59 protein-coding genes, 2 tRNA genes and 1 pseudogene (1 of these 62 cut by a window edge) are annotated in these 54,040 nt (G+C 69.5%); 40 read left to right on the forward strand and 22 right to left on the reverse strand.

Features of this window, described 5'->3' with window-relative positions:
- Positions 1-853 precede the first annotated feature (853 nt).
- Both FAF44_RS24415 and FAF44_RS24420 read left to right on the forward strand, forming a co-directional pair.
- Complete coding sequence (locus FAF44_RS24415; protein ID WP_237105570.1) at positions 854-2,611, forward strand: hypothetical protein; 1,758 nt, start codon at positions 854-856, stop codon at positions 2,609-2,611.
- A gap of 2 nt (positions 2,612-2,613) precedes the next feature.
- Entirely contained in the window at positions 2,614-2,907 is a 294-nt protein-coding gene (locus FAF44_RS24420; RefSeq protein WP_237105571.1) for a hypothetical protein, read from the forward strand.
- Between the two features lie 8 nt (positions 2,908-2,915).
- Here FAF44_RS24420 and FAF44_RS24425 read toward each other — a convergent pair whose 3' ends face one another.
- The 3 genes from FAF44_RS24425 to FAF44_RS24435 form a co-directional block, all read right to left on the reverse strand.
- Positions 2,916-3,320 carry a hypothetical protein gene (locus FAF44_RS24425; protein WP_237105572.1) on the reverse strand — a complete coding sequence of 135 codons (405 nt, stop codon included), beginning with the start codon at positions 3,318-3,320 and terminating at the stop codon, positions 2,916-2,918.
- Between the two features lie 194 nt (positions 3,321-3,514).
- A complete protein-coding gene (locus FAF44_RS24430) occupies positions 3,515-4,246 on the reverse strand; it encodes an HAD family hydrolase (RefSeq protein WP_237105573.1) in 732 nt (243 codons plus the stop codon).
- Between the two features lie 140 nt (positions 4,247-4,386).
- A tRNA-Arg gene (locus tag FAF44_RS24435) sits at positions 4,387-4,459 on the reverse strand.
- Between the two features lie 189 nt (positions 4,460-4,648).
- On the opposite strand from FAF44_RS24435, the gene FAF44_RS24440 reads away from it, so the two are divergent.
- Together FAF44_RS24440 and FAF44_RS24445 are read left to right on the forward strand one after the other, a co-directional pair.
- Positions 4,649-5,110, forward strand: coding sequence for a hypothetical protein (locus tag FAF44_RS24440; protein WP_237105574.1), 462 nt, complete (start codon positions 4,649-4,651; stop codon positions 5,108-5,110).
- A 257-nt stretch (positions 5,111-5,367) separates the two neighbouring features.
- Complete coding sequence (locus FAF44_RS24445; protein ID WP_237105575.1) at positions 5,368-6,414, forward strand: M15 family metallopeptidase; 1,047 nt, start codon at positions 5,368-5,370, stop codon at positions 6,412-6,414.
- 14 nt (positions 6,415-6,428) lie between these two features.
- Here the strand turns inward: FAF44_RS24445 and mscL are convergent, their stop codons facing one another.
- From mscL to FAF44_RS24460, 3 genes are read right to left on the reverse strand one after another with little or no spacing between them, the layout of a single operon-like run.
- Entirely contained in the window at positions 6,429-6,827 is a 399-nt protein-coding gene (gene mscL, locus FAF44_RS24450; RefSeq protein WP_237105576.1) for a large conductance mechanosensitive channel protein MscL, read from the reverse strand.
- A 23-nt stretch (positions 6,828-6,850) separates the two neighbouring features.
- Complete coding sequence (locus FAF44_RS54930) at positions 6,851-7,450, reverse strand: SAF domain-containing protein (protein ID WP_308193368.1); 600 nt, start codon at positions 7,448-7,450, stop codon at positions 6,851-6,853.
- The gene (locus FAF44_RS24460) at positions 7,447-8,253 is read right to left on the reverse strand and encodes an S-methyl-5'-thioadenosine phosphorylase (RefSeq protein WP_237105577.1); all 807 of its coding nucleotides are present in this window, start codon (positions 8,251-8,253) and stop codon (positions 7,447-7,449) included. The genes FAF44_RS54930 and FAF44_RS24460 overlap by 4 nt, the downstream gene beginning before the upstream one ends.
- Before the next feature lie 137 nt (positions 8,254-8,390).
- On the opposite strand from FAF44_RS24460, the gene FAF44_RS24465 reads away from it, so the two are divergent.
- Positions 8,391-10,358, forward strand: a complete 1,968-nt coding sequence (locus FAF44_RS24465) for an MFS transporter (RefSeq protein WP_237105578.1) — start codon at positions 8,391-8,393, stop codon at positions 10,356-10,358.
- A gap of 932 nt (positions 10,359-11,290) precedes the next feature.
- Here FAF44_RS24465 and FAF44_RS24470 read toward each other — a convergent pair.
- From FAF44_RS24470 to FAF44_RS24480, 3 genes are all read right to left on the reverse strand, one after another.
- Positions 11,291-11,605 carry an FmdB family zinc ribbon protein gene (locus FAF44_RS24470; RefSeq protein ID WP_237105579.1) on the reverse strand — a complete coding sequence of 105 codons (315 nt, stop codon included), beginning with the start codon at positions 11,603-11,605 and terminating at the stop codon, positions 11,291-11,293.
- Between the two features lie 71 nt (positions 11,606-11,676).
- Positions 11,677-13,182: a potassium/proton antiporter gene (locus tag FAF44_RS24475; protein WP_237105580.1), complete on the reverse strand. Its 1,506-nt coding sequence runs from the start codon at positions 13,180-13,182 to the stop codon at positions 11,677-11,679.
- Positions 13,183-13,206: 24 nt separating this feature from the next.
- Positions 13,207-13,776, reverse strand: a complete 570-nt coding sequence (locus FAF44_RS24480; RefSeq protein ID WP_237105581.1) for a 5-formyltetrahydrofolate cyclo-ligase — start codon at positions 13,774-13,776, stop codon at positions 13,207-13,209.
- 24 nt (positions 13,777-13,800) lie between these two features.
- Here FAF44_RS24480 and galU point away from each other — a divergent pair, with 24 nt between their 5' ends.
- From galU to FAF44_RS24525, 9 genes are all read left to right on the forward strand, one after another.
- A complete protein-coding gene (gene galU / locus FAF44_RS24485) occupies positions 13,801-14,703 on the forward strand; it encodes a UTP--glucose-1-phosphate uridylyltransferase GalU (protein ID WP_237105582.1) in 903 nt (300 codons plus the stop codon).
- Positions 14,690-15,877: a gephyrin-like molybdotransferase Glp gene (gene glp / locus FAF44_RS24490; protein ID WP_237105583.1), complete on the forward strand. Its 1,188-nt coding sequence runs from the start codon at positions 14,690-14,692 to the stop codon at positions 15,875-15,877. The genes galU and glp overlap by 14 nt, the downstream gene beginning before the upstream one ends.
- A gap of 22 nt (positions 15,878-15,899) precedes the next feature.
- Positions 15,900-16,376: a cyclic pyranopterin monophosphate synthase MoaC gene (gene moaC, locus FAF44_RS24495; protein ID WP_308193369.1), complete on the forward strand. Its 477-nt coding sequence runs from the start codon at positions 15,900-15,902 to the stop codon at positions 16,374-16,376.
- A gap of 291 nt (positions 16,377-16,667) precedes the next feature.
- Positions 16,668-17,144 carry a molybdenum cofactor biosynthesis protein B gene (locus FAF44_RS24500; protein WP_237105631.1) on the forward strand — a complete coding sequence of 159 codons (477 nt, stop codon included), beginning with the start codon at positions 16,668-16,670 and terminating at the stop codon, positions 17,142-17,144.
- A gap of 58 nt (positions 17,145-17,202) precedes the next feature.
- A complete protein-coding gene (locus FAF44_RS24505; RefSeq protein WP_237105632.1) occupies positions 17,203-17,856 on the forward strand; it encodes a GNAT family N-acetyltransferase in 654 nt (217 codons plus the stop codon).
- A gap of 124 nt (positions 17,857-17,980) precedes the next feature.
- Positions 17,981-18,565, forward strand: coding sequence for a hypothetical protein (locus tag FAF44_RS24510; protein ID WP_237105584.1), 585 nt, complete (start codon positions 17,981-17,983; stop codon positions 18,563-18,565).
- Positions 18,566-18,614: 49 nt separating this feature from the next.
- Positions 18,615-18,688, forward strand: a tRNA-Ala gene (locus FAF44_RS24515).
- Between the two features lie 660 nt (positions 18,689-19,348).
- Positions 19,349-19,846, forward strand: a complete 498-nt coding sequence (locus tag FAF44_RS24520) for a hypothetical protein (RefSeq protein ID WP_237105585.1) — start codon at positions 19,349-19,351, stop codon at positions 19,844-19,846.
- A 296-nt stretch (positions 19,847-20,142) separates the two neighbouring features.
- Positions 20,143-20,634: a hypothetical protein gene (locus FAF44_RS24525; RefSeq protein WP_237105586.1), complete on the forward strand. Its 492-nt coding sequence runs from the start codon at positions 20,143-20,145 to the stop codon at positions 20,632-20,634.
- 302 nt (positions 20,635-20,936) lie between these two features.
- Here FAF44_RS24525 and FAF44_RS24530 read toward each other — a convergent pair whose 3' ends face one another.
- The gene (locus FAF44_RS24530) at positions 20,937-21,149 is read right to left on the reverse strand and encodes a hypothetical protein (protein ID WP_237105587.1); all 213 of its coding nucleotides are present in this window, start codon (positions 21,147-21,149) and stop codon (positions 20,937-20,939) included.
- Between the two features lie 195 nt (positions 21,150-21,344).
- Here FAF44_RS24530 and FAF44_RS24535 point away from each other — a divergent pair, with 195 nt between their 5' ends.
- From FAF44_RS24535 to FAF44_RS24545, 4 genes are all read left to right on the forward strand, one after another.
- Entirely contained in the window at positions 21,345-21,845 is a 501-nt protein-coding gene (locus FAF44_RS24535; RefSeq protein WP_237105588.1) for a SigE family RNA polymerase sigma factor, read from the forward strand.
- Positions 21,842-22,639, forward strand: a complete 798-nt coding sequence (locus FAF44_RS24540; RefSeq protein ID WP_237105589.1) for a hypothetical protein — start codon at positions 21,842-21,844, stop codon at positions 22,637-22,639. Before FAF44_RS24535 ends, FAF44_RS24540 begins: the two co-directional genes overlap by 4 nt.
- Positions 22,588-22,923 (forward strand): alpha/beta fold hydrolase, encoded by a 336-nt coding sequence (locus FAF44_RS56415; protein ID WP_368857769.1) that lies wholly within the window; start codon positions 22,588-22,590, stop codon positions 22,921-22,923. The genes FAF44_RS24540 and FAF44_RS56415 overlap by 52 nt, the downstream gene beginning before the upstream one ends.
- 698 nt (positions 22,924-23,621) lie before the next feature.
- Positions 23,622-24,833 (forward strand): ROK family transcriptional regulator, encoded by a 1,212-nt coding sequence (locus tag FAF44_RS24545; protein WP_237105590.1) that lies wholly within the window; start codon positions 23,622-23,624, stop codon positions 24,831-24,833.
- 45 nt (positions 24,834-24,878) lie between these two features.
- On the opposite strand, the pseudogene FAF44_RS24550 reads toward FAF44_RS24545, so the two are convergent.
- Together FAF44_RS24550 and FAF44_RS24555 are read right to left on the reverse strand one after the other, a co-directional pair.
- Positions 24,879-25,467: pseudogene (locus tag FAF44_RS24550) on the reverse strand (response regulator); the annotation flags it as partial.
- A 115-nt stretch (positions 25,468-25,582) separates the two neighbouring features.
- Complete coding sequence (locus FAF44_RS24555) at positions 25,583-26,077, reverse strand: sensor histidine kinase (RefSeq protein ID WP_237105591.1); 495 nt, start codon at positions 26,075-26,077, stop codon at positions 25,583-25,585.
- Positions 26,078-26,385: 308 nt separating this feature from the next.
- On the opposite strand from FAF44_RS24555, the gene FAF44_RS24560 reads away from it, so the two are divergent.
- The 5 genes from FAF44_RS24560 (at position 26,386) to FAF44_RS24580 (ending at position 30,745) form a co-directional block, all read left to right on the forward strand.
- Positions 26,386-27,657 carry an MFS transporter gene (locus tag FAF44_RS24560; protein WP_237105592.1) on the forward strand — a complete coding sequence of 424 codons (1,272 nt, stop codon included), beginning with the start codon at positions 26,386-26,388 and terminating at the stop codon, positions 27,655-27,657.
- Between the two features lie 466 nt (positions 27,658-28,123).
- Positions 28,124-28,420, forward strand: a complete 297-nt coding sequence (locus tag FAF44_RS24565; protein WP_237105593.1) for a hypothetical protein — start codon at positions 28,124-28,126, stop codon at positions 28,418-28,420.
- A 26-nt stretch (positions 28,421-28,446) separates the two neighbouring features.
- Complete coding sequence (locus FAF44_RS24570) at positions 28,447-29,325, forward strand: sigma-70 family RNA polymerase sigma factor (RefSeq protein ID WP_237105594.1); 879 nt, start codon at positions 28,447-28,449, stop codon at positions 29,323-29,325.
- A 174-nt stretch (positions 29,326-29,499) separates the two neighbouring features.
- Positions 29,500-29,847 carry a DoxX family protein gene (locus tag FAF44_RS24575; RefSeq protein WP_237105595.1) on the forward strand — a complete coding sequence of 116 codons (348 nt, stop codon included), beginning with the start codon at positions 29,500-29,502 and terminating at the stop codon, positions 29,845-29,847.
- 43 nt (positions 29,848-29,890) lie between these two features.
- Complete coding sequence (locus FAF44_RS24580) at positions 29,891-30,745, forward strand: DUF1963 domain-containing protein (protein ID WP_237105596.1); 855 nt, start codon at positions 29,891-29,893, stop codon at positions 30,743-30,745.
- An 88-nt stretch (positions 30,746-30,833) separates the two neighbouring features.
- Here the strand turns inward: FAF44_RS24580 and FAF44_RS24585 are convergent, their stop codons facing one another.
- On the reverse strand, positions 30,834-32,474 hold the full coding sequence (locus FAF44_RS24585; protein ID WP_237105597.1) for a bifunctional UDP-sugar hydrolase/5'-nucleotidase: 1,641 nt from the start codon (positions 32,472-32,474) through the stop codon (positions 30,834-30,836).
- 112 nt (positions 32,475-32,586) lie between these two features.
- Between FAF44_RS24585 and FAF44_RS24590 the strand changes: the two genes are divergently transcribed.
- From FAF44_RS24590 to FAF44_RS24620, 7 genes are read left to right on the forward strand one after another with little or no spacing between them, the layout of a single operon-like run.
- Positions 32,587-33,450 carry a MurR/RpiR family transcriptional regulator gene (locus FAF44_RS24590; protein WP_237105598.1) on the forward strand — a complete coding sequence of 288 codons (864 nt, stop codon included), beginning with the start codon at positions 32,587-32,589 and terminating at the stop codon, positions 33,448-33,450.
- Positions 33,451-33,460: 10 nt separating this feature from the next.
- Positions 33,461-34,693, forward strand: coding sequence for an ABC transporter substrate-binding protein (locus FAF44_RS24595; RefSeq protein WP_237105599.1), 1,233 nt, complete (start codon positions 33,461-33,463; stop codon positions 34,691-34,693).
- Positions 34,684-35,568 carry a carbohydrate ABC transporter permease gene (locus FAF44_RS24600; RefSeq protein WP_237105600.1) on the forward strand — a complete coding sequence of 295 codons (885 nt, stop codon included), beginning with the start codon at positions 34,684-34,686 and terminating at the stop codon, positions 35,566-35,568. The genes FAF44_RS24595 and FAF44_RS24600 overlap by 10 nt, the downstream gene beginning before the upstream one ends.
- Complete coding sequence (locus FAF44_RS24605; RefSeq protein WP_237105601.1) at positions 35,565-36,368, forward strand: carbohydrate ABC transporter permease; 804 nt, start codon at positions 35,565-35,567, stop codon at positions 36,366-36,368. Before FAF44_RS24600 ends, FAF44_RS24605 begins: the two co-directional genes overlap by 4 nt.
- An 11-nt stretch (positions 36,369-36,379) precedes the next feature.
- Positions 36,380-37,126 (forward strand): sugar isomerase domain-containing protein, encoded by a 747-nt coding sequence (locus FAF44_RS24610; RefSeq protein ID WP_237105602.1) that lies wholly within the window; start codon positions 36,380-36,382, stop codon positions 37,124-37,126.
- Positions 37,123-38,148: a hypothetical protein gene (locus FAF44_RS24615; protein WP_237105603.1), complete on the forward strand. Its 1,026-nt coding sequence runs from the start codon at positions 37,123-37,125 to the stop codon at positions 38,146-38,148. Before FAF44_RS24610 ends, FAF44_RS24615 begins: the two co-directional genes overlap by 4 nt.
- Entirely contained in the window at positions 38,145-39,065 is a 921-nt protein-coding gene (locus FAF44_RS24620; protein WP_237105604.1) for a BadF/BadG/BcrA/BcrD ATPase family protein, read from the forward strand. Before FAF44_RS24615 ends, FAF44_RS24620 begins: the two co-directional genes overlap by 4 nt.
- Positions 39,066-39,099: 34 nt before the next feature.
- On the opposite strand, the gene FAF44_RS24625 is transcribed toward FAF44_RS24620, so the two are convergent.
- Positions 39,100-39,723: a TetR/AcrR family transcriptional regulator gene (locus FAF44_RS24625; protein WP_237105605.1), complete on the reverse strand. Its 624-nt coding sequence runs from the start codon at positions 39,721-39,723 to the stop codon at positions 39,100-39,102.
- A 57-nt stretch (positions 39,724-39,780) separates the two neighbouring features.
- Here FAF44_RS24625 and FAF44_RS24630 point away from each other — a divergent pair, with 57 nt between their 5' ends.
- Entirely contained in the window at positions 39,781-40,173 is a 393-nt protein-coding gene (locus FAF44_RS24630; RefSeq protein ID WP_237105606.1) for a VOC family protein, read from the forward strand.
- Positions 40,170-40,619 carry a cupin domain-containing protein gene (locus tag FAF44_RS24635; protein WP_237105607.1) on the forward strand — a complete coding sequence of 150 codons (450 nt, stop codon included), beginning with the start codon at positions 40,170-40,172 and terminating at the stop codon, positions 40,617-40,619. The genes FAF44_RS24630 and FAF44_RS24635 overlap by 4 nt, the downstream gene beginning before the upstream one ends.
- A gap of 179 nt (positions 40,620-40,798) precedes the next feature.
- Here FAF44_RS24635 and FAF44_RS24640 read toward each other — a convergent pair whose 3' ends face one another.
- A complete protein-coding gene (locus tag FAF44_RS24640) occupies positions 40,799-41,464 on the reverse strand; it encodes a TetR/AcrR family transcriptional regulator (RefSeq protein ID WP_237105608.1) in 666 nt (221 codons plus the stop codon).
- A gap of 94 nt (positions 41,465-41,558) precedes the next feature.
- Here FAF44_RS24640 and FAF44_RS24645 point away from each other — a divergent pair, with 94 nt between their 5' ends.
- Genes FAF44_RS24645 through FAF44_RS24655 form a run of 3 tightly spaced genes read left to right on the forward strand, consistent with a single transcriptional unit; the run spans position 41,559 to position 42,848 of the window.
- Positions 41,559-41,936 (forward strand): DUF1772 domain-containing protein, encoded by a 378-nt coding sequence (locus FAF44_RS24645; protein WP_237105609.1) that lies wholly within the window; start codon positions 41,559-41,561, stop codon positions 41,934-41,936.
- Entirely contained in the window at positions 41,866-42,381 is a 516-nt protein-coding gene (locus tag FAF44_RS24650; protein WP_237105610.1) for a hypothetical protein, read from the forward strand. The genes FAF44_RS24645 and FAF44_RS24650 overlap by 71 nt, the downstream gene beginning before the upstream one ends.
- A 53-nt stretch (positions 42,382-42,434) precedes the next feature.
- Positions 42,435-42,848 carry a DUF6294 family protein gene (locus FAF44_RS24655; RefSeq protein ID WP_237105611.1) on the forward strand — a complete coding sequence of 138 codons (414 nt, stop codon included), beginning with the start codon at positions 42,435-42,437 and terminating at the stop codon, positions 42,846-42,848.
- Positions 42,849-43,237: 389 nt separating this feature from the next.
- Here the strand turns inward: FAF44_RS24655 and FAF44_RS24660 are convergent, their stop codons facing one another.
- Positions 43,238-44,626 carry a hypothetical protein gene (locus tag FAF44_RS24660; protein WP_237105612.1) on the reverse strand — a complete coding sequence of 463 codons (1,389 nt, stop codon included), beginning with the start codon at positions 44,624-44,626 and terminating at the stop codon, positions 43,238-43,240.
- A gap of 150 nt (positions 44,627-44,776) precedes the next feature.
- On the opposite strand from FAF44_RS24660, the gene FAF44_RS24665 reads away from it, so the two are divergent.
- Together FAF44_RS24665 and FAF44_RS24670 are read left to right on the forward strand one after the other, a co-directional pair.
- A complete protein-coding gene (locus FAF44_RS24665) occupies positions 44,777-45,433 on the forward strand; it encodes a response regulator transcription factor (protein WP_237105633.1) in 657 nt (218 codons plus the stop codon).
- Positions 45,430-46,599, forward strand: coding sequence for a cell wall metabolism sensor histidine kinase WalK (locus FAF44_RS24670; RefSeq protein ID WP_237105613.1), 1,170 nt, complete (start codon positions 45,430-45,432; stop codon positions 46,597-46,599). Before FAF44_RS24665 ends, FAF44_RS24670 begins: the two co-directional genes overlap by 4 nt.
- Before the next feature lie 8 nt (positions 46,600-46,607).
- Here FAF44_RS24670 and FAF44_RS24675 read toward each other — a convergent pair whose 3' ends face one another.
- Positions 46,608-47,405 (reverse strand): integrase, encoded by a 798-nt coding sequence (locus FAF44_RS24675; RefSeq protein WP_237105614.1) that lies wholly within the window; start codon positions 47,403-47,405, stop codon positions 46,608-46,610.
- A 195-nt stretch (positions 47,406-47,600) separates the two neighbouring features.
- Here FAF44_RS24675 and FAF44_RS24680 point away from each other — a divergent pair, with 195 nt between their 5' ends.
- The gene (locus tag FAF44_RS24680) at positions 47,601-49,022 is read left to right on the forward strand and encodes an FAD-dependent oxidoreductase (RefSeq protein WP_237105615.1); all 1,422 of its coding nucleotides are present in this window, start codon (positions 47,601-47,603) and stop codon (positions 49,020-49,022) included.
- On the forward strand, positions 49,019-50,335 hold the full coding sequence (locus tag FAF44_RS24685; protein WP_237105616.1) for an MFS transporter: 1,317 nt from the start codon (positions 49,019-49,021) through the stop codon (positions 50,333-50,335). Before FAF44_RS24680 ends, FAF44_RS24685 begins: the two co-directional genes overlap by 4 nt.
- On the opposite strand, the gene FAF44_RS24690 is transcribed toward FAF44_RS24685, so the two are convergent.
- From FAF44_RS24690 to FAF44_RS24705, 4 genes are read right to left on the reverse strand one after another with little or no spacing between them, the layout of a single operon-like run.
- The gene (locus tag FAF44_RS24690; RefSeq protein ID WP_237105617.1) at positions 50,301-51,284 is read right to left on the reverse strand and encodes a sugar-binding transcriptional regulator; all 984 of its coding nucleotides are present in this window, start codon (positions 51,282-51,284) and stop codon (positions 50,301-50,303) included. The two genes, FAF44_RS24685 and FAF44_RS24690, sit on opposite strands and share 35 nt — an antisense overlap.
- Before the next feature lie 59 nt (positions 51,285-51,343).
- The gene (locus tag FAF44_RS24695) at positions 51,344-52,132 is read right to left on the reverse strand and encodes an inositol monophosphatase family protein (RefSeq protein ID WP_237105634.1); all 789 of its coding nucleotides are present in this window, start codon (positions 52,130-52,132) and stop codon (positions 51,344-51,346) included.
- A gap of 41 nt (positions 52,133-52,173) precedes the next feature.
- Positions 52,174-52,377, reverse strand: coding sequence for a hypothetical protein (locus tag FAF44_RS24700; protein ID WP_237105618.1), 204 nt, complete (start codon positions 52,375-52,377; stop codon positions 52,174-52,176).
- Positions 52,374-52,694, reverse strand: coding sequence for a TetR/AcrR family transcriptional regulator C-terminal domain-containing protein (locus FAF44_RS24705; RefSeq protein ID WP_237105619.1), 321 nt, complete (start codon positions 52,692-52,694; stop codon positions 52,374-52,376). The genes FAF44_RS24700 and FAF44_RS24705 overlap by 4 nt, the downstream gene beginning before the upstream one ends.
- A gap of 178 nt (positions 52,695-52,872) precedes the next feature.
- On the opposite strand from FAF44_RS24705, the gene FAF44_RS24710 reads away from it, so the two are divergent.
- Positions 52,873-53,790, forward strand: a complete 918-nt coding sequence (locus tag FAF44_RS24710; protein WP_237105620.1) for a TIGR03619 family F420-dependent LLM class oxidoreductase — start codon at positions 52,873-52,875, stop codon at positions 53,788-53,790.
- Between the two features lie 9 nt (positions 53,791-53,799).
- On the opposite strand, the gene FAF44_RS24715 is transcribed toward FAF44_RS24710, so the two are convergent.
- Positions 53,800-54,040 carry the 3' portion of a helix-turn-helix domain-containing protein gene (locus FAF44_RS24715; RefSeq protein ID WP_237105621.1) on the reverse strand. 131 nt of this gene lie beyond the right edge of the window, so the window shows 241 of its 372 coding nt (coding positions 132-372); its start codon lies beyond the right edge, outside the window; it ends in the stop codon at positions 53,800-53,802.

Here is a 54,040-nt window from a genome sequence, read left to right on the forward strand (position 1 = left end):
CAGCCCTCCGCCGCCGACATCAGGCCACAGCGCGCAGGCACCACTTCCGGCAGCGCCTGCGCCTCCAACACATGCAGATCTAGCTATGTAGTACTAGGGCCGATCCCGACTCCTTCGGCTGGCGGAGGTACTCGACCCCCACCCCACCAAGGCGATCACCCCTGCGAGACCGGCGTCGCTTGGCTCGGTCGGTGCTTGTCGCCGGTTTCCTGAGCTGCCTGGCGTTCAGTACCTGGTCGAGTTCCTGGGGATCGGACAGGGCCGCGTCACGATCCGGCGCGGCTTCGATGCCGACACCCGCCCCGAGCGTCGTCAGGAGCTCGGTCGCACCCAGTCCGTCGCCTTCGCCCCGAGCGTTGCCCTCGACCACGTCCAGGGCAACCCCCAACGGATCGAAACGCAACGCTCCGAAGAGCAAGGCGAAATCGCCGAGGCATCATCGTCGAGCGGCGCTCCCGGCCGTGCCGCGCCGGCGTCATCGGAACGAGCTGCCTGCTCCGCCCGCGAAGACCGTGGTTCCTGCTGATCGTGGGAGAAGGACCGGGAACAGTGTTCCACGAGTCAGAGACAGGAGGCCGGCGGCGCCGTGGATCGCGGCGGCGTGCGACGAACGGTTCCCGCCCTCCCGGCCAGAGTTTCGAATCCGTAACCGGGCCTGTCGCTCCATCCTCAGATAGCTCTCGACTGCGAGGGGGAGAGTTACGGGCATTGCTGCGATGTCCGTACTGAATCCGGCAATTTCTACCACAGTGCGTGTAATTCCGGTTGCTTATAGAGATGTGTGAGGCATTTACCCGGGATTAGCTGTTGTGCTTGACTCCTCCCTTGTAGCCACACCCTCGGGGAGGGGGCCATGGGGGAGTTCGTCGGGATCGACCCCAGCCGGGCAGAGCAACTCATGCGCGAGATGGAGGGCGGCAAGGACGTCCTGGGCCGCACGCGGCACGGCTTGGAGGCGGCCATCGCCGAGGCAGGCCCGGCGTGGACCGGCCCTGCGGGGGTGGCGGCCATGCACCGGTCCTGGGCGTTCTTCGACGAGACGCAGCGTGATCTCAAATGGCGGATGGACACGCTCAAGCAGATGGTTCCGAGTTCCGGAAACGGTCTGCTGAGCGTGGTCCTGCCCTTCGATAGCGAAGCCGAGGCTGCTCGTCAGGGGAAAGCCGACGCGAAACCCATCGCAGACGCACTCAAGCAGCATGAGATCGAGAACTCGGTCGAGACCTGGCGGAAGGCCACCGAGGCCACGGCGGCGACGAAGGACAAGTTGAACGATCCCGCATACGCCGCCGCGCTGCTGACCGCCCTTGGGCCGGACAAGTTCCGTGCGCTGTTCATGCACTGGATGAAGGACAAGGGCCCGGCCATGGACCGAGGGCTTCCGCCGGCTGTGCTCCAGCAAGGCCGGGAGAGCTTGGGACCGCTGGCCGAGGCGTACGCGAATGCCGAACGTGCCGGGCGGTTGGGGGAGGAATGGCGCGGGAAGTTCCTGGATTCTACTGAGCCGGGCGTGCTCACCGCGATGATCGCGATGTCCAAGCCGTCGAGCGGACTCCTCAATCAGGTGGCGACGCGCGTGCTGGGCCGTCCCCTGGCGGCTGACCTTCCGACGAGCCCCAACTGGAATCTGAACGCGCTGGTGAAGGCGTACGACGCCGATCCGCAGGCGTTGCAAACGCTGCTGGCTGACAACAAGGACGCCGCAGGCTGGCTCCTGCATCCCCAGCGAGCCCGGATGAGCGGCGTCGCCGACCTCGAAGCGAAGCTCGCGGGCGTGCTGGATAAGGCGTTGAACCCGGACGCCGGAACAGCCGCTGTCCGAGATCGAGCATGGTTCAACATCATTCGAGGGATGGGCGCCGAGAACAGCCCGTGGATCGGCGGCTCGTGGGGAACACTCAAGGATTCACCGATCAGTGAGACCTTGGCCAAGAACGTGGCCCCCTATCTCGACCAGCTCGCTCGCGGACAATCCAAGCGTGACTCCCCAGAGCTGACGGCGACCTTCCCCACCTCGCCATGGGACACCCTCGCGCCCGATGACGCTTCCCGGTTCATGGGCGGCTTGATGCAGGACAAGGAAGCGGCGAACACCTTGATGAAAGCATCGCAGGACTACACGCTGGGCCTGGACATCGGTCGGTTCCGCCCCTTCGGGGACGAGGCTACCCAGGACCAGTACACCTCTCGGGCGGCTCTCGCCGGAGGGGCGGCGAATCTGATGCTGAGCGGTTCGACGCACGCCGAGTGGACCGACGACGAATACGTCGACTGGCTCGCCACGGTCGCTCTGCTGCCCGTCTCCTGGCTGTCCAACAAGTACTGGCCCATCCAGAACGCCAACGTGGCCACCGCCCGAGACGCCGGGATGGACGAGGCCAAGGACGGCCTCAAGGGCGTGATCACGGACTACTTCGACAAGAAGACCCCGGCCACGGCCGAGGATATTGCGGAGACCATCGTGCAACGACAGACACAGTGGGTGAATGAATCGCTGAACGAGCATGGTCAGAAGCCGCTGACCAACGCCCAGCGAAATGAAGTGCGGATGGCGTTCCGAGGACGCGTCTATGACGCACTCGTCAAGGCACTAGAGCAACGAGGAGGGTAGCTGTGACCATCCCCAGTCAGGGCCAACTGCTTCGGCAAGCCGCCGATAAGGAGATGCTTGCCGCCACTCTCATGCGCTACGCCGAGGAACTGGACAAGGTCTTCTCCACCACGCTAGCGCAGCCCCAGAGCGTTGAGGCGTTCTGGAAGGGGCCAGCTGCGGGTCGTTTCATCACGGAGACCATGCGACTTTCCCGCGAGATCCGCTCACTTCGAGAAAGCTGTGCTTCGACAGCCGATCGCCTGCGAAAGCAAGCCGAGCTCACTCGGACCGAGGCGGCCCAGATGCCGACCTGAGTTCGAGGTCACCCCTCACGCTTGTAGCAACTGGTCTTCCCGACGATCAGGATATTCGGTTTTTGTCCGTTACGAACGGTGATGAAGAACGTGATGCCTGTGGTCGGGTGCTGCAGTACGGCCGCACCTAGATTCTCGTCATGAAGATCCAGATCATCTATGGTTGTGGTGAAACCGCGTAGCCGTAGCCAACTCCCCATCAACCCTGCCACGTTGCCTGGTGATTGCTTATATGGCGGGCCTGTGAGGTTGCCCTGAGCGCGGAAGAAACGCTGGACTTGACCCTTCAGGCATCCTGCTTCGCTGTCTTGATCTGCTCGTTCGGTCGCGATGGCGGAGCCGATGGTGGCCAGGTCCTGAGAAGCCAATAGTTTGTCGCCGTCCGCGATGAGCTGCTTCGATGCCTCGTCCAAGGTGGGCCTGTCAGTGCCTCCTGAACAGCCTGCAAGGGCGGCGAGAGAGACGAGTACCGAGGCAACCGCAGACAGCCGGCGAGTAACTGGGCGCACGCCCCGGACACTACCTAACGTCTACTCTCACGTACACCAGGTATGCCTCCTACGTACAGAACGCTTATTCGGCCGCGTTCCTGGTAACGCAGACTATGTCAGTGCCTGTCCCGCATGATGGCGATTGCTTCTGCGATACCGGCAACCACATGGTCGGCTTGGTGCTTTTGCCCTGGCCACGTTCCCCGATCGATCCATATCGTACGTAGTCCGGCCGTCTGCGCTCCTTGAATGTCGGCGATGAAGTTGTCGCCGACCATCCATCCGCCCTCAGCGAGGTTGGTGCCGCACCGCTGGGCGGCGACCTCGAACAGCCCGGTCTCGGGTTTCCGGATGCCCTCGACGCCTGAGACGGCGTAGCCGTCGACCGCATCGGCCAGACCGGTGCGGCGGAGCTTGCCGAGTTGGTTGTCGGCCATGCCGTTGGTGACGATCCCTACTCGCCATCCGGTGGCCCGCAGTTCGGCCAAGCCGGCCAAGACGCCCGGGTAGCACTGCACGAGGTGGGGCATGCGTCGGCGGTAGCCGGCCCAGAGTTCCTCAACCGGCTCCGCCAGCGCGAAGCGTTCGCGCACCCTAGTGAAGAACGCCTCTCGATGCGGGTGCGCGTCCCGATCTTGGGAGACCAGCCAGGCGAGATCCTCGGGGCCCAGGTGGCGTTGCTCTGTGAACTCGTTGGCCCACCGGCGGAACGCGGTATCGAGGTCGATGAGCGTTCGATCAAGGTCAAAGAGGGCAAGGCGCTGCACGCCGCCGATCTTAGAGATGAGCGGCTGGATAGCGACAGTCTGGCCCAGAATCCCAGCGCTGACCTCGGAGAATGTCTTCAAGATCATCCCCCATATGTCCCCAGAACGCTGTCCTACGGCTGCATTCGGGTGCCCTCGGCGGCCTATCGAGGTTCTGGAAAGCTAAAGACCCGCGGCAGAGAAACCGCAGGTCAGAGGCCGGAATGCCTGGTGGAGAAGTGTGCCCCCGGCAGGATTCGAACCTGCGGCACCCGCTTTAGGAGAGCGGTGCTCTATCCCCTGAGCTACGGAGGCGGACTCCTGTAAGCCTAGCGAAAGTCTGGCACTGTGTGGGACGTGGGGGCCCGGTCAGTTTGGCGAGGTTGGTTATGGGTGCTCTGAGCTGCGGTAAAGGCATGACAAGTGATCAGATTCTTGCTCATCGCGCGCGGCTAGCGTCTGCCTGTGACCAGGAGGCGATGCACGCGGACCCGTAGGCGGCCCGTGGTGTTGTTCGGGGCGTTGCTGGCGCCGGCGATTCTTGCGGGCGGGTTGCTGGTGGGGGAGGTGCGTGGGTTCGAGCAGGGGGTGGACGGCGGCGCCGTCGCGGGGGCCGGGGTGATGGGGCTGGTGCTCGAGCCCGTGCTGGTGCCGGCGCCGGATCGGCCGGATCGGCGTTACCGGGCTGTGGTGCCCTCGCCGGTACGGGTGGCCGCGGCGCCTGAGCGGGCGCCGAAGCGTGAGGTCGAGGAGGCTGCTCCGAAGGTCGTCAAGGAGGAGCCGGTTACGCCGACCCCAGTGCAGACCCAGGCGGGATGTCCTGGTGAGTGGGCTGATACGTGGCTTTGGGAGCTGTGCCAGGACCGGGAGCAGGAGGCGGCGGCCGAGGGTTACCTGGGCGCCGGGGATGGGGGCTGGTGCTGTGGAGATGAACCGTCGGCCAGGGTGGGGCGTAGTGGTCTGTGAAGGGTGCTCGCGAACTGCCGGTGCCGAGGTTCGACGGTGAGCTGATTTGGAGGGGCTAGGGGGCGAGGGTGTCGGTGCGTGTACGCGGGGTGGCCAGCCGTACAAAGTGGGCTATTTGTCTCATGACAGCTCTTCGGAGTTCGGTCCGGGCACGTGGGGGGCTGTAGTAACGTGCGTGCCTGACCAGGGTAACGGGATTGCAAACGGAGGAGTCGAACGTGCCAGCCCCTCGATCAGCGGGTCTGATCGCGGTTGTCATGGCGGTGGCTTCTCTGCTCGTGTCCTTGGGGGGCGTACCGGCGCAGGCTCAGGTGCGGGTTCAGGGGCAGGTGCGGCAGGATCCGACCAATCTCACTGAGTTGCGGAAAGAAGCGGAGAAGTCGGCCAAAGAGCTTGAGGACGCCACCAAGGCTCTGGAGAAGCGGCGGGCCGACATCTCGGTCGCCGAGAAGGCGCTCAAGGACAAGCTGACCGCGCTGCAGGATCTCGAACGCCGGCTTGCCGTGTTGCGGCAGCCCGTGTCGCAGTTGGCTGAGCTGCTGTATCGGCAACCTCTCATGGCCGGGGGCGTCGTGCCGTTCCTGTCGGGGAGCGCCGATGAGAAGACGCTCCGGGCTCTGTCGGACGCCAATCAGATGGTGGCCGTACGGCAGCAGGTCGTCGAGCAGACGAATTCCCTGTACAAGGAGACCGAGCGGCTGGCCGGTGAGGCGCAGGAGTTGCGGGCCGGGAATCTGCTGGCCGAGGCGCAACTGGCGGTCGAGGTCGACACGTTGCGGCGGCGGTCGGACAAGATCGTGAAGTCGCTGACGGCGGCGCTGGTGAAGCTGGGCATCAAGATCGACAAGGTGGGACGGGCGGCGCTCGGGTGCAACCCGCTTCGGGCTGCCACGGCCGATCAGTATCCCAACGGGCTGATTCCCAAGGGCATGCTCTGTCCGTTGCAGCAGCGGGGGTTCAGCCTCCGGGCGGACGCCACCATCGCGTTCGTCAGCCTGAACGAGGCTTTCCGGCAGCGGTTCGGCAAGGCCATGTGCGTGACCGACGCGTACCGGAGCCTGGCCGAGCAGCAGTCGGTCTACTACCGGCGGCCCGGGTTCGCGGCGGTGCCGGGGCGGAGCAACCACGGGCTCGGGCTGGCTGTGGACCTGTGTGGCGGGGTGGAGAGGTCCGGGTCCGCGGAGTTCGTGTGGATGGAGAAGAACTCCAAGCGGTACGGGTGGTTCCACCCCTCCTGGGCCTACAGCAGCCCGTTCGAGCCGTGGCACTGGGAGTACGACCCCAAGATCGACAAGTTGCTCTGAGGCCTCCCGGCAGGTCAGGCCGGAGTCACCTGAGCACTGCAGAAGGCGCAGCGGGACGCGGGCTTGGGGATCTCCGACAGGCATTCGGGGCAGTCGCGCGTCGTCGACTCGACCTTGGCGGCGGTGCGCCCCCTGAAGTGCGTGTACGGCTTCACCACCAGGAAGTAGATCACCCCGGCGACCATCAGGAACGAGATGACCGCGTTGATGAAGTTGCCGTACATGAAGTTGGACTGGCCGACCGTCAACTTGAGCGAGGAGAAGTCGGGCAGGCCGCCGAACGCCGAGATCAGCGGCGTGAGCAGGTCGGCCACGAACGACTGCACGATCGCGTTGAAAGCCGCTCCGATGACCACCGCGACGGCCAGGTCGATGACGTTTCCTTGCGTGAGGAATTTCTTGAATCCGTTCATGAGAAGGAATCGTATCGGAACGATTACCCTTGGTTAGGTTTGATGGTGATCGACAGACGGGCGTGGGCTTGGGCGGTTGCCAGGTCCGCGGCCTGGGTGGGCGTCGTGGCGAGGACGATCAGGGTGCCGTTGTCGTCACCTGTCTGCGAAAGGGATGACGTTGTTCGCGGGATCGTCAGGACGGTGCTGTCGGGGGCCAGTTGGCGGGCTGGGGTGTGCTGGTCGTAGGCGGCCAGCAGGGTGATCGTCGAGCCGGGGGAGATCAGGGCCGCCGCGGCGGCATCGGCGATGCGTACGGGGGTGGCGACCAGGCCCGGCGGGAGGCGGTAGCCGGCGAGCAGGCGGATGTCGGTGAGGGGCTCGCCTTTGCGCATGGGGGTGGCCAGGGTCTGGCCCGCCGGGATCGTGCGCACGGCTCCCGAGGGTGGAGGGTCGAGGGCGGCCGGGTGGAAGTCGGCGGCGTGGACGGGACCTGGGGACAGGTCGTGGGCGGCCACCAGCACGGTGGGCGCGGAGCCGGCGGGGCGGGTGGCGACGAAGGCCGAGACGACGGAGACGGCGGCGAGCGCCGCCGCGACGAGGCGGCGGCGACGGCCGTGGCGCGACAGCCAGGACTGGATCACGGCAGCTCGAAGGGTAGCTTGATGCCGTCGAGAGCCGAGCCGCAGGGGCAGGTGCGCTCCTCCGGCAGGGACTGGACGGTCTCCGACACCAGGGTGCGCATGCGCGTGACGTTCTGCGCGAAGAATTCCAGGACCTCGTCGTGGGTGACGCCCTGGCCGGCTTCCACGCCCGCGTCGTGGTCGGTCACGAGCGAGACGGACGTGTAACAGAGCCCCAGTTCGCGGGCCAGGATCGCCTCGGGGAAGCCGGTCATGCCCACGATCGACCAGCCGTTGGACGCGAACCACCGTGACTCAGCCCGTGTCGAGAAACGCGGGCCTTCGATGACCACCAGCGTGCCGTCGTCGGCGACCTGCCACCTGCCCGAGCGGGCCGTCGCCGCGGCTGTGGCGCGCCCCGTGGGGCAGTACGGGTCGGCGAACGAGACGTGGACAGCGCCGTCGATGTCGTAATAGGTCTGAACGCGTCCAGAAGTGCGGTCTACGAGTTGGTCGGGGATGACAATGGTGCCGGGGCCGTACTCGGCTCTCAGCGAACCTACGGCGCTCGGCGCGAGCACCTGGCGGACGCCGAGCGAACGCAGTGCCCAGAGGTTGGCACGATAGGGGATGCGGTGCGGGGGGAAGCGGTGATCTCTCCCGTGTCTGGGAATGAACGCCACGGAACGTGAGCCGATGCGTCCGACCGTGACGATGTCGCTCGGGGGGCCGTAGGGGGTGGCGATCTCGACCTCCTCCGCGTCGTCCAGCAGGGAGTAGAAGCCTGAGCCGCCGATGACGCCGATGTCTGCGCGAGTGACCATGGCGCTGAGAGTAGCCGCAGCGGCGGCGGGTGAGGATGGCCCGAACGGCGTTCTGGGGATAACTCGGTTCGGGCGGGGTTCATCCACAACTTGGTCGCCGTGGGTAGGCACATAAGTACGAAGAGTAGGATCGCCGCATGCGGCATCAGGGCCTCGGACTCATCATCCTCGCGCTCATGCTCGGCATGTTGCTGGCGGCGCTCGATCAGACGATCGTGTCCACTGCTCTGCCGACGATCGTGAGCGACCTCGGCGGGCTGGAGCGGCTGTCGTGGGTCGTGACGGGTTACATGCTGGCCTCGACCGTCTCCACGCCGCTCTGGGGAAAACTGGGTGACCAGTACGGGCGCAAGAAACTGTTCATCGGAGCCATCTGCATCTTTCTGGCCGGATCGGTGCTCTGCGGGCTCAGCCAGAACATGGGGGAGCTCATCGGCTTCCGCGCCCTGCAGGGGCTCGGCGGCGGTGGGCTGATGGTGCTGGCCCAGGCGATCGTGGGGGACGTCGTCTCCGCCCGGGAGAGAGGAAGGTACCAGGGGTTCTTCGGCGCGGTCTTCGCCGTCTCCAGCATCGTCGGGCCGCTGCTCGGCGGGCTGTTCGTCGATCATCTGTCCTGGCATTGGGTCTTCTACGTCAACCTGCCGCTGGGGGCCGTGGCGTTGTTCGTGATCGTCGCGGTGTTGCCGGGCGACGACACGCGTACCAGGCACACGATCGACTACGCGGGCGTGGTGCTGCTCGGCTCGGCGACCTCGTGCCTGGTGCTGATGACGACGTGGGGCGGGACCACGTACGGATGGACCGGCCCGGTCATCCTGGGGCTGGCGGGGGCGGCGGTCGTCCTGCTGGTCGGCTGGGTGCTCGTCGAGCGGCGGGCGGCCGAGCCGGTGCTGCCGCTCGGGCTGTTCCGGGTGCGGGCGTTCGCGATGTCGTCGGTGGTGGGGTTCGTGGTGGGCTTCGGAATGTTCGGGGCGCTCACCTACCTGCCGCTGTTCCTGCAGGTCGTGCATGGGGTCAGCCCGACTTTGTCGGGGGTGTACCTGCTGCCGATGATGGCCGGGATGCTCACCATGTCGATCGTGAGCGGGCAGATCATCTCCAAGACCGGGAAGTATCGGTTCCTGCCCATCACCGGGACCGCTGTCGCGTCTGTCGGGATGTTCCTGCTCTCGACGCTCACCGAGTGGAGCAGCCTGCTCACCATGGGGGCATACCTGCTGGTCCTCGGAGTGGGGCTGGGGATGACCATGCAGGTGCTGGTGATCGTGGTGCAGAACGCGGTCGACTTCGAGGATCTCGGGGTGGCGACCTCGGGGGCCACGTTCTTCCGGTCGATCGGCGGGTCGTTCGGGGTGGCGACCTTGGGCTCGGTGTTCGCGGCCACGCTGAACGATGACCTGCGGGAGGTGCTCCGTGGCGCGCGGCTGCCGCCCGGGTTCGATCCGCGGGAGGTCGAGCAGGATCCGACCGTGATCCAGCGGTTGCCGAGCGATCTGGCGCACGGGTTCCTGCATGTGTACGCCGACGCGATCGCGGCGGTCTTCCGGGTGGCGGCGCCCGTGATGTGCGGGGCCTTTCTGCTCAGCTGGCTCATACCGCAGGCTCGGCTGAGGGAGACGACGAAGGCGGCCGACCTCGGGGAAGGGCTGGGGGCCACGTCCGCGGAGCGGTCGTCGCTGGCTGAGGTCGAGCGGGGGCTCGTCCGGCTGGCCGACGCGGACCTGCGCCGAGGGTATTACGACCGGCTCGGGGCGGCGGCCGGGCTGAACGGGATCGCGCCCCAGGGCGTGTGGATCATGGCCAGGCTGGGCGGGGAGGGGTGGGTGAAGGCCGGAGTGCTGGCCAAGCGGGCCAATGTGAGCACGGAGTACGGGCGGCCGTACGTTGATCAACTGGTGGCGGCGGGGCTGGTGCTGCGATCGGACGACGGGGACGCGTTGCGCCTCACGGAAGCGGGACAGGAGGCGGCCTTGCGGCTGCTGCGGTGCTCGCGGGAGGGGTTGAGGCGGCTGGTGGCTGATTGGGGGCCGGATCCGCAGCTCGAACGGCTCGTTGATCGGATCGCGCCGGAACTGCTCGGCGCGGCGACCGATCGGCCTCCCTAGGCGTTCCGTTCTGTTGCGTGAGGTCGGTACGCGGCTGGTTGGTGGGCCGATGCGATGGTCGCCGTGGTTCGTGCGGTATTGGGCCATTTGTTGAGTGCGGCGATGGTGCGAACGGCTTCGTGGCGTATGGCGAGCTGGTTGGAGCGGGTGGCCCCATGCCTGGATCTGGGCCGTGTTTCTAGCTGGTCGCTGGCTCGAGGTCTCGTGTGGGGTGAGGTCTCGTGTGGGGTGTGAGGTCTCAGCGGGATGAGAGGTCTCGGGCGGGGTGAGAGGTCTCGGGCGGGGTGAGGTCTCGGGCACGATGAGGGCCCGGGTAAGGCTGTGTCGGCTCCGGGGCAAGGGGGCGCCCGCTTGTGCGGGTCTCAACCCGTCCCGTGCGGGGCCGGTGAACGTGGCGCGTGTTCGCGGTTCGTTCGAGAGCGGCGGCACCGCTGCCGGCTCGTCGGAAGGAGGGAGCGGGGGTTGGGTATCGCGCCGTGCCGGTGCGTCTCGCGCGGTCGGCGGGCGGTGTCCGGGTCGGGGCAACGATCTCGTCGTGCGCTGCCGGCTTGCGGGCGGAGGCTCGCGCTCGTCAAGCCCGCGGACGGGTGGGCGCGCGGCACAGCCTCGACATGCCGGGCCGGCCGACCTCGGCCCTGTTCGAAGGCGGGCTCGAAGGCGGGCTCGAAGGCGGGTTCGGAGGCGGTGCTCGCGCTCACGAACGCGCTCGTCAAGGACGAGACTTTCGTGTGGTCCGCGGGTCACGCACCCGGTCAGTTCGGCTCGGGTGGTTCGTGGGTCACGAAGGAGATCCGGCTACCTCGCGGGGTTCACGAGGCCCGGACGGCCGACGGTTCGTCTCCTGCGAGTGCGACCATCGCGTACGAGACGAGATGCCCTGGGGTGGGGAGTGGCGTTGTGCACGGCTCCGCTGGTTGGCGGGAGCCGTGCGCTCACTTGGAGGCGGGGGCCGGGGAGGGCGTGCTGCTGGAGGCAGCCGAACTCGAGTCAGACGAGGACTTGCTCTCCCCGGACTTCGACGAGTTCGCCGAGGTCGAGGAAGGGGTGGCGGACGACGACGTCGAAGAAGACGAACGGTTGTCGGTCTTGTAGAAGCCAGAGCCCTTGAACACGATGCCGACCGCGGAGAACACCTTCCGCAGGTTGCCCTCGCAGCCGGGGCAGACCGTCAACGCGTCGTCGCTGAACTTCTGGACCACCTCGAGCTGCTCACCGCAGTCGTTGCAGGCGTACTGATAGGTCGGCACGCGCTCCTCCTTATACAAGCTCTAGCACTCGAGCCATGCGACTGCTAATGGTAACCGATGGGACCAAACTGCTATTCCAACCCCCGCTCTCCGTACCAGCCGGCCAGCTTGCCGCTGCGGCTCACCGCGCGCAGGCGGCGTTCGGCCTGGTCGCGGCAGGCGGCGGTGGTGACGAGGAGTAGTTGGTCGTCCGCGCGGATGCGGGTGGTGGAGCTGGGCACGAAGGATTTGCCGTCGCGGACGACGAGCGTGACCGCGGCGCCGGCGGGCAGGCGGAGCTCGAAGACCTCCACACCGTGCAGGCGAGAGCCCGGCGGCACCTTGACCTGCAGCAGGTCGGCCTTGAGCTCCTCCAGGGGCGCCGATTCGACCGAGAGGTCGTGAGCTTCGGCGGGAGCGGAGACCCTGAGCAGGCGCGCCGCGAGCGGCAGTGTCGGCCCTTGGAGCAGGGTGAACACGACGACGATCACGAAGACCTCGTTGAAGAGATCCTTCGAGCCCTCGACGCCGGCCGCCCACGGGATCGTCGCCAGGACGATCGGGACGGCGCCGCGCAGCCCGGCCCACGACAGGAACGCCTGTTCACGCCAGCTCACCCAGCCCAGGCGCAGGAACCAGCCCAGAATCGAGCTGACCAGCACCGACAGCGGTCGGGCCAGCAGGACCAGGACCGTGCCGATGATCAGGGCGGGGATGACGGTGGACGGCATCTCGTGGACGTTGGCCAGCATCCCCAGCATGACGAACAGGCCGATCTGCGCCAGCCACGCGGCACCTTCCGCAAAACCCCTGGTCGCGGCCCGGTGTGGCAGGCGTGAGTTACCGAGGATGAGCGCCGTCAGGTAGACGGCCAGGAAGCCGGAGCCGTGTAGCAGCACCGCGCCGCCGTACGAGACGAAGGTGAGCGCCAGGACCGCGATGGGATACAGGCCGGAGGCGGGCAGGGCGACGCGGCGCAGGGCGTACGCGCCGGCGGGGCCGACGGCGAGCCCGACGGCCGCGCCGATGACCAGCTCGACGGACGTCTCCAGCAGGAACGTCCCGAGCGTCGCCTGGGAGTGGGACGAACTGCTGAGCAGCACCACGGCGATGACCGTGGGCGCGTCGTTGAAGCCGGACTCCGCCTCCAGCACCCCGGCCAGGCGCGGCGGCAGCGGCAGCCTGCGCAGCACGGAGAAGACGGCCGCGGCGTCGGTGGAGGCCAGCACCGCGCCCAGGATCAGCGCCGTCGAGCCGTCGATGCCGAGCAGCCCCTGGACGACCAGGGCCACCACGACGATGCTGACCGTCACGCCCGCGGTCGCCAGCACCAGAGCCAACGGGACGGAACGCCGTACTTGGGACCAGTTCGTGGTCAGACCGCCCTCGGCGAGGATCACCGCGAGCGCCGACAGGCCGATCTGCTGGGCGAGCTGCGGGTTCTCGAAGGGGATCCCGACCCCGGAAGGCCCCAGGAGCAGCCCGAAGCCGAGAAAGATCAGCAGGCTGGGCAGGCCGGTGCGGTGTGCGAGGCGTACGGACGCGATGGCCGCGATGACGATCGCGGCGCCGAGGAGGAGCCAGATATCAAGCGTCATCTGGCTCCTCTCTCGTACCTGCGTTCACATAAGCCTAGTGAGTCCCGAAGGCGTCATCGCATAGCGGACCTGACGATCATGCGCTTCAGCAGGGATGCCGTCGATCAGTTCGCCGTCGTGCAGCAGCGCCACCGTGGGGACATTCGGCCCGATTCGGGCGAGGGCCCGGTCGTACGATCCGCCGCCACGTCCTAGACGTATACCGGTCCGCCGGTCCACCGCCAGGGCGGGCACGATGACGAGGGCGGCGGTGCGGACGGCGTCGACGCCGCGGCGTGTGTCCACCGGCTCCATGATCCCGTAGCGGCCCGGAGCGAGGGTGTCCGGCCCGTCGTACACCGCCCAATCCAGGTCATTGTCCTCAAGAAGGACCGGCAGGATAACTGTGGCCCCATGTTTCCAGAGAGCGAACACGAGCCCGTGCGTCTCCGGCTCCGACCCCGCTGACCAGTAGCAGGCCACCAGCCCGGCCATCTGGACCCAGGGTTGTTCGAGCAGCGTTTCGCGAACCTTGATGGAGTTCGCGCGCAGTTGTTCGGCGGATAGGGCGGCCCGCGCCGCGTTGAGGTCACGGCGCAGGTTCAGCTTGTCCACAGGTCCCTCCACTAGGGTCTACTCATGGTTGACTTCGACCCTGTGACGAAAGCCGTCGTGCCCGCCGCGGGTCTGGGCACCCGGTTCCTTCCGGCGACCAAGGCGACACCCAAGGAGATGTTGCCCATCGTCGACAAGCCCGCCATCCAGTATGTCGTCGAGGAGGCCGCCTCCGCTGGGCTCCTCGACGTCCTGATGGTCACCGGCAAGAACAAACGCTCGATCGAGGACCATTTCGACCGGGCGTTCGAGCTGGAGGAGGTCCTTGAGGCCAAGGGCGATGAGCACCGGTTGTCCCAGGTTCGCGAGCCGGCTTCGCTGGCGACCCTGCACTACGTACGCCAGGGCGAGCCGAAGGGGCTCGGCCACGCGGTGCTCTGTGCCAAGCAGCACGTCGGCGGTCACCCGTTCGCCTGCCTGCTCGGTGACGACCTCATCGACCAGCGTGACCACCTGCTGCGCCGCATGGTCGAGGTGCGTGACACGTTCGGGGGGAGCGTGATCGCGCTGATGGAGGTGCCCAAGGAGCAGGTCTCGCTCTACGGCGTGGCGACCATCGAGGCGACCTCCGAGGCGGACGTCGTGCGCGTGACGGACCTGGTGGAGAAGCCTCCGGCCAACGAGGCGCCGTCCAACTGGGCGATCATTGGGCGCTACGTGATCGACCCGGCGATCTTCGAGGTGCTGGAGAACACGCCGCCGGGGCGCGGTGGGGAGATCCAGCTCACCGACGCGCTGCGCACGCTCGCCTCACGCGGCTCCGAGGAGGGCGGGCCCGTGCACGGCGTGCTCTTCAGAGGACGGCGCTACGACACGGGCGACAAGCTGGACTATCTGCGCACTGTGGTGAAGTTCGCGGCGGGCCGGGAGGATCTGGCGCCGGAGTTCGTACCGTGGCTGCGGGAGTTCCTTGATGAAATCAGTTGACGCGCACCTGGCCGAGATCCTGGCCACTGTACGTCCGCTGGCCCCTCTAGAGCTGGACCTGGAGCAGACTCTGGGGGCGACGCTGGCCGAGGACGTGTCGTCGCCGGTGCCGCTGCCGCCGTTCGACAACTCGGCCATGGACGGGTACGCGGTCCGGGCCGAAGACCTGTCGGACATCCCGGTGACGTTGCCGGTGATCGACGACGTGGCGGCCGGGTCGCTGGAGCTGCGGGCCGTGGGGCCGGGGCACACCGTACGCATCATGACCGGCGCTCCCATGCCGGCCGGGGCCGACACCGTGGTGCCGGTGGAGTGGACCGACGGGGGGACGGTCTCCGTACGCATCGATCGCCGGGCCGAGGCCGGGCACGCGGTCCGGCGGGCCGGAGAAGACGTGCAGAGCGGCGATGTCGTGCTCAAGGCGGGCACCGTGATCGGGCCGGCGCAGCTCGGGATCATCGCGGGGGTCGGACGGCGGCGCGTCTGGGCGCGTCCGCGACCCAGGGTCGTCGTGATCTCCACCGGCGCCGAGCTGATTGAGCCGGGCACCGCCCTGCAACCCGGCCAGATCTGGGACTCCAACAGCTACACGCTGACGGCGGCCGTGCGTGAGGCGGGCGGTGAGGGGTTCCGCGTCGGGTCCGTCGGTGACGATCCGGGCATACTGCTCGACCGGCTGGACACCCACCTGGTGCGCGCCGACGCGATCATCACCAGCGGCGGGGTGTCGATGGGCGCGTACGAGCCGGTCAAGGAGGCTTTGGCGCCGCTGGGCACCGTCCGGTTCGAGAAGGTGGCGATGCAGCCGGGCATGCCTCAGGGGTTCGGCGTCCTGGGCGACGACCAGGTGCCGATCTTCGCCCTGCCCGGCAACCCGGTGTCGTCCTTCGTGTCGTTCGTGGTGTTCGTCCGTCCCGCGCTCGACAAGATGCGCGGTCTGCCGGCCGGGATGCCCGAGACGGTCACCGCGCGGACCACGGAGTCGTTGCGTTCGCCGTTCGGGCGACGCTCGTACCTGCGTGGGGTGCTGGCAGACGACGGGACGGTGTCGCCCGCGCACCGGCAGGGCTCCCACCAGCTCGCCGCCCTGGCGGCGGCGAACGCGCTCATCATGGTCCCGGAGGACGTGACCGAGGTGGAGGCGGGAGCCGCTGTCGAGACGGTCCGGCTTTGAGAGGGTCTGGAGTGGTCAGCACGTGAGCGAACTGACGCACATCGACGAGACCGGGGCCGCCCGGATGGTCGACGTGTCGGCCAAGGACGTCTCGGTCCGCAGCGCCACGGCCACCGGGCGGGTGCTGCTGTCGGCCGAGACGGTGGCGCTGCTGCGCTCGGGCGAGGTGCCCAAGGGCGACGCACTGGGGGTGGCGCGGATCGCGGGGATCATGGGGGCGAAACGGACGCCCGATCTGATTCCGCTCTGCCATCCGATCGCGTTGCACGGGGTGAAGGTCACGCTCGACGTCGAGGACTGGGGCGTGGGGATCACGTGCCGGGTGAAGACAGCCGATCGCACCGGGGTGGAGATGGAGGCGTTGACCGCCGTCTCGGTGGCGGCGCTGGCCCTGATCGACATGGTCAAGGCGGTGGATCCGGGTGCGGTGATCACCGATGTGCGGGTGGAGGAGAAGCTGGGCGGGAAGACGGGACGGTGGGTGCGGGAGCAGGAGTGAGACCGGGGTTCGGGCGGTGGTGCTGCGGGCCTGGATGCGTGGTTGAAACGGTGTGATGGCGGGAGCGGTTTCGGGTGCTCGCCGGGGGTCGGCGTGTCGGCCGGGGCCGCTGGGAAGCGGAATCGGTCTGCTTCGGGGCCGATCTGGGTTGACGTGGCGAGTGGCGTGGGCTGGGCCCGGGACGCTCGGTGGCTCGGTGCCGGTGTGGCGTGACGGTGGCGTTCGAACCGGTGGAGTCGTCGGGTTCGCCGGGTTGGCGGATGCAGATGGGTGAGGAGTCGGTCAAGCGTGATGCGTGTGTTGGTGATCACAGTTTCGAACCGCGCGTCGGCGGGGATTTATGAGGATAAATCCGGGCCACTGCTCGCCGAGCTGCTCGGGCAGGAGGCCGGGTGTGAGGTCGAAGGTCCCGTCGTGGTGCCCGACGGCGAGCCTGTCGAGACTGCGCTCCGTGACGGGGTGGCGGGGGGCTACGACGTGATCGTCACCACCGGGGGCACCGGGCTGACGCCGATGGATTTGACGCCGGAGATGACGTCCAGAGTAATTTCCCGCGAAATTCCGGGCATTGCGGAGGCCATCCGATTGGTGAATCGGGAAAAGGTGCCGACCTCCGTACTCTCGCGCGGTCTGGCCGGGCAGGCGGGCAACACCTTGATCATTAATTTGCCCGGATCGTCCGGTGGCGTACGGGATGGCGTCGCCGTACTGGCTCCGATTCTGCGGCACGCCGTTGATCAGATTCGCGGTGGCGATCACCCGCGTTGACCGCGAATCCGATCGTGCCCGGTTGATCCGTGGCGACATCCCGCCCGATAGGGGGATGATGAGAGGCGTGGATCGACTTCGTGGCTGGCCGGTGACCCTGAACGAAGGTCCGGTAGGCCTTCGGCCGCTGCGGCTGGGCGACGTGCGCGTGTGGCGTGAGACGCGGCTGCGCAACGCCGACTGGCTGCGTCCCTGGGAGCCGAGCAATCCGGAGACGCCGCTGTTCAGGACCGGACTCGGGCCTTACGTCTCGATGGTCGGCACCCTGCGCCGCGAGGCCAGGCAGGGGCTGGCGCTGCCGTGGGTGGTGACGTACGGCGGGCGGTTCGCGGGGCAGTTGACCGTGGGCGCCATCGTGTGGGGATCCGCCCGTTCTGCCCAGGTCGGCTACTGGATCGACGGGGCGCTGGCGGGCAGGGGGATCACCCCCACCGCGCTCGCGATGGCCGTTGACCACTGCTTTTTCACCACCGGTTTGCATCGGCTGGAAGCGAACATCCGACCCGAGAACCAAGCCAGCCGTAGAGTGGTTGAGAAGCTTGGATTCAGGGAAGAAGGCATTCGGCGTCGCCAACTTCACATCGATGGAGCCTGGCGCGATCATATTTGCTACGCGCTGACCGTCGAGGATGTTCCTGGCGGCCTGCTCGTGCAGTGGCGTCGCGCGCGTGAGTCAGCCGCTCACGGGGGTTCCTCCGTCGAAGAGGTTTGACGATCTCGCGACACACCGCACCGAATGCTCGTCAATCAGTGACACGCGGTCTTACGGTGCGTGACGTGAGCATATTGAAGGCGCGACGAGCAGACCCGCGTCTTCATGCTGCCTGGAGGTGGTCGTGAGCAGCGTCCTCCTCTACTTCGCCATCGTGGTCATGTGGCTTTGCGTCCTGATCCCGATGTGGCTGCGTAAGGACAAGACGAACCTGGCCGAGCTGGCCGAGCTGGAAGAGTATTACACCGGCGAGCACCAGCTCCCCGATCTCGACAACCTGGCCCCGCCGGACTCCGACGAGGACGACGGGACACCTCTGGCGGAGATCGAGAAGGTCGACGTCCGGCAGTTCCGCTTCCGGCGTCGTGCCATCATCGTGGCCCGCCGCCGGCGCCTGCTCTTCTTCACCGCACTGCTGGTGCTGGCCTCCATCGTGACGGCCGCGGTGGAGTTGATCCCGTGGTGGGGTGTGGCGCCGTCCGTGGTCATCACGCTGGCGTACATGGCCTTTCTGCGGATCGCCGTACAGGTGGACACGGAACGCCGCGACCGAGCCCGCCAGGCGCGCGCTGAGCGCCTGCGAAGGCAGCGTGAGCACCGCCGGGTCGCCGCCGAGGCGGAGGCCGAGATCATCGACCTCGCCACGATGCACGTGGACGTTCTCTTCGATCAGTACGCCGAACCGCCCAGGCGAGCGGTGGGGGACTGAATCGGTGGCGCGAGGACTCTTCGAAGTTTGCTAATCTGGTCGAGTCCTTGGGGATGTAGCGCAGTCCGGTAGCGCACTTCGTTCGCATCGAAGGGGTCAGGGGTTCGAATCCCCTCATCTCCACCCGGGGCCGTTCTTGAAACGGCTGGACTGAAGTTGACGGGATCCCGTCTGATCATCGAGATCAGGCGGGATCTTGTCGTTTCGAGGGTTTCCGAATCGGGTTCGTCCTGGTTTGGGAGCCGTGGAGCAGGTGTCGGGGAAGGCCCGGGTGGTGTCAGGCCGCTGGTGGAGGTCTCGGTTCGCGCCGCTGGGCATGGCGATGCCGGCTCCGGGCTGGGTGCTACGACAAGGTGATCTGAATTGCGTGTTATGGGATGGGTGGTGGCCGGATCCGGCCCGTGAGTGGCGAGCGTGCCTGCGAAACGCAACTGTAGATGGCTTTGCAACTCGCGTGGAGGACACATCTGCGACAGGCTCCCTCACAGTCGAGCACAGCTCCACCTCCACGACTGCAGACCGCCGGAAGGCTCGACGGCGGTGCTGCGCCCGTGGACCCAGTAAGATCGCAAACCGCTTGGCGCGGCATGGGGGTGAGCCGCAGCCAGCGAAGCATACGGTCCGTGCAGATGATCGGGATTCGGGAAGTTCGCGCCCCGCCTCAGCCAAGCTGATCATTCCCCCTGGCCTATTCGGCGGGATACGACGTGGGCATCAAGCTCCATCCCTGCCGCTGGGTGGAACAACGTTGACAGCCGCGACAGTGGCAAACGAGGAGAAATCATGGGCTGGTGGGATGTGAACGACGACGCGGAACGGGAACGGTGGGAGTTTGCACCGCTGGTGGGCGTCGGACCACTGAGATTCGGGACAAGCCACGCCGACGTGGCGGAGGCGCTCGGCAGGTCCCCGGAGGACCTGATGCGACGCAGCAGCGAGCTTGATTTCACGAGCGAGGGGGTGCGGCTGTATTTCGACGTTCACGAACTCCTGGCCGGTGTCGCGATCGACATGCGAACCGGCCCGCAGGTGACTCTAGACGGCACTGAGCTGGTGGCGCGGGTGCCATCGGTCATGGAGGAGTGGTTGGAGAACTACCTCACCGCGAAAGGACTGCCCTTCTACTACGCGGGCAACTACGAGCCAGGATCAGTAGACCTCGGGTTCATCCTGCGCGTGCAACGTGCCGACGACCGACTCCTGACCCGCCCGCTCTTCCTCAACGAGGCGTGGGCCGACGACCACGAGCTGATCCCGAGGAACGAGTGGGCGATCCACTGACCATGGTGGACCTGTGATCTCGCGGTCCGGCACCACCCCATCAACCCCAATCTCCTCACCCAGCTCACGCAGCGCGGGACCAAGCCGCCCACCACGTCCTCCGCGCGACCGTGTTGCAGTTGCAGGGCAAAGTGCCAGCCCCCTTCGGGGCAGAGCTCGCGCGGCATCTGCGAGAAACGATCGTTCTTCCATCGGGAAGCGATCTTCCCCGCCCCTCTTGCACCCCAGACCGGCCCCATTCGTGAACACCCCTTCCAGGGAATTGACAGTACCGTCCCGTGTGTCACCATGCCCGAGTGATCAAAGTGCAGACGGATGCATCCTTATCGAATGAAAAACCCGGTCGGCGAATCGCTTTCGCCGGCGTGATCGGGATCATCCTCCCTATTGCTCTCCTGGCGTGGGTGGCCTTGATGGCGAGGCTCTTTCCCGACTCCCCGCAATGCGGTGAATACATCGGATGTTTTGGCTATCTTGCCCAGGCGTGGGAGGTTGGGCGTTGGGTTGCGGTCGTGCTCGCCTGGCCGCTGCTGCATCTCCTGCGAGTACGGCCCTCCTGGCCCGTGGCAATCCTCGCCGCCCTCTTCTTGACGGCCATCTGGCAGGTCGCCGAAGCGTTGCTGCTCGTTTCGCCTGCCGAGGCCTTCGCCCTCATCATTTTCGGCGGGGTGATCGCGTATCCGGCCGCTGCTTGGTTGGTCATGCCGCGCATCCCTCGGAAACTGCTCATCCTGGCTGTCACTTCATCTCTCGCGCTCTACGCTTGCGCCTTCCTGCTCACCGACTGACTCCAGGGACTCCGCCTCGAACCCGCTACCGGCGCAATGGGTCCGGGAACGATCAAACGCGGACCGGGAAACGATCAAGGCAGTGGCCCTTCCGCCGCAGGCAGGACCTACTCGTGAACACCCCACCCGGGGCCGTTCTTGGAACGGCTGGACCAGAAGTTGACGGGATCCCGTCTGATCATCGCGATCAGGCGGGATCTTGTCGTTTCAGGGGTTTCCGAATTGGATTCGTCCTGGTTCGGGGAGTGCAGCCGGCGCACCGACAGCGCGGGCAGGCCGTTGGCCGGCCGGTGCCGGGCCGTCTAGGAGCTGAACAGGTTCTTGGCGTGCCGGGCAGCACATCGGGGCCGGAAGACGGAGGCGTCGCCGGGCTGGTCGGCGCTCGGCGTCTCGGTACGATGAATCAGACGCGCGAGCCCGATCGCCGACATGTACACCGGCCATGGCTCGACTGTCCGCGCGGACTCCAGCAGTTCGTGAACGGCACGCTGGATCTTCCCTGGCCCACGGCTCATCAGCACAACGTAAGTGTTGAGGCGTTTCGGCGTGCGCCACCTCAACACTTACCGCCCTCGGCCCACTTGCCTGACGTGCCTCAACGTTGACCTGCATGATCGCTTGAGAACCCAAGATAACTACAGATCGCTGTAAACCGCAGGACGGCACCTGGTGGTCATACCCGTCGTGAACGACAACACGGAGATGGGCTGATGGACGACGCGTTCACCGAGTACGCGGCGCAGCACCACCGACGCCTGTGCCAGATGGCCTACCTGCTGTGCAGGGACCGGGGGGCGGCCGAGGACCTGGTGCAGACAGCCCTGGCCAGGGCCTGGCTCGCGTGGCGGCGGATCGAGGGCGACCCCGACCCCTACGTCTATCGGATCATCGTGAACACGCAGGCGTCCTGGTGGCGCAGGCGCTGGCGGGGCGAGATCCCGACCGGGGCGCTGCCCGATCTCGCCGACCAGCGGGATGTGGCGACAGACGTCAGCGACCAGGACGTGATCTGGACCGCGATCGGCACCCTGTCGTCCCGGCAGCGCGCGGTGGTCGTCCTGCACTACTACGAGGGCCTGACGCTCGGCCAGGTGGCCGAGATAGTCGGCTGCTCCCCGGGCGCAGTGAAGAGCCATCTCAGCCGGGCACTCGGCCGGCTGCGCGTCGATCCTGGCATTCGGAGCGAGCAAATGGAGGGGTTTCAGCGATGAAACACACCGAATCGGAGCTGACCCAGGTCCTCGCCGACCGCGCGCCGGGCGATTTCGGCGCCCCCGACTTCGCCGCCATCACGCGAAGGGGCAGACGCTACCGGCGCCGCCGCGGGATGGCCGCCGCTCTCACCGTGGCGGCGGCGGTGACGGCCACCATCGTGACCGTGACCAGCCTGGCCATGCCTGCCCAGAATCCTCCTCCAGCGGCGACGGGTCACGACGGCTCCCCGGCCGTCGCGCCCAGTGTGCGGCTCCCGGAGACGTTCGAGCTGATAGGGGAGAAACTTCCCCCCATGCCGCTGATCCGCTCCGAGCGGTTCGACACCACGGGCCCGATCAGGACGATCTCCTACACCCCCAAGAGTGCCCACACAGGCTACGTAGTGGTCTGCGAGGATCCGCAGGCGTGGGTGATACTTCGGACCAAGGAGCACCACGGCATCTACTCCGGTTCGGCCTTCCGCTGCGGTCGAGGTGATCCCCGGCACGCGCCCGGGGTCGGGCCACACGGCCCCCAGACCATGGAGGTGGCGGTGCTGCCGGCCGACGCCCCGATCAGGGAGCCCGGTGAGATCCGCCAGTCGCCCGACGGCGATGGGACGGGCCGCCCGCGGACCTTCACGCCGGAGTGTCCGCGTAACTCGCTGAAGAAGTGCGGCGGCAAGTATTCCGCCTCGATGCTGCTAAGGAAGGGCGTGCTGGAACGGGTCCGGGACGAGATCGGCGAGCGGCCGGGCAGGTGGGCGATCGGGATCTACGACTCGGCGGCCACGGCACGTTCGGGTTCGTAGCCTCACACCCGATCCGCTCACCCGCCCGGAGCCTGTCCCGCGAGGCCGCCGCCCAGCTATGCCAGGCCCTGGGCATCGACCGCCTGGCCGCGGTCGTGGGCATCTCGGCCGGCGGCCGTACCGCGCTGACGGTGGCCGCCCGCCACCCGCGCCCGGTTGAGCGCGTCATCCTGCAAAGCACGGTTGCCTTCCTGCCCTGGCCTGGCCGACTGACCCACCTCGGCGGCCGGGCCGCCTTCACGCCCGAATCTAAGCCGGCACGCGGGCGCTCCTACGCTCCATGATCCGCCGCGCGCCATCGGCGGGGCTGCGCCTGCTGCTGCGTGATCTGTCCGTGCTGCGCTCTGTTCACCGTGATGCGCTCGGACGGCGGCGGCTTCGTCGCCGACATGCTCTCCGTGCGGGGCTGCGCCGCGCAGGTGCATCGGCCCGCACTGATCATCACCACCACCACGACCGGTCCGTACCCTTCGCCCCCGCCGAACCCCTGGCCGCGGTGGCGATGCCGAACGACAAGATGGTGATCAGCCGCGCCGACAGCCACACGCTCCGCGCACTCCGCCCAGATGCGCTGCTTCCTCACCACGGCCTGCCTGCCATAAACGTTCAGGTTCCGCTGTGCCGAGCACTCCGAAGGTAGGTGAGAAGTCTTCGACATCGGCCGCTACGCCACCGATGACCAAGGGGCCGGTTTGCAGTTGCAGGACAGAATGTCAATCCCCTTCGGGGCAGAGCTCGCGCGACATCTGCGGGAAACGATCATTCTCCCATCGGGAAGCGATCTTCCCTACCCCTCTTGCATCCCAGGCCAGTCCCAATCGTGAACACCCCACCCGGGGCCGTTCTTGGAACGGCTGGACCAGAAGTTGACGGGATCCCGTCTGGTCATCGCGATCAGGCGGGATCTTGTCGTTTCAAGGGTTTCCGAACGTGGTTCGTCCGTTGCTGTGATCATGTGAAGACAGGTCCTAGGCTGGCGGGGATGACGGGATCGGCGGCGGGTGTGCGGACGCAGGAGCAGATGCGGCAGCGGAACCTGAGCGAGGTGCTGCGGCGCGTCCACAAGGACGGGGCGGTGTCGCGGGCCGCGCTCAGCCGTCGGATGGGGCTCAACCGCAGCACCATCATGGACCTGACCGCCGAACTCGCCGCGGCCGGGCTCGTCCGCGAGGGTGTTCCCGCCAGCCGGGGCCGCGCGGGGCGGCCGTCCATCGTCGTCATGCCCGAGCAGGGCACGGTGTACGGGCTCGCCTTCGACGTGGCCGTGGATCGGCTGCTCGCGGCCCGTGTCGGGCTCGGCGGTCAGGTCCTCGATCGCCGCGAGGCGGTGCGCGCCCGCGCCGGGGTCGACCTGGGGGACATCGTCGGCGTCCTGGCCGCCTTCGGTCGCGAACTGGTCGCCGGGGCCGAGCCGGGCGCGGTGTGCGTCGGCGTCGGCGCGTCGTATTGCGGGCTGATCAGGCGGGCCGACGGCACGGTCCGGTACGGGCCGCACCTCGGCTGGGTGGACCAGGCATTCGGCGCGGAACTCGGCGCAGCGCTCGGCCTCGGGCTTTCCGTCGAGGTGGGCAACGAGGCGCATCTGGGTGCGATGGCCGAGCACGTGCGCGGCGCGGGATGCGACGTCGACAATCTCATCTACCTGCACGGAGATGTCGGCGTGGGCGGCGGGATCATCGTCGGCGGCAAGCTCCTGGACGGCGACGCGGGCTACGGCTGCGAACTCGGGCACATGCTGGTCAACCCGTTCGACGGGCGGCCCTGCCTGTGCGGGTCGCGCGGCTGCCTGGAAGCCGAGGTGGGGGAGGAGGCGCTGCTCGACTACGCGGGACGGTCCGACGATCTCATCGGACGCGACGGCATCCGGGCCGTCGTCGCCCTCGCCGGGACCGGTGACGCCCGCGCGCGAGACGCCCTGGACCGTGTCGGCGACTGGCTCGGCGTCGGCGTCGTCAACCTCATCAACCTGTTCAACCCGGCGCTCGTGGTCTTCGGCGGGATGCTCCGCGACGTCTATCCGGGCGCCGCGCAACGTGTCCGCGCCCGGATCGACGCGCATGTCCTGCCGGTGTCGCGTGAGCGGGTCCGCCTGGCCGTGACGGCTCTGGGTGACGACACCACGCTCGCCGGGGCCGCCGAACTCGCCTTCGCCGGCCTCCTGGACGACCCCCTCAACACATTGGCCACCTTGTGACGGGGCTGGGCCCGTGCGAGTCCTCAGACCTTCTGTCAGGGGTCGGTGGGCGAGGATGACCAACTGCACGCGGTCGCGAACTCCCAGCTTGGTGATGGCCCGGGTGATGTGGGTCTTCACCGTCAGCGGGCTGATCACCAGCACGGCGGCGATCTCGTCGTTGGACAGACCCGTCGCCACCAGCCTGACCACCTCGCTCTCGCGCGTGGTCAGCGCGTGCAGCGTCGCGGCAGGCCGGGGCGGTGCGCGAAGCGTTCGACGACGCGGCGCGTGACGCTCGGAGACAGCAGGGCTTCGCCCGCCGCCACGACCTCGACCGCCCGGCGCAGTTCGGCCAGGTCGACCTCCTTGGTGAGGAAGCCGCTCGCCCCTGCCCGCAGGGCGTCGAACACGTTCTCGTCGGTGTCGAACGTCGTCAGGATGATCACTTTGGTCGCCGGCAGCTTCCGCAGGATGTGCCGGGTGGCGTCGATGCCGTTCATCCCCGGCATCCTGATGTCCATCAGCACGACGTCCGGCCGCAGCCCGAGGCGGCCTCGCCGACGACGGCGAGGGTCTTCGCACGGGCCAGCAGGGCGCGAAAGCCCGCCCGCAGCAGCGCCTGGTCATCAACCAGCAGCACGCTGATGGTCATGACGTCAACCCGCTCAGGTGAGTCGTCAGAGGCAGGACGGCCTCGACCGCGAAGCCGTGGCCGGCGTTGATGTGCAATGTCCCCCCGAGGGCGGTGATCCTCTCCCGCATTCCGGTCAGGCCGTGTCCCACGGTGAAGTCCGCCGCCGCGCTCCCGTTGTCGGCCACCTGCACGACCAGTTCCCGGTTCGCGGCCTGGAGCCGGATCGCGAGGCGGCCGGCGTCGGAGTGGCGCAGCGTGTTGATGACGCCTCCTGGACGACCCGGTAGGCGGTGAGCGCCTGGGCCGCCGGGATGGCGTCGAGGTCGCCCTCCGGCTCGTAGTGCACCTCCAGCCCGGCGGCCCGAGCCTGCGCGACCAGGTCGGCGACGGACTCCAACCCCTGCTGCGGAGTGTCGCGGAGCTCGCCCACGAATGCTTTGAGGTCTCGTGTGGCCTGGTTGCGTACGGCGATCGCGGTGCGCAGAGCGGCCCGGGCCTCCTCGGGCGAGTCGTCCAGGGCCACGACGGCGACGTTGAGGTGCACGCCGACGACGGCCAGGGTGTGGGCGACCACGTCATGAACCTCTCGGGAGATGCGCAGGCGCTGCTCGGCCAGTGCCGGCCACATCGTCCTCCACGCGCCACCTGAGCCTGCGCCATCGGAGTATCCGACTACACCAATCGATGTACGGCGCGTTCTTTCGGGAGCTTCGCTTGACCCCAAAGGCTGCATTCGGCTGGACGGGAGCTGATCTTGTTGTTTCAGGGGCTGGTTTGTGGCCCGTGGGGGCGGAGGTCGTGGAAGGCTCGGGTGGTGCCGGGCTGGTGGTGGAGGTTCGCGTCGCCGGGTAGGGCGGCTCCGGGGCGGGTATTGCGACAAGGTGGTCTGGAGCGCGGTTCAGGTCCGTTCGCCGTCATGAACCGTGGTGGTGGCTGGTGAGGCCGATCCGCGAGATGATCGTGCCCCTGGGTGTCCGGGACTTCCGCCGCTACTACTTCGGATACGCCGCCTCGACGTTCGGGGACGCGCTGACCCCCTTGGCGATCGCGTTCGCCGTCCTGCATCTCACCGGATCACCGGCCGACCTCGGCATCGTCATCCTGAGCACCCGGATACCCGTCATCGCGCTGAGCCTCCTCGGCGGCGCCCTCGGCGACCGCTTCTCCCGGCGCGACGTCATGATGGTCGCCGACCTGATGCGCTTCCTCGCCCAGGGGGTCACCGCGGCGCTGCTCCTCAGCGGGACGGTCGGCCTCTGGATGATCGTGGTCCTGCAGCTCGTCGCGGGCATGGGATCCGCCCTCTTCAACCCCGCCTCCGTCGGGCTTGTGGTTTCGCTCGCGGGCAAGGAGCGGGTGCAGGAAGCCAACTCGCTGCTGTCGATGTCGCGCAGCATCACCTCGATCCTGGCGCTCAGCGTCGCCGGAGCGCTGGTGGCGACCGTAGGCTCCGGGTGGGCGATTCTGATCGACGCGGCTACGTTCCTGGTCAGCGCGGCCTTCCTCTCCCGTCTTCCGCGCGCTGTCGCCGGGCAGCGCGTGGCGGCGAGCACAGGGCTGCTGGCCGGCATCAAGGGAGGTCTCGCGGAAGTCACCCGGCGATCATGGCTGCTGATGTCGGTCGTCCACGTGGCGCTGACCAACCTGATCGTGATCGCGCCGTTCCTGGTACTCGGCCCGTATGTGGCGGACGAGCATCTCGGCGGTGCACCGGCCTGGTCCGCGATCGGCATCGCGTACGCCGTCGGGGGGCTCGCCGGTGGGTTCGTCGCCGCTCGCTGGAAGCCGGCCCGTCCCGTGGGGGCGACTTTGGCGGTGTTCCTGCTGATGACGCCGCTGCCGGCGCTCCTGGCAGTGCCCGCCACCCTCTGGCTGCTGATGCCGGCCGCTTTCCTGGCCGGGCTGGAGCTGGTGATCTACAACGTCCTGCAGACCTCCACCCTCCAGCGGCACATTCCCGAGCACCTCATCGCCAGGGCCGGCTCCGTCGTCACGCTGGGCTCGCTCGTGGCGGCACCTCTGGGCATGGGTGTCGCCGGGGCCGTGGCGCAGGTGTTCGGCAGCGGCGCCGTCCTCGCGGTCAGCGCGGTTTTGGCCGTCCTCATCACCGTGACCATCCTGCTCGTTCCATCGGTGTGGCAGCTCAAAGACGGTCTCAGGCTGGACGGACGAACGGAGCTGACCGAACCCGCCCAGGCCGAGACGTAGCTTCTTGAAAACGGCTGGACTGTGGCCGGTGCCCCCGCCGCGCTGCCTCAAGAGGCCCGGACGGGAGACCGCCTTCGTCTGATCCGAACAATGATCAGAGTGGCTACCACGCCGAGTCCGAACCCAGCCGCTATTCCCGTGAGGACGGGCAGCCATGCCATGACCTGCTCGGTGAAGGTGGGCTCCTGCAGCGATTCGGCGTACGGCTTGAGATCAAAGAACTCGTTGGGGACGGGCGCTTTGAACAAGTCGCCGTCCTGTAACGCGCCAGGCGTCGGAGTCACCATGTCCAGGACAGCGATGATCACATCTGAGTACCGGAGAATCTGCCGTAGTCGTTACGGGGTATCTGCTCAACCTCGGTGATGCGGAAGCCGGATGAATGTTCGGCCTCGGCCAAGGGCCGAGCTGACGTGCGCCGGATCTCCACATTGACTACGCATCAGGCGCATATCAGCCTGCTTTGATGGGCGCCGTGATCAGTCGAAGCGGGCGTTCGACGGATGCCAGTGACATTCGCTGGGCCTTCGGTTGTGGGTTTCCGGTGATCGTCGCTCTGGCGTTCGCGACCGTCGGAACGTTCATCGAGCTGCGCCTGGTGGCTCGCGCGCACGTCTACTGTGCCGGTCATCTGAGCATGGGGGAGAACTTCGCCGGGTCCATCTGGGCGATGAGCCGCATCGCTCTCTTCGTCGGCCTGATTTATCCCGAAATTCGGTCAGTGGGTAGTTTGATGCGGTGCGGTATCGACCGGCTGCTTTGACAGCGCCCTACGAAGGAACGTGACGCGTGGACGAACATGATCGGCTCGCCGAGCGATTCACCGAGCATCGGTCGCATCTGCGGGCCGTGGCCTATCGGATGCTCGGCTCGCTGAGCGAGGCCGACGACGCGCTGCAGGAAGCCTGGCTGCGGGCCAGCCGGGCCGAGGTCGGCCAGGTGCGGAACCTGGCCGGCTGGCTGACCACGGTGGTGGCGCGGGTGTGCCTGAACATGTTGCGATCGCGCGAGCAGCGCGGCGAGGAACCCCTGGACGCCCAGGCTGATCCGCTGCTGGGCCCCGCCTCCGGTGGGGATCCCGAGCAGGAGGCGGTGATGGCCGACTCGGTGGGGGTGGCGTTGCTGGTGGTGCTCGACACCCTGACGCCGGCCGAGCGGCTGGCTTTCGTGCTGCACGACCTGTTCGCCATGCCGTTCGAGGAGATCGCCCCGATGCTGGAGCGGTCGCCGGCGGCCACCCGGCAACTGGCCAGCCGCGCCCGCCGCCGGGTCAGGCGGCCCGCGCCCGTGCCCGCCGTCGATCTGGCCCGCCGGCGGGAGGTCGTCGCGGCCTTCCTGGCCGCCACCCGTGGGCAGGACTTCCAGGCGCTGATCACCCTGCTCCATCCCGATGTCGTGCTGCGGGCCGACAAGGCCGTCATTCCCACCCCCGAGGCCGTCGCCATCCACGGCGCCGAATCCGTCGCCAAGAGCGCGATGGCCGCCATGGAGCGGGCCCAGTTCACCGGCCTGGCCCTCATCGACGGCGCCCTCGGCCTGGTGATGGCCCCTCGCGGACGTCTGCGCGTGGTGCTCGTCTTCACCGTCACCGACGGCCTCATCGCCGGCATCGAGGTCGTGGCCGAACCTGACCACCTCCAGCGGTTGGACCTGGCCGTCCTCGACTGACATCTCTCCGTGGCAGGGCCGGGAGGCGGATCGCCTGGATCCGTCTCCCGGCCGGTCGCCCGCTCCGCGCCGGATGTGACGCACGCCACAGCGCGCTCACAGTCACATCGACGCATCGCGCCGTGTCAAGGCAGTGACGGACTCCCCGATCAGCCAGCGCAAGGAGCATCTCTCATGTCTGTTTCTCACGTGGTCGTCACCGTTCTCACCGCCGCCTGGGTCGGCTTCTCCGCCTACTCCCTGGCGCGCAGGGCCGACTTCGTCGCCAAGCCGCTGGTCGAGTACGGGGTGCCGCAGGCGTGGTGGCCCTGGCTGGCCGCCGCCAAGGCCGCCGGAGCGGTCGGCCTGCTGGCCGGCCTGGCGGTGCCCGCGATCGGCGTCGCCGCCGGAGCCGGCCTGATCCTGTACTTCGCGGGGGCGGTCGTCACCGTGTTGCGGGCTCGCTCGTACAAGACGGTCGTCTTCCCGCTGCTGTACCTCGCGCCGGTCGTCGCCGCCCTCGCGCTGGGCGTCAGCGCCTGACCGTCGCGCGGGGCAGCCAGGCGCAGGCCGATAGGGTGAACTTATGGATCTTGACGCCGCGGTGCGCGAGCTCGGCGACCTGTGCGTGTCGCACCTGGGCGAGCACATCGGCCGGCAGCTCGCGGCGCTGGCCAGGCCCACGGCCGCGCTCGTTCCCGTGGCGGATGGGGTGCGGACCGGGCGATCCCGGCTCGGCGGTGCGGCGCTGCTCGATCCCGGTACCGCGTGGCCCGAGTACGAGGGCTATCCGCTCAGCCTGCTGGCCGTGATCGACATGGCGCACCTCGGCTCCTGGGTCGATGCGCGTCTTCCGGATCGTCCCGGCCTGCTCAACTTCTTCTTCCTGGAGATCGACGATCCGGACGACCAGAGCAGGGAGCCGTACCGGGCGGCGCTTCCCGGCTTGCGTAACCCGCTGACCTGCCGGGTCGTTCCCGCGGACGCCGGGCGCGCCGAAGAGGTGCAGGCGCCGCCGCTCGCCGCGAGTTTCTCCTCCAGGCCCCTGAACCTCGTGACGGGCCTCACCCTGCCGGACTTCGCCGACGATCCGGTGCTTCAGGATCTGGACCTGGGCGTCCACGCCGAGGCAGGTGTCTACGGTGCGTGGCCGGGATTGTTCGTCGACGAGAAATTCGGTGCGGCCTGGGACGACTACCTGGCCGGGCAGCCGCTGTTCGACGAACACGCCAACCGCGTCTTCGGCTGGCCCAGGCTGGGGGCGGGCTCATGCCTGCTGACCAGTCTGGAAGCCGGCAAGGAGTACGTCCACCTTCTCGAACTGGCCAGTGACCGGGAATTCCAGTGGGGCGATGGCGGGTCGTTGCACTTCGTGAGTCCGGCGGGCGCGCTGCGGGACGGCGATTTCTCTCGTGTGGTGGCCGACGCCTCCAGTTGGTGAGGCCGCGGGACGAAGGTTCACAGGCGCTTGGTCCGGTAGCCCCTCATGGCCTGCCCCTGGGGTCGGGGGCAGGCCGCTGGGGGACGGGTCAGTTCACGCGGGTGACCCGGCCCAGGTCCGGGGCCTGGAGCGGGCTCTTGGCCCGGATGTAGGTCTCGAAGGCGTCGATGTCGCGTACCTTCTCCACCCGGTCGGTGCCCTCGGTCAGCACGGAGAAGCCGTCGCCTCCGGTGGCGATGAAGGAGTTGGCGGTCAGGCGGTAGGCGGCGGACGGATCGACGACGGTCCCGTTGAGCTTGACGGTGGCCGGGTCGATCTTGTCGCAGGCGGGCCTGGCGTTGTCGTAGGTGTAGGTCAGTCCCTGCGAGACGCCGAGCACGCGGGCGGTGCTCTGGCCGCACCACTGCTGCTCCAGCAGCCGTTCCAGTTGGGCGCCGGTGAGCGTCATGGTGACGAGCATGTTGCTGAAGGGCTGCACGCGCAGTGCCTTGCCGTGCGTCACCAGGTTCGCCATCTCGTTGCCGGTGGGGTTGACGATCAGGTCGCCGCCGATGCCGCCGCCGTAGGGCGGCTGGATGCCGATCTGGGCGCCGCCGGTGTCCGGGGCGGAGGTGGCGAAGAGCCGGGCGTCGGCCAGGGCGTGGCCGATGGTGGACTCGCCGGCGGCGTTGCGCTGCGCGGTGAGGTCGCGGCCGAGTATGCCGACCGGCCGGTCCAGGAGTTTCTGCGCCTGCTCGTCGGTCCTGCGGCGCAGGGCGGCGATCTGGCCGTCGGGCTTGATGTCGTGGGTGACGGTGATGTTCTCGGCCTTGGAGCCGGTCGGGTTGCCGGTCGTCCGGTCGACGGTGAGGGCGATCCTGGTCAGTTCGCGCGTGTGGGCCGAGGTCTGGGTGACGGGGATGCCGTTGATCACGCAGTTGTACGGGTTGTGGGTGTGCCCGGAGATCACGGCGTCGACCTCGGGGTCGAACTTCTGCACGATGTCCTTGATCGGCCCGGCCAGGTTGTCGCACCGGTTGGGCAGGCCGCCGCCGCTCTGGCCGCCGCCCTGGTGGATCAGGACCACGATGGTCCGTACGCCCTTGGCCTTGAGTTCGGCCGTGTAGGTGTTGACGGCCTCGGCCTCGTCGCGTCCCTCCAGCGGCGCGGTCGGTCCGGGCGCCTCCTTCAGCGTGTTCTTGTAGCTGACGCCGATGATGCCGACCTTGACGCCCTTGACCTCCTTGACGATGTAGGGGGTCATCGCGGGCTTGCCGGTGGTGGTGTCGATGATGTTGGCGCCCAGGTACGGGAAGTCGGCGCCCCTGAAGTTCGGCAGCGCGCAGCCGTCGATCGGGTGGCAGCCGCCGTTCTCCATCCGGCGGAACTCGGCCAGGCCCTCGTCGAACTCGTGGTTGCCGACGCTGGAGGCGTCCAGGCGCATGAGGTTGAGCGCCTCGATGGCCGGCTCGTCGTGCAGCGCGGTGGCGTTCATGGTGCTGGAGGAGACGTTGTCGCCGGCGGAGAGGCGCAGCGTGCCACGGGGGTTGTCGCGCTGGAGGCGGTCCAGGTGGGCGGCCAGGTACTCGGCGCCGCCTGCCGGGACCGTCCCGGACGGGGTCGCGGCGAAGCTGGTCGGGAAGCCGGAGTGGAAGTCGTTGAAGGCCAGTAACTGGATGTCCACCGTGTCGGCACGGGCGGGCAGCAGGCTGGTGCTCCCGAGCACCAGCGCCAGGAGGAGGTTGCGCATGGCCTTGAAAGTGACATGTTCCCATCAACTCCCGCAAGGGGGAAATTTTCTAACATTGGATGTCAAATGTGAACTATTGACATAAGGACCGGAAAGCGGGAGGGTTCCTCCCATGTCACCGATCCTTGCTCGAATCCGGGGGGTCGAGCCCACCCTCACCGCGACCCACCGGCGGATCGCCGAGACGATCCTCGCCGAGCCCGCCGCCGTGGCCGCCTCGACCATCGGCGAACTGGCGGAGCGGTGCGGCACCTCGCTCACCACCGTCACCCGCTTCTGCCGCGAACTGGGCCTGGCCGGCTACCCCGAGCTCAGGCTGGCGCTGGCGGCCGAACTCGGCCGCAACGACGCCACCCCGCGCGAGCAGAGCCTGATCGCCTTCTCCCCGGAGGACCCCGCGAGCCTGGTGCTGCGCAGCCTGCTGGCCAGCGACATGCGGGCGATGGAGGAGACGGCGGCCCAGCTCGACATCGAGGCGGTGGACCAGGCGGTCTCCGCCCTGGTGAACGCCCGGTTCATCGACTTCTTCGCGGTCGCCGGCAGCGCCGGCGTGGCCATGGACCTGCACCTGCGCCTGCACGCCGTCGGCCGGCCCTGCGGGCTGTGGACCGACGTGCACAACGCGCTCTGCAGCGCCAACGCCCGCGGCGGCGAGGACGTGGCGGTCGGCATCTCCCACTCGGGCACCACCGCCGAGGTGGTCGAGCCGCTGACCATCGCCAGGGAACGCGGGGCCACCACGATCGCGGTCACCAACTTCCCCCGCAGCCCGCTGGCCGAGGCCGCCGACATCGTCCTGACCACCGCCGCGCAGGACACCCCCTTCCGCGCCGGCGGGGTGGCCGCCCGCCACGCCCAGATGCTCGTCCTGGACTGCCTCTACATCGGCGTCGTCCAGCGCACCCACGAGACCAGCGACAAGCTGCTGACCGCCGCCACCGAAGCGGTCGCCAAGCACCGCCTCCCCGCACGCTAGGAGCCCCCTCATGCGCCTCGCCGCCGTCGTCGCGCTGGCGATAGCCGTCACCGCCTGTGCCCCTTCGGCCACCACCCGTGCCGCCCAGGACAAGGTCACCCTCTCGGTCTGGGGGTGGGGTCCCGAGGCCAACTACGACAAGATGTTCGCCGAGTACGAGAAGCTCAACCCCGGCATCGACGTCGACGCCCGCTCCTTCACCACCTCCACCGAGTACGACACGATCCTGTCCACCGGCCTGGCCGGCGACAGCGGGCCCGACCTGGCCTGGCTGCGCGCCGGACCCCAGCTCCAGCCCCTCGTCGAGGCCGGACGGCTGCTCCCGCTCGACGCCGAGGACGTGCCCGGCCTGGCGGACTTCGACGCCGGCGTCCTGCGCGCCGCCACGGGCGACAAGGACGGCAAGGTGTACGGCGTGCCGTTCGCCGTGCAGACCCTGCAGGTCGTCTACAACAAGAAGATCTTCGCGGCGCACGGCCTCACCCCGCCGAAGACCTACGACGAGATGATCGCCGCCGCCGGGAAGCTCAAGGCCGGGGGCGTCGTCCCGTTCGCCTTCGGCGGCAAGGACGACTGGATGTTGCCGATCGTGGCGAGCATCTTCGGCACCGCCCAGTGGGGCGGCGACGAGTTCATCGCCGCCGTCAAGGCCAAGGAGAAGAAGTTCGCCGACCCGCGCTTCGTCGCGGGCATCGACCAGCTCAACAAGCTCAAGCCGTACTTCCCGGAGAACGTCGCCGGGGTCTCCTACACCGACGCGCAGATCCTGTTCTCCTCCGGCAAGGCGGCCATGTTCCCCGGCGGCCTGTGGGAGCTGAACTTCTTCACCGAGAACGCCAAGGACATCGAGCTGGGTGTCTTCACCCCGCCCGCGCCGGAGGGCCAGGGCCTCATGCCCGGCTTCACCGACGGCTCCTACGGCGTCAACGTCAAGACGCGGCACAAGGCCGAGGCGCTGAAGTTCGCCGCCTGGCTGGCCTCCAAGGACTACGGCCGGCTCTACACCGACACCGTGCGCACCTTCTCCGCCGTGCCCGGCGTCACGCCCAAGGACCCCCTGCTCGGCGAGGTGGCCACCACCTTCGACCAGCACGGCGCCGCGTACTTCATGAACGAGTTCGCCTACGGCAACCCCTCCTCGGCCGCCGTGTTCTCCAAGGCGCTGCAGGAGATGCTGCTCGGCCGCATCACCGCCGGGGAAGCGGCGCAACGGCTCGACCAGAGCGTGTCCACATGGCTCTAGGCGCGCGGCGGGGATCGTCGTACCTGTTCCTGATCCCCGCCCTCCTTCTCTACTCGGCCTTCGTCGTCTACCCGCTGTTCACCGGCCTGACCTACAGCTTCTTCTCCTGGAAGGGCACGCTGCGCGACGGCTTCGCCGGGGTGGACAACTACGCCGGCCTGCTGTCGGGCACGTTCCTCGACCAGTTGCTGCCGGCGCTGGGGCACAACTTCCTGCTCTTCGCGGGCACCATGCTGGTGCAGAACACGCTCGGCCTGGCCTTCGCGGTCGCGCTGTCCCGCGTACGGCGCGGCAAGCGGGCCCTGCAGACCATGTTCGCCCTGCCGTACCTGGTCAACCCCCTGGTCATCGGCTACCTGTGGACGCTGCTGCTCAGCCCCACCTTCGGCCCGGTCAACTCGCTGCTCAAGCCGCTGGGCCTGGCGATGCCGTGGCTGGGCGACCCGCAGACCGCGCTGCCGACCGTCATCGTGATCACCACCTGGCAGTGGGTGGGCTTCCCGATGCTGCTGTTCAGCGCCGCCCTCAGCGGCATCCCCCCGGAGTACGGCGAGGCGGCCAGGACCGACGGCGCCGGCTCCTGGCAGGTGTTCTGGCGCATCACGCTGCCGCTGCTCAAGCCGGCCATGGCGACCGTCACCATCCTCAGCTTCATCGGCAGCATGGGCACCTTCGCCCTGGTCTACGCGCTCGGCGGCTCCAACGGCGCCCCCGCGGGGGCGACGGACGTGCTCGGCCTGCTGTTCTACCGGACCGCCTTCGCCTCGGGCGACGTCAACGCGCTGGGCACCTCCTCGGCGCTGGCGGTCTTCATGTTCACCTTCATCTTCGGCTCGACGCTGCTGCTCGAACGGGTCCTGAGGAGGAAGGCGTGAGGGCGCTCGCCGTCAAGATCCTGCTCTGGGGCTACGCGGCCTTCTCCATGGCGCCGCTGCTCGTCATGGTGCTCAGCTCGCTCCGGCCCACCAGCGAGATCTTCGACCAGCCGCTCGGCCGGCCCACCGGGTTCGGCAACTACGTCAAGGCGTGGACGGACGCCTCCTTCTCCACCTACGTGGTCAACTCGGCGGTCGTGGTGGTCTGCGCGGTGCTGCTGGGGGCCGGGGTCTCGCTGCTGGCGGCCTACCCGCTGGGGCGCAGGGAGTTCCGGGGCCGGAGCATGTTCGCCGCCTACTTCATCTCCGGCATGACGCTGCCCGCCCACCTGGGCGTGCTGCCGCTGTTCTACCTGCTGGAGAGCATGGGGCTGGTGGACTCGCTGACCGGGCTCGTGCTGATTTACGCGGCCGGGTCGGTGCCGTTCAACGTCTTCGTGCTGACCGCCTTCTTCCGCCAGTTGCCGCACGAACTGGACGAGGCCGCCGCCCTGGACGGGGCCGGGCCGTTCGCGACCTTCTGGCACGTGATGCTGCCGCTGGTCCGGCCCGCGCTCGCGACGGTGGTGGTCTTCCAGTTCGTGCCGATCTGGAATGACTTCTTCTACCCGCTGGTCCTGATGCGGGACGAGAGCAAGCTGACCCTGCCGGTCGGCCTCACCCACTTCTTCGGCCAGTTCCAGAACGACTGGGGGACGCTCTTCGCCGGCCTGGTGATGACGACGATCCCGCTGGTCGTGCTCTTCGTGCTGGCCACCCGCCAGATCGTCGCCGGCCTGACCGCCGGCATGAACCGTTGAGGAAACCGTCTATGGATCTTGTGATGGCCTTCGCCGACGAGGCACGTTCCCGCCTGGACCGGCTGGTGACCGGCCAGTTGCCCGCCATCAGGCAGGCGGGGGCGCTGATCGCCGCGGCCGTGCGCGCCGGCGGCGTGGTGCACGCGTACGGGACGGGGCACTCGGAGGCGGTGGCGCTGGAGGTGGCGGGCCGGGCGGGCGGGCTGATCCCGACCAACCGGCTCACCCTGCGCGACCCGGTGGTGCTGGGCTCGGCCGACCCGGGCGCGTTCGACCCGCTGGCCGAGCGCGACCCGCACACCGCGCACCAGGTGCTGGCCCTGCACACGATCGAGCGGTCGGACGTCTTCGTCATCGCCTCCAACTCGGGCGGGAACGGCTCGACCGTGGAGATGGCCCGGCTGGTCAGGGAGCGCGGCCTGCCGCTGATCGCGATCACCTCGCTGGCCCACTCCGGCGCGATCACCTCGCGCCATCCGTCGGGGCAGCGGCTGTTCGAGCTGGCGGACATCGTGATCGACAACCTTGCCCCGTACGGGGACGCCGTTCTGCCGACCAAGCACGGCCCGGTGTGCGGCATCTCCTCGATCACCTCGGCGCTGATCGTGCAGATGATGATCGCCGAGGCGATCGGCTTGATCGTGGCGGACGGCACGGTCCCGCCGGTCTACCTGTCGGCCAACATCCCCGACGCCGACGCGCACAACGATGCCCTCGTGGCCGGCTACGCCGGGCGGATCAGGACCGGCGCGCTGTGAACCTGACGATCGCCGCCTTCTGGCCGCCGCCTCCCCACGAGACCACGCCCGCCCGCTACCGGGAGATCGCCGACGCCGGCATCGACCTGGTCATCACCGGCAACTACCTCAACGACCGCGTCATCCTGCGGCACGCGCTGGCCTGCGCCGAAGAGGCGGGGCTCGGCGTGCTGGTCGCCTCCGACCCCCGCGTGGACGTGCTCATGCGCGACCTGGAGACGGACCCCGCACCGCTGCTCGGCCGGGTGGTGGACGACTACCGCTCGTTCCGCTCCTTCCGCGGCGTCAGCCTGATGGACGAGCCGGCCGCCGAGCAGTTCCGGAGAGTGGGGGACGGGGTCGCCGCCGTGCGCGCGGCCGGCGCGTTCGCCTACGCCAACCTCCTCCCGAGCCACGCCACCGGCCCCTACGACGCGTACGTGGGGGAGTTCGTGAGGCTGGTCCGCCCCGACGTGCTCTCCTTCGACCGCTACCCGTTCCTGGCCGGCGGCTTCGACGAGGGCTACCTCGCCGATCTGGCGACCGTCCGCGAGCACGCCCGCCGGGCCGGCCTGCCAGCCTGGATGTACGTGCAGACGCTGGCCTACGACGGGCATCGCGAGCCGTCGGCCGCCGAACTGGCCTGGCAGGTCAACACCGCGCTGGCCTACGGCTACACCGGCATCCAGTACTTCACCTACTGGACGCCCGACCCGGCGCGCGGCGAGGGCTTCCGGCCGGCGCTCATCGACGGGGACGGCGTGCCGACCGAGCGCTACGGCGTCGTGCGCGACCTCAACACCCGCTGGCTGCGCCCGGTGGCGGCGGAGCTGACCGGCTGGAACTCGGTGGAGCACGCCGGCGACGTTCTGGTGGGCCACTACGGCGAGCGCCTGCGGTTCGTCTGCAACGCCCGCTTCGACGCGCCGGCCGAGGTCACGCTCGACGGGATCACCGAGGCGTTCGACCCGGAGACCGGCTCCTACGCGCCCTGCGGCACGGCCGTCACCCTCGCGCCCGGCGCGGCGCGACTGGTCCGGTGATCCTCTTCGCCGGTGTCGACGCCGGCGGCACCACCACCCGGGCCGCCCTCCACACGGCGGACGGCACCCGGCTCGGCTACGGCACCGCCGGCCCCGGCAACCCGGCCGCGCACGGCGTCGCGGCGGCCGGGGCGGCGATCGAGCAGGCCCTGCGCCGGGCTCTCGGAGGCCGGGACCCGTCGCGGGTGGCCGCCTCGGTGGCGGGGGTGGCGGGCGCGGACGACGGCTTCGCCGCGGTGCTGGCGCGCGTCTGGGCCGCGTGCGGCCTGGCGTCGCCGCCCCGCCTGGTGAGTGACGTGGACGTCGCCTACGCCTCCGGCACCCCGTCGCCCTCCGGCACGCTGCTGCTGGCCGGGACGGGAGCCGCCGCCGCCCGCTTCTCCGGCCGCGTGGTGGCGGGCGTCGCGGACGGCCTCGGGTGGCTGCTCGGCGACGAGGGCGGGGGGTTCTGGATCGGCCGGGAGGGGGTGCGCGCGGCCGTCCGCGCGCTCGATCGCGGCCTGCCGGGCGGGCCGCTGATAGAGCTGGTCAGCGCGCACTTCGGCGCGACGGGCGAGCCGCGACGGCGCGCCGACCGCATCGTCCGGCTGGCGCAGGCCGACCGGATGCTGGTGGCGGCGGCGTCCCCGCTCGTGTCCGAGGCCGCGATGGCCGGGGACGCGCGCGCGGGCGGGATCGTCGGCCAGGCCGCGCGGCGGCTGGTGGCGACGGTGGACCGGTTGCCCGGCGATGGGCCGACCGTGCTGGCCGGCGGCGTGCTGACCGCCGACGGCCCGGTACGCGCAGCGGTCATGAGGCTGCTGGCCGGGCGGGACGTGGTCACCGCGCGGGACGGCGCGGCCGGAGCGAGCTGGCTGGCCGCCCTCGACCGCCGCGGCGTCCTGGGCGCACACCCGCGTTTCACGGCCGGACGCTGAGCGATGTCGCCGGCATGCCGGCGCGCTCCGGTCGTCAAGGAGGCAGCAGGCCGTGGGAGAGCTGGTCGGCGGCCCAGTCTTCCCACTGCGGTGTCGTCCAGCCGCATTCGCGGCGCATCACCAGGAACAGGTCCGGCGACAGGATGCCGACGGTGATGTCGGTGGCCCGGCGCTCGGTCAGGCCGGGACGTAGCGCCTTGAGGCGGGTCAGGATGGCGACGACCGTCCCGTGGGCGGTGTGCCGCTGCTCGCTGTTGGCAGCCCACTGAGCGGCCATGTCGGCGTCGCTCGCCGCCGCGTCGCGGACCACCGCCAGGACGGGGGCGACCCGGTCGAGGATGATCCCGCTCTGGTGCACCCATCCGCGGATGACCTCCTTCGGGTCCTGGGCTTCCTGCAACGCGGTGAACCAGGGCCGGCGCAGGAGTGGCACGGGCTCGTCGTCGCCGGCGGAGGCGACGTCGACCACGTGTTTGAGCAGCAGGCTCTTGGTTCCGTAGTGGAAGTACACCGTCTGCACCGACACCTCGGCCGCGTCGGCGACGAGCTGGAACGTCGTGCCGGCATAGCCCCGCACCACGAACAGCCCCTGGGCGGCGGCCACGATGCGGCTTCTGGTCCGTGCCGAGCGTCGTCTCGGGCTCTTGACGTCCTCCATGGATTTAGAGTACCACTTTAAAGTATGAACTTAGAGCGGCACTACAAGAGGTGAAGCATGGTGATCCTGGGTGGGTTCCACCACGTCAAGCTGCCCGTCGCCAGCGTGCACAAGAGCCTGGAGTGGTACCGGCGGGTGCTCGGCCTCGAGGTGGCGATCGAGTTCATCGAGGACGGCGTGCTGCGCGGTGTCGCGCTGGCCGACGCGGACCAGACGCTCATGATCGCGCTGCGCGAGGAACCCGGGCGGGCCGCCGGGCTGAGCGGGTTCGATCCGGTCGCGCTGGCCGTGCCGACCCTGCCGGCGCTGCACGCCTGGTCCGACCACCTGGACGCGCTCGGCGTGCCGCACTCCGGCGTCTCCGAAGGCAGCGTGGGCTGGCTCATCGGCGGCATCGCCGACCCCGACGGCATCGAGATCCGGCTCTACACCCAGCAGAGACGGTCATGAGCGCGCTCCACCTGCCCGCCGGAACGGGCGCCACGCAGGTGTTTCTCGGCACCACGATGACCGTGAAGCTGGGAGAGGCGGAGACCGGCGGGGCCCTGACCCTGATCGAGCAGGAGTGCCCGCCGGGCTTCGCCACCCCCTGGCACGTGCACCGGCACGACGACGAGGCGTTCTACGTGCTGTCGGGAACCGTCCGGCTCTACTGCGACGAACGGTCCTGGCAGGCCGGGGCCGGCGCCTTCGTCCTGCTGCCCCGCCGCCGGCCGCACGCCTTCGCCAACCGCGAGGACGCTCCGCTGCGCCTGCTCCAACTGACCTGGCCGGCCGGCTTCGAACACTTCGCCGCCGAGGTCGCCGCCTGCGGCACCGGCCCCGGCCCGCTGGCCGAGGTGGCCGCCCGTCACGGCTACCAGATCGTCGGCCCGCCACCGGACGCCGACGCGTGATCCCCTGACGCGCGGCACCCTGTGCCGCCACTGTCGCGGCTCCGCTCGCGGGCCGCACCCCTCGATCGCTCCGGGCTCGCACGGGCCGATCACCGTCACTCATGCGCAAGGAGAGGCAGATGAAGCCCCCATGTGCGTCCATGTCCCCGTCAGGCGGCTCCCGCGCCGTCGGCCCCGTGCTACCCGCCCGGCCTCAGGAGGGCCGCGGCGAGCATGGAGGCGAGCCACTCCTCGTACTCGGCCTCCGCCCATCCGCACACCTTGGTCAGCTTCTCGAAGTTCTCCGTCGAGGTGAGGACGTAGATCTGCGCGGCGGCCCTGGCCGGGGAGAGGCCCGGCCGCAGCGCTCCGAGGGCGTGCAGGTGTTCGGCCGGGCCGCGGCTTCCGGTCAGCCTCTCGTGTTCGATGCCGGCCAGGACGTCCTGGAGCCCGGCGTCGGTCGGGGAGGCGGCGGCCGCCGCGCGGAGCACGCGGTGCACGGGCGTGATGCGGCGCAGGATCGCGGTGGCCATGGCGGCGTACGAGGCCAGCATGCGTGCGGGGTCCGGCTCGTCGATGAGCGCCTGGATCTCGGGGCGGTCGCTCTGCGGCAGCGGCCGGGCGTCTCCGGCCAGCGTGATGTCGTAGACGAGCTTGGCCAGCGCGGGTTTGCCGCCGGGGGCGGACGTGTACAGCGTCTGGACCGCCACGCCGGCCTCGCGTGCCACTTCGGCCATGGTGGTGTCGGCGTAGCCCTTGCTGATCATCAGTTCCCGCGCCGCCGCCGCGATCTTCTGCCGCGTGGCCTGGGCCTGCTCCTGGCGCAGCGCACTGGAGTAGGAGCGTCGCTTCTTCTGCTCGGTCATCGCCAGCCATGATTTCAGAAGTACATTGACTAGATTCATCTCTAATGAAAGAGTATAAATCTAGCGAAGTCTTCGTCAGGGAAGGGGCACTACGGTGTCCGTGGCTCTCGTCGCGTCCAGGACGGTCGCGCTGCTGCTGGTGATCCTCACCCTGGCGGGGCTGGAACCGCTCAACCGGATCGCGGACGCCTGGGACCCCGATCGGCTGCCCGCCGACTGGCAGCGGAGCCGCCGGCGGTGGTTCGACCTGCACCTCGTCCGGGCGGCGCTCGCCCTCGTGGCGTTCGTCTGCCTGATCGCCGCCCAAGCCCTCGACCAGGGCGGGCCGGAGCGGCCGGCAGATCAACCGTCCAGGGCGTGGCCGTCGCACGCCCTCCCAGAGTTCGGGAAAGGAAGACCGCATGGCACGTTCCGTACCGTTCGCACCCGTCCTGGTCGCGATCCTGCTCGCCGGTTGCGGGTCATCGCCTGACCAGGCGGCCGCCGGTGACAGGGGGTCGTGCCCGCTCACGGCCCAGGCCCTCGCCGAGGTCACGGACCTGCGGTGGGAGCTGAAGGAGCGGCTCGACGAGCACCCGCTGGAGACGGCGGAGTCGATCAAGGCGATGGTCTGCCTCTACACGGCGGCCGACGCCCCCCAGGAGGGCTCCGATCCGCTGACGATGCGGGTCGACCTGGTCGAGGGCGCGGACTCCGCCGTGATCAGGAAGAACTTCACCGACACCTGCGCCGGGAACGGGGGCGAGGTGCGGGACGTCTCCGGCGCGCGGGTCTGCGACCGGAACGGGTCGGTCGTGGAGGGGCAGGCCGGCACGGGGGAGCGGGCGATCGACGTCTACTGGGTCAACGCCGACACCTCCACGGCCACCAGGTTCAGCCCGGTCTTCCCCCGGATCCTCGCGGCGGTCTCCGGCTAGCGCCGCCCCGTCCGACCTCAAGAGAAACCGATTCCAAGAGAAGGGAACGTTCCATGAGAAAGTCCATCGGGACGGTCGTCGCCGTCCTCGTCCTCGTCATCGGCCTGGCGTCGCCGGCCGGCGCCGCCTCCCTCGACGAGAAGACGTTCACCTGGAAGCGCCCCATGGCGGCGGGCGACTGCCAGATCTCCTCCGGTGCGACGTGGACGCTGTACTCGAACGGCGCGGCGCGCCTCGACGCCACGGTGTTCAGCCTCGACGGCGACGACGCCTGGTTGATGTGGGCGCGGCTGCTGGACGAGGACCGCGCCGTGCTCGGTGAGATCCGGGTGTCCGGGAGCAACAGCACCAAGTTCGTCAAGAACCTGCCCGTCCAGTTCCGGAAGTACCGCTGGCTCGCCGACGGCCGCTTCGACCCGGACCTGTTCGACCTCGTCGAGTACGTGTCGCTGAGCAAGCACTGCTGATCAAGCCCGACCCGAGCCACCATCAAAGGAAAGAATCATGAAATATGCCACCGTCGGAACGGCCGCCCTCGCTGCGGCGGCTCTGACCATCGCCCTCTCGCCCGCCCAAGCCTCAGCCTCAGCCTTAACCTCGGACTCAGTCTCGGCCTTAACCACCGTCGCCACCGCGCCGCCACCGGACACCTGCCTGGCCGGCTTCGTCTGGCGGGAGGCGCGGCCCGCCGACCACGTCTGCGTGACCCCGAAGGTCCGTGAGCGGACCGCGGTGGAGAACCCGGCAGGTTCGACTGCTCGACCCCGGGCAAGCCGGCCAACGCCTACGCCCGCGCCCAGGACGTCATGTCCGGCCGCTGGTCTGCCAGCGTCCCGGTCCGTGTCGGCTGCGCCGTCTACTGACCCTCCGCGCCGCGCCGCCCGCACGTCCTGCGTACCGACAGGGCGGCGGCCACGCAGGCGAGCGGGATGGCGGGCAGGACGTAGCGGTGGTCGAAGTCGAGCGCCGCCACCGGGCCGACGAGCAGGAACACGGCGAACGACCACGGCAGCAGCGCGGGCCGCCGCCGTCCGGCCGAGCCCAGCGCGCCGGCCAGCAGCAGCACGCCGAAGAGCGGGCCGTGCAGGAACCACGGGTAGGGGTAGGCGGCCAGGATCGACCCGAACGGCTCGACCGAGCTCATGCCACGGATGTCCGGGTCGTACTCCCGCCTGACCTCGCCGATGAGCGCGTGCTCCTCGGGCAGCGTCCAGGAGCCGTGCGGGAAGGTCGTGGCGGGGCGGACCCGCTTGGGGTGGGCGACCGGTTCCCAGGTGAAGGCGAGCGAGGTGTCCCTGACGATCTCGCGCAGGTAGTCGAGCGGCTGGGCGGCGATCGCCCGGACGGCGAACGTCCTGGCCAGGTCGTTGTGGGCGAAACGGCCGCCGGGCAGGCGGTTGAGCGAGGCGCCGGGGGCCCAGACGTACTCGGAGGCGGCGTCCACGACGGTGCCGTTCGGGCACAGCGGGGCCAGCTCGGGCGGCGGCTTGATGATCGAGCAGTCGGCGAAGGTCATGGTGCGCGCCCACAGGGCCACGCCGTCGGAGCCGCTCAGGGCGAACCTGCCGTGGTGCTGGGCGTACCAGCCGGCATAGGCCAGCAGCGGGAGCGCGCCCGCCAGCAGCAGGGCCGCCGTCCGCCGCCACGGCGTGCGGCGCAGCACCAGCCAGAGCGCGGCCAGGCCGATCAGCGGCACCGCCGCCGTCCGGGTCAGCCCCGCCAGGGCGAGCAGGACGCCGGCCACGGCCGCCGCCCGTACGGACACCTCGGGACGCCACATCAGGGCCAGCAGGGCCGCCATCACCAGGACCATCACCTGGAGGTCCGACAGCACGGCGTGCTCCAGTCGTACGAACGACGGGTCGAACAGCACCGGCACCGTGGCCAGCGACGCTCCCCAGCCGGGCAGCGACCAGCGACGCAGCAGTACGTAGCTCAGCACGCCCAGGCCGAGCCCCATCGCGTGCTGCACCCCGACGACCAGTTCCACGCTGTGGAAGGGCCGCAGCAGCCACAGGAAGATCGAGTAGCCCGCGGGATGGAAGGCCCCCTGCGGACGCAGGTGCACGGCGGTGTCCAGGTACGTGAAGGAGTCGTACCAGTAGAGCTGGGCGGTGTCGTACCCCAGCATGACCAGCACGCGCAGTGCGGCGGCCAGGACCAGCACGCACGCGAACACCCGGTGCCCGCCGGCCGGGTGCGGGCCCGGACCCGCCAGGCGGGTCCGGTCGAGGATGGCCGTCATGACTCTCCCTGGCGCGGGCCGGGCGGATCCCGGCCGTAGGGGAGGTAGTCCAGCCGGTGGCCGATAACCTGGCCGTCACCGATTTGGGTTATGCCGGCGTTATGCGGTTCGGTCCAGACTGGCGGCATTTACGATCTTTTGGGGGACGTGGTGCGTGTTCTGGTGGCCGAGGACGAGCGCATGCTCGCCGACTCGATCGCCGAGGGGTTACGCGGGGAGGCGCTGGCCGTCGACGTCGCCTACGACGGGGAGGCGGCCCTCGAACGCCTCGGCGTCCACGACTACGACGTGCTGATCCTCGACCGGGACCTGCCGCTGGTGCACGGGGACGAGGTGTGCAGGCAGGTGGCCGGGCAGGGCCGGCTCGTGCGGGTGCTCATGCTGACCGCCGCGGCCGACGTGCGCTCCCGGGTGTCCGGACTGTCGCTGGGGGCCGACGACTACCTGCCCAAGCCGTTCGCGTTCGAGGAACTGGTGGCCCGGGTGCACGCGCTCGGCCGGCGGGCCAGGCGGGCCGACCCGCCGATGCTGGAGCGCGCCGGGGTGCGGCTGGACTGGGCGCACCGGCAGGTGTTCAGGGACGGCCGGTACGTGCCGCTGGCGCGCAAGGAGTTCGGGCTGCTGGCCGAACTGCTGCGCGCCCAGGGCGCGGTGGTCTCGGCCGAGACGCTGCTGGAGAAGGTGTGGGACGAGCACATAGACCCGTTCACGAACACGGTGCGGACCACGATGATGAAGCTGCGCAGGAAGCTCGGCGAGCCGCAGGTCATCGAGACCGTGCCGGGATCGGGGTATCGCATCCCATGAGCATGCGGCTGCGGTTCGCGCTGGCCTGCGCGGGCGTGTTCCTCGTGATCGCCGGTGCCGCCCTGGTCACCGTCTATCTCGTCGTCCAGGCGAGCCTGCAGTACCGGGCGAGCGTGTTCACCCCGCAGGTCATCACGGTCCGGCACGAGCCGTGGGGCTGGTTGACGGGCGGGCGGTTCGGGCAGGAATACGAGTTCGCCCGGGGGTTCGCCCTCCGTACCCACGCCACCTACCAGGACAGCGTCCTCGGCAACCTGCGCACCGCCGGCGGGCTCGCGCTGCTCGGCGGCACCGGGCTCGCCTTCGTGGTGGGCTGGCGGACGGCCGGCGTCGTGCTGCGCCCGCTCAGGGACGTCACCGACACCGCCCGCCGCATCGCCCAGAGCCACGACCTGAGCGAGCGCATCGGCTACGCGGGCCCGCGCGACGAGATCAAGGAGCTGACCGACAGCTACGACACGATGCTCGGCCGCCTGGCCCGCTCGTTCGACGGGCAGCGCCGTTTCGTCGCCAACGCCTCGCACGAGCTGCGCACCCCGATCACCATCAACCGGACGCTCGTGGACGTGGCCGTGCGGCGGCCGGACGCGACCGACGACGTCAAGCGGCTCGGCGAGTCGCTGCTGCTGGTCAACGCCCGCAACGAGCGCCTCATCGACGGCCTGCTCGCGCTGGCCGAGGGCGAGCAGGCGGTGCTGGACCGGCGGCCGTTCGACCTGACGGACGTGGCCGAGCACGTCCTCGACCAGGCGGCGGGCGAGGCGGCCGAGCGGGAGGTCGTCATCCACCGGCTGCTCGACCCCGCTCCGACGGCGGGCGAGGCGGTGCTGGTCGAGCGGCTGGTGCAGAACCTCGTGGAGAACGCCATCCGGCACAACCAGCCCAGGGGCGAGGTGTGGGTGACGACACGGCGGCGGGCCGAGCGGGTCGAGCTGGTCGTGGCCAACACGGGGCTGCAGGTGCCGCCGTACGAGATCGAGGCGATCTTCGAGCCGTTCCGGCGGTTGCACGGTGACCGGCTGCGCTCCGACCGGGGCAGCGGGCTGGGGTTGTCGATCGTCCGGGTGATCGCCGAGGCGCACGACGGGACGGTGACCGCCACGCCGCGGGAGGAGGGCGGGCTGACGATCACGGTCGAACTGCCCGCCGATCAGGCCCGCTCCTGACGGACCGGTCAGGACTCGCCGAGGTCGGTGCAGTACGCGATCGTCGCGTCGTCCGCCGCCACCCCGTGGCGGGCCTCCGCCGCCCGGACCCGGCGGATGATCTCGGCCGGCCCGCTCGACGCTAGCACGGACAGTACCTCCGGCCAGCCGGCGAGCGCGAACGGGTCCACGAGGCGGCCGGCCCCGTTGCTGAGCAGGGCGGCGCCGGTCACCTCGGAGATCGGGCGACTGCCGCTGATCGCCTCGTCGGCGGCCCGGGGGTCGTCCTTGGCCACCCAGAAGCCGCCCGGCCGGTTCCGGTTGGCGCGCAGGTCCCGCAGGATCCGGCGGTACTCCTCGCTCCCCTCGGCGGCGGCCTTGAGCGCGGGCTCGTACGAGCGGCTGATGACCACCTCCCGGGGGTCGGTGACGACCAGCGGCGGGCCGTCCGCCCGGTCGAGGAGGAGGGCCGCGTCACCGAGCACCAGGTGCTCGACCCGGCCGCCGGACACGCGCAGGAGGGCCACGGCCGCGCACGGGCTGATGGGGTCGGCGACGTCGCAGGTGTCGCGGTGGGCATCCGTCACCCGCTCGACGGCCTCGGCGAGCAGCGCGGGCAGGCCGCGGTCGGGTACGAGTGACAGCAGGCCGAGCAGGGTGCCGCCGAGGCGGTGGGCGTACCAGGCCACGTCGTGCCGGCAGATCGCCGCGCTGCCGGGGATGGCGGCGCCGTCGGTCAGCACGACCGCGTTCGGTGTGACGCCGGTGAAGTCCTCGTTCCTCCGGCCGGGCCGTCCGGCGGCCACGCTCGTCATCGTCACCCGCATGCCGTGTCCCAGCCCTCCGGTTGATCAAGGTTTTCACCCTAACAACCGGTGATTTACACCTTTCGACCAGGGGCTTTTCCAGGGGAAGGTGTGGTGCTAAACGTGCTTTGTGCACGTTCGTGCAGATTTGTTGACCATACGTTCACAGGCGCGTCACAGTGGCGCGACACCCGAGCACTGGAACAAGGAGTGCCTGTGACAACTCTCCGCTATGCACGTGATATCCCGGTCAGCGACGCCACCGACGTCCTCGTCGTGGGCGGCGGGCCCGCGGGGCTCGCGGCGGCCATCGCGGCGGCCCGCGCGGGGGCGTCCGTACGGATCGTCGAGCGCTTCGGCTTCCTCGGCGGAAACCTGACCGCCGGGCTGGTCGGCCCCTGCATGACGTCCTTCTCCCTCGACGGGAGCACGCAACTCGTCCGCGGCGTCTTCGACGAGTTCGTCCGCAGGATGGAGGACGCCGGTGGAGCGGTCCACCCCTCGCGGACCAGGTCGGGCAGCGAGTACTCCGGATTCATGGTCTTCGGGCACGAGGCCGTGACGCCGTTCGACCCCGAGACGGCCAAGCAGACCGCCATGGAGATGTGCCTGGAGGCCGGGGTCGAGCTGCTGCTGCACAGCTTCGTCGTCGACACCACCGTGGCGGACGGGCGGGTCACCGGGGTCGTCGTCGCGAACAAGAGCGGGCTGACCCTGCTGCCCGCCACCGTCACCGTGGACTGCTCCGGCGACGGCGACGTGGCGGCACGCGGCGGCGCCGCCTTCGAGTACGGCCGCTCGGCCGACGGCGAGGTGCAGCCGATGACGGTGTTCTTCCGGGTGTCGAACGTCGACGACGCCAAGGTGCGGGCCTACCAGGACGCCCACCCCGACGAACTGTTCCCCTACCAGGGCATCGTCGAGCGGGCCCGGCGGGAGGGCCGCTTCCCGATACCGCGCCGCGGCGTCCAGTTGTTCAAGACGCTGGAGCCGGGAGTCTGGCGGATCAACACCACGCGGGTGCTCGGCATGAACGGCACCGACGCCGGCGACCTGACCCGCGCCGAAGTGCTCGGCCGGCGGCAGGTCAGCCAGTTGATGACGTTCTTCCACGAGAACCTGCCGGGGCTCGAGGAGGCCAAGCTGCTCGACACCGCCGCCACCGTGGGCGTGCGGGAGAGCCGGCGTATCGTCGGTGAGTACGTCCTGACCTTGGAGGACCTCATCGACGGGAGACACTTCGACGACGTCGTCGCCGTGGCCGGCTACCCCGTCGACATCCACAGCCCGGTCGACGGCGACGGGCCGTTCGAGGACGGCATCCCGCCGACCGCGAACGTCTACGAGATCCCGTTCCGCAGCCTGGTCCCGGCGGAGCTGGACGGCGTCCTCGTGGCCGGACGGTGCGTCTCCGCGACGCACGAGGCGCTGGCCGCAGTACGCGTGATGCCGCCGTCGTTCGCGATGGGCGAGGCCGCCGGGCTCGGCGCGGCGATGGCGGCCGGCGCGGGTGTCGCGCCCCGCCGGGTGGACGTCGTCGAGCTCCAGCGGCGGCTGCTCGCCCAGGGCGCCTACCTCGGCGGCCCGCAGGCCGAGCGCCTGGAGGTCGCGAGCGGCCGGTCAGGAGGCGGGCGATGATCCGCCGCGTGGTCTCGGCGAGCACCATCGGGACCGCGCTCGAATGGTACGACTTCATGTTGTACGGCACCGCGGCCGCGCTCGTCTTCGGCAAGGTGTTCTTCCCCGAAGGCGACCCGCTCGCGGCGACGCTCGCCTCGCTCGGCACGTTCGCGGTCGGCTTCTTCGCCCGGCCCGTCGGAGGGCTGCTGTTCGGCCACCTCGGCGACCGCTACGGGCGGCGGTTCGTGCTCGTCGTGACGCTGACGGTGATGGCCGTCTCCTCGACCGCCATCGGCCTGATCCCCGACTACGGGACGATCGGCGTCGCCGCCCCGGTGCTCCTCGTCCTGCTCCGGGTTACCCAGGGACTCGGCGCCGGCGCCGAGTACGCGGGCGGCGCGCTGATGGCCGCCGAGCACGCCCCTCCCGGCCGTCGCGGGCTGTTCGCCGCGATCCCGCCCACGGGCAACGCGCTCGGCGTCATCCTCGCCACGCTGGTGTTCACCCCGTTCACGTGGCTGCCCCAGGAGGCGTTCCTCAGTTGGGGCTGGCGGGTGCCGTTCCTCGTCAGCATCCTGATCCTGCCGCTCGGCCTCTACATCAGGTCACGGGTCGACGAGACACCGGCGTTCACCGAGACCGTCGAGGCCGGAGGCCGGAGCGACGCGCCGGTCGTCGCGGTCCTGCGGGAGGCGCCGGGCTCGCTGGTCAAGGGCTTCCTGCTCAGCGTCGGGCCGAACGTCGCGACCTACATCCCCAGCGTCTACGCGCTGTCGTACCTGACCGACAACGTCGGCCTGGCGGCGGCGGTCGCCACCGGCGGGCTGCTCGTCGCGAACACGATCAAGCTCGTCACGCTGCCGCTGTCCGGCGCGCTGTCCGACCGCTTCGGCCGCAAGCCGGTGTTCATCGCCGGGGCCACGCTGTGCGCCGCCGCCGCGTTCCCGTTCTTCTGGCTGCTCGACACCGGGAACGTGCCGCTGGTCTGGCTCGCCATGATCCTGGTGCTGACGTTCGCGAACGACCTGATGCTCGGATCGCAGGCGGCGATGTTGCCGGAGCAGTTCCCGACCAGGATGCGGTTCACCGGGGTCGCGGCCAGCCGGGAACTGGCCGCCGCGGTGGCGGGCGGCACCCTGCCGTTCATCGCGGCCTTCCTGACCGCCGGCACGCAGGGCACCTGGGCGATCTCGGCGCTGATGGTCGTCATGTGCGCCGTCGCGATCGCCGGCGCGCTCGGCGTCAAGGACGGCCGCAGCATCGCCTTCAGCGGCGGCGACGGGGCCGGCGCCCCGCTCAGGGATACCGCTCCAGCAGAACGTGGGCGGTGATCTCGTCCACGACGAGTTCGGTGACGTAACCGCCGGCGAGCGCCGCGTGCAGGGCGTCGATCTTGTGGTCACCCGACACCGCGCAGATCCGGTGCTTGACGTGCCGGAGCTGGTCGAGGTCGGGCCCACTCGTCCGCGCGTTGAACCGGATGCCGTCGTGCGATCCGTCCAGCCGGTAGAACGAGGTGGCGATGTCGCCCACGGCTCCGTCCTCGGCGAGGGAGGTGAAGTCGGCCTCGTCGAGGAAGTAGCCGCTCAGGTAGGGGCTGCTGGGCATGCCCTCGGTGACGGTGCCCAGGCTGAACAGCACCGCGTCGGCGCTCTGCTGCAACTCGACGATCCGGCGCACGCTGCGCTCGCGCAGCAGCAGCTCCTTGGTCTCCGGCGAGTCGAAGAACAGCGGCACGGGGAACTGCTGGACGTAGGCGCCGAACGCCGCCCCGAACGCGGTCAGCATCGCGCCCGAGTAGTGCACGCCCGTCGTGCGGGCGTTGCCGAGCCCGTTGAGCTGCACGATCTGGGAGTTCGCGGTCACCTTGGGGATCAGGCAGCGGCTGATCGCGTTGACCATCGTTCCCCACGACAGGCCGATGATCATGTCGGAGTCGAACACCGAGGTGAGCAGCCGGGCCGTGTACACGGCGCACCGTTCCAGCCGCTCCACCGTGGACGCCGTCGTGGGCACCGGCACCACGTGCGCCTGGACGCCGTACCGGCCGGCGAAGTCCGCCTCGCTGCGGGTGGACCGGGTCCGGGGCGGCATCACGCGGATCTCGACCAGGCCCACCTCACGCGCGTAGGCGAGCAGCCGGGACACGGTCGAGCGTGACGCGCCGAGCTCCCGGGCGATCGTGTCCATCGTGACGCCGTGCAGGTAGTACTTCCTCGCCGCCCACAGGGCGTCCTCCACCCTGTGGTCGACGGCCGGGCGCTCACCTTCGACGGACATAGGGAACTTCCTACAGCGGCGGACCGCCGATCAGCAAGCGTCGGCCCAGGTGAGAGCGGTCACCGGAGACTGCCGACGAGCTCCAGCAACGCCGCGTGGGTCTCGTCGTCGGACGCGACGACGAGCCCGCCGGAACCGGTGAGCGACGGACGGCCGTCGAGCCCGGTCACCACGCAGCCGGCGGCCCGGCACACCGCGATCCCGGCGGCGAAGTGCACGTTGTCGTGCATCCGGCCGTCGGTGACGTACGCGGCCCGCCGGCCGGCCGCGACCCACGCCACCGCCAGCGTGGTGGACAGCACCCGCGGGCGGAACCGCGCACCGAACCCCGGGTCGGCCAGCAGCGCGGCGGCACGGAAACCGGGCGCGTTCGGGAACGGCGGGTCCAGGTTGACCTCCACCAGGTTCGAGTCCGGCGACGGCCGCAGCGGCTCGTCCACGCCGTCGCGGCGCAGGCACGCCCGGACGCCGTCGGTCCAGAACACCTCACCGGCGAACGGGTCGGCCGCAGCCGCCGCCGTGACGTCCCGGCCCGCGCGCAGGGCGACGTTCACCGAGACCAGCGGGCTGCGCACGGCGTAGTTCAGCGTGCCGCACAGGGGATCGACCAGCCACATGCGCTCCGCCCCGGACGGCCCCGAGCGCCCGCCCTCCTCGCCGGTCACCGCGTCATCGGGCCGGGCGGCGCGGATCACGTCGGTGACGGCCCGCTCCGCCGCCACGTCGGCCGCCGTGGCGAAGTCGCCCCCGCCCTTCTCCAGGCGTTCCCCCGGCCCGCCGAACATGTCACGCACGACGGCACCCCCGGCGAGCGCCGCCGCCCTGGCCAACTCGACATCCGTCATCATCACGAACCGCAGCATAGATCGCCCCGGCACCCCGGCCAGACTTAGCCCTGGGCCGCCCGGAAAGTCGGGTTTCGGCGCGGGTGCCAGAAGCGGCCGTCGAGCAGCAGGCCCCGGACCCGGGTGGTGATGAGCCGGTGGGCCGTGATCAGCAAGGCCCGTTCGGACCCGTGGGCCTCGGCGGACAGCTCCTGCACCAGGGGGTGTCGCCAGTCGAGGATCGGCGTGGCCGCCGTACTTCCCGTCATGTCAGTTCGCGGGTGGCGGTGGTGATGAGGGTGTCGACGCCGTTGAGGATCAGTTCGAGGCCGAAGCCGAAGTCGCCGTCGTAGGGGAGTGGGACGGAGGCGAACATCTCGGCCGCGTCGGGGAAGCGGCCGGGGTCCACGAGCCGGGCCAGGGTGCGGCCGTGGTCGCGTTCGCTCCGGGCCTGGTCGAGGCCGCCGCCCTGGCGGCCCTGCGCGAGCTGCTGCTCCTGTGCGCTGGCGGTGCGGACGTAGCCGCCGATCAGGTTCACCACGCCGAGTTCGGCCGGCCCCGCTGGGAGCCGGCGGGCAGCCGCCACAACCGCCTCAACGGCGCGGACACCTTTCCCTCCGGACCCTCCGGCCCCACGCTTCGCACGCCTGCGACACTACCGGGCCCGCCTGCCCGCCGCCCTCTCGCGCGGGGCCGCCCCACCATGCTCGACCAGCACTATCTTTTGACTAGCGGGCTATGAAAAACATAGTAGTGTCGCCATCATGGAACTCGGTATCGCACTGCCCACCTCCGGGCCGCTGGCCGGCCCCGCCAACATCACCCGCGTCGCGCGCGAGGCGGAACGGCTCGGGTACGACTCGGTGTGGACCTACGAACGGCTGCTCCGTCCCACCGCACCCATACCCATGGGCGGCGGCGACCCACAGCGGGTGCCCGAGGTCTACCGGCTGGTCTACGAGCCGCTGGAGACGCTGAGCTACGTGGCCGCCGTCACCGAGCGGATCAAGCTCGGCACCAGCATCGTCGACGCCCTGCTGCACCCGGCGGCCGTGCTGGCCAAGCGGTTCGCCACCCTCGACCAGCTCAGCGGCGGCCGGGCCGTGGCCGGGCTCGGCCAGGGGTGGATGCCGCAGGAGTTCGCCGCGACCGGCGTGCCGATGAGCCGGATCGGACGCGGCATGGACGAGGTCGTCGCCGCCATGCGGGCCTGCTGGGGGCCGGACCCCGTCTCGTACGAGGGCGAGTTCACCACCATCGCCGAGTCGGAGATCAACCCCAAACCGGCGCAGGCGCGATTGCCGATCCTGCTCGGCGCGATGACGCCGGCCGGCGTCCGGCGGGCCGCCCGCATCGCCGACGGCCTCAACCCCGTGGCGCTCTCCCGCGACGCGCTGCTCGACCTGGTCAAGAGCTACCGGTCGGCCGTCGAGGACCTCGGCCGCGACCCCGCCTCGGTGACCGTGGTCGCCAGGGCCAACGAGTCGCCCACCACCGAGCCGCTGGGCGGCGATCGCCCGTTCCTGGGCGGCTCCCCGAGCCAGATCGCCAGCGACCTGGCGGGGCTGGAGGGCACCGGCGTCGATCACGTCCTGTTCACCACCACGAACGCCGAACCCGACCGCACGGTGGACGAGACGCTCGCCCTCTACGCCGAACTCATCGACCTGGCCCGCCGCTAGAGGCCGGGCTCAGGAACGGCAGAGCTCGCCGACGTTGTTGCGCTCGGCCCAGGAGCGCAACTCCTCGAACGCCCGGCGCAGATCCTCGCCGACCGGGGTGAGCCGGTAGCGGACCGCGCCGCCCGGCCCCTCGGCGAGCTGCCGCTCCACGAGCTGGGCCGCCATCAGCTCGCGCAGGCGGTCGGCGAGGATGGCGTCGGTGATGCCGGAGACCATCCTGGCCAGCTCGCCGAACCGGGCCGGCCGCTCC

Source organism: Nonomuraea sp. MG754425, assembly GCF_021699195.1.
In the GTDB taxonomy this organism is placed as follows: Bacteria; Actinomycetota; Actinomycetes; order Streptosporangiales; family Streptosporangiaceae; genus Nonomuraea.

Excerpts from the sequence above, each read along its gene's own strand:
- FAF44_RS24415 (WP_237105570.1), top strand. The coding sequence starts at position 854 with ATGGGGGAGTTCGTCGGGATCGACCCCAGCCGGGCAGAGCAACTCATG.
- FAF44_RS24445 (WP_237105575.1), top strand. The coding sequence starts at position 5,368 with ATGGCGGTGGCTTCTCTGCTCGTGTCCTTGGGGGGCGTACCGGCGCAG.
- mscL (WP_237105576.1), bottom strand. The coding sequence starts at position 6,827 with ATGAACGGATTCAAGAAATTCCTCACGCAAGGAAACGTCATCGACCTG.
- FAF44_RS24460 (WP_237105577.1), bottom strand. The coding sequence starts at position 8,253 with ATGGTCACTCGCGCAGACATCGGCGTCATCGGCGGCTCAGGCTTCTAC.
- FAF44_RS24465 (WP_237105578.1), top strand. The coding sequence starts at position 8,391 with ATGCGGCATCAGGGCCTCGGACTCATCATCCTCGCGCTCATGCTCGGC.
- FAF44_RS24475 (WP_237105580.1), bottom strand. The coding sequence starts at position 13,182 with ATGACGCTTGATATCTGGCTCCTCCTCGGCGCCGCGATCGTCATCGCG.
- galU (WP_237105582.1), top strand. The coding sequence starts at position 13,801 with ATGGTTGACTTCGACCCTGTGACGAAAGCCGTCGTGCCCGCCGCGGGT.
- glp (WP_237105583.1), top strand. The coding sequence starts at position 14,690 with ATGAAATCAGTTGACGCGCACCTGGCCGAGATCCTGGCCACTGTACGT.
- FAF44_RS24500 (WP_237105631.1), top strand. The coding sequence starts at position 16,668 with ATGCGTGTGTTGGTGATCACAGTTTCGAACCGCGCGTCGGCGGGGATT.
- FAF44_RS24505 (WP_237105632.1), top strand. The coding sequence starts at position 17,203 with ATGAGAGGCGTGGATCGACTTCGTGGCTGGCCGGTGACCCTGAACGAA.
- FAF44_RS24520 (WP_237105585.1), top strand. The coding sequence starts at position 19,349 with ATGGGCTGGTGGGATGTGAACGACGACGCGGAACGGGAACGGTGGGAG.
- FAF44_RS24530 (WP_237105587.1), bottom strand. The coding sequence starts at position 21,149 with ATGAGCCGTGGGCCAGGGAAGATCCAGCGTGCCGTTCACGAACTGCTG.
- FAF44_RS24535 (WP_237105588.1), top strand. The coding sequence starts at position 21,345 with ATGGACGACGCGTTCACCGAGTACGCGGCGCAGCACCACCGACGCCTG.
- FAF44_RS24540 (WP_237105589.1), top strand. The coding sequence starts at position 21,842 with ATGAAACACACCGAATCGGAGCTGACCCAGGTCCTCGCCGACCGCGCG.
- FAF44_RS24545 (WP_237105590.1), top strand. The coding sequence starts at position 23,622 with ATGACGGGATCGGCGGCGGGTGTGCGGACGCAGGAGCAGATGCGGCAG.
- FAF44_RS24555 (WP_237105591.1), bottom strand. The coding sequence starts at position 26,077 with ATGTGGCCGGCACTGGCCGAGCAGCGCCTGCGCATCTCCCGAGAGGTT.
- FAF44_RS24565 (WP_237105593.1), top strand. The coding sequence starts at position 28,124 with ATGGGCGCCGTGATCAGTCGAAGCGGGCGTTCGACGGATGCCAGTGAC.
- FAF44_RS24575 (WP_237105595.1), top strand. The coding sequence starts at position 29,500 with ATGTCTGTTTCTCACGTGGTCGTCACCGTTCTCACCGCCGCCTGGGTC.
- FAF44_RS24580 (WP_237105596.1), top strand. The coding sequence starts at position 29,891 with ATGGATCTTGACGCCGCGGTGCGCGAGCTCGGCGACCTGTGCGTGTCG.
- FAF44_RS24585 (WP_237105597.1), bottom strand. The coding sequence starts at position 32,474 with ATGCGCAACCTCCTCCTGGCGCTGGTGCTCGGGAGCACCAGCCTGCTG.
- FAF44_RS24590 (WP_237105598.1), top strand. The coding sequence starts at position 32,587 with ATGTCACCGATCCTTGCTCGAATCCGGGGGGTCGAGCCCACCCTCACC.
- FAF44_RS24595 (WP_237105599.1), top strand. The coding sequence starts at position 33,461 with ATGCGCCTCGCCGCCGTCGTCGCGCTGGCGATAGCCGTCACCGCCTGT.
- FAF44_RS24600 (WP_237105600.1), top strand. The coding sequence starts at position 34,684 with ATGGCTCTAGGCGCGCGGCGGGGATCGTCGTACCTGTTCCTGATCCCC.
- FAF44_RS24610 (WP_237105602.1), top strand. The coding sequence starts at position 36,380 with ATGGATCTTGTGATGGCCTTCGCCGACGAGGCACGTTCCCGCCTGGAC.
- FAF44_RS24625 (WP_237105605.1), bottom strand. The coding sequence starts at position 39,723 with ATGGAGGACGTCAAGAGCCCGAGACGACGCTCGGCACGGACCAGAAGC.
- FAF44_RS24630 (WP_237105606.1), top strand. The coding sequence starts at position 39,781 with ATGGTGATCCTGGGTGGGTTCCACCACGTCAAGCTGCCCGTCGCCAGC.
- FAF44_RS24635 (WP_237105607.1), top strand. The coding sequence starts at position 40,170 with ATGAGCGCGCTCCACCTGCCCGCCGGAACGGGCGCCACGCAGGTGTTT.
- FAF44_RS24640 (WP_237105608.1), bottom strand. The coding sequence starts at position 41,464 with ATGACCGAGCAGAAGAAGCGACGCTCCTACTCCAGTGCGCTGCGCCAG.
- FAF44_RS24650 (WP_237105610.1), top strand. The coding sequence starts at position 41,866 with ATGGCACGTTCCGTACCGTTCGCACCCGTCCTGGTCGCGATCCTGCTC.
- FAF44_RS24655 (WP_237105611.1), top strand. The coding sequence starts at position 42,435 with ATGAGAAAGTCCATCGGGACGGTCGTCGCCGTCCTCGTCCTCGTCATC.
- FAF44_RS24660 (WP_237105612.1), bottom strand. The coding sequence starts at position 44,626 with ATGACGGCCATCCTCGACCGGACCCGCCTGGCGGGTCCGGGCCCGCAC.
- FAF44_RS24670 (WP_237105613.1), top strand. The coding sequence starts at position 45,430 with ATGAGCATGCGGCTGCGGTTCGCGCTGGCCTGCGCGGGCGTGTTCCTC.
- FAF44_RS24675 (WP_237105614.1), bottom strand. The coding sequence starts at position 47,405 with ATGCGGGTGACGATGACGAGCGTGGCCGCCGGACGGCCCGGCCGGAGG.
- FAF44_RS24685 (WP_237105616.1), top strand. The coding sequence starts at position 49,019 with ATGATCCGCCGCGTGGTCTCGGCGAGCACCATCGGGACCGCGCTCGAA.
- FAF44_RS24690 (WP_237105617.1), bottom strand. The coding sequence starts at position 51,284 with ATGTCCGTCGAAGGTGAGCGCCCGGCCGTCGACCACAGGGTGGAGGAC.
- FAF44_RS24695 (WP_237105634.1), bottom strand. The coding sequence starts at position 52,132 with ATGATGACGGATGTCGAGTTGGCCAGGGCGGCGGCGCTCGCCGGGGGT.
- FAF44_RS24700 (WP_237105618.1), bottom strand. The coding sequence starts at position 52,377 with ATGACGGGAAGTACGGCGGCCACGCCGATCCTCGACTGGCGACACCCC.
- FAF44_RS24710 (WP_237105620.1), top strand. The coding sequence starts at position 52,873 with ATGGAACTCGGTATCGCACTGCCCACCTCCGGGCCGCTGGCCGGCCCC.